The 54,730-nt window shown below is 66.0% G+C and carries 57 protein-coding genes and 1 riboswitch (2 of these 58 running past the window's edge); of the genes, 33 read left to right on the top strand and 24 right to left on the bottom strand.

Translation table 11 applies throughout. The annotated features are described in order from the left end of the window. The 3 genes in view from ACOZBP_RS04295 to ACOZBP_RS04285 are tightly spaced (at most 49 nt apart) and all read left to right on the top strand, a layout consistent with a single transcriptional unit that may run on beyond the window. Positions 1 to 534: the 3' portion of an acyltransferase family protein gene (locus tag ACOZBP_RS04295; protein WP_422675199.1), read on the top strand. The gene continues 621 nt to the left of window position 1, outside the view; only the last 534 of its 1,155 coding nucleotides appear in the window; its start codon lies beyond the left edge, outside the window; its stop codon occupies positions 532 to 534. After that, on the top strand, positions 531 to 1,007 hold the full coding sequence (locus ACOZBP_RS04290) for a DUF411 domain-containing protein (RefSeq protein WP_084375403.1): 477 nt from the start codon (positions 531 to 533) through the stop codon (positions 1,005 to 1,007). The genes ACOZBP_RS04295 and ACOZBP_RS04290 overlap by 4 nt, the downstream gene beginning before the upstream one ends. Positions 1,008 to 1,056: 49 nt before the next feature. Continuing rightward, positions 1,057 to 1,548, top strand: a complete 492-nt coding sequence (locus tag ACOZBP_RS04285) for a YybH family protein (RefSeq protein ID WP_419756318.1) — start codon at positions 1,057 to 1,059, stop codon at positions 1,546 to 1,548. Between the two features lie 98 nt (positions 1,549 to 1,646). On the opposite strand, the gene ACOZBP_RS04280 is transcribed toward ACOZBP_RS04285, so the two are convergent. The 6 genes from ACOZBP_RS04280 to ACOZBP_RS04255 all read right to left on the bottom strand — a co-directional run bounded on the left by ACOZBP_RS04280 (position 1,647) and on the right by ACOZBP_RS04255 (position 6,632). Then, complete coding sequence (locus ACOZBP_RS04280; RefSeq protein WP_164952583.1) at positions 1,647 to 1,793, bottom strand: hypothetical protein; 147 nt, start codon at positions 1,791 to 1,793, stop codon at positions 1,647 to 1,649. 48 nt (positions 1,794 to 1,841) lie between these two features. Then, a complete protein-coding gene (locus ACOZBP_RS04275) occupies positions 1,842 to 2,174 on the bottom strand; it encodes a hypothetical protein (RefSeq protein WP_040349358.1) in 333 nt (110 codons plus the stop codon). A 62-nt stretch (positions 2,175 to 2,236) separates the two neighbouring features. After that, positions 2,237 to 3,151 (bottom strand): copper homeostasis membrane protein CopD, encoded by a 915-nt coding sequence (gene copD / locus ACOZBP_RS04270; protein WP_422675198.1) that lies wholly within the window; start codon positions 3,149 to 3,151, stop codon positions 2,237 to 2,239. 4 nt (positions 3,152 to 3,155) lie between these two features. Then, positions 3,156 to 3,518, bottom strand: a complete 363-nt coding sequence (gene copC, locus ACOZBP_RS04265) for a copper homeostasis periplasmic binding protein CopC (protein WP_008260662.1) — start codon at positions 3,516 to 3,518, stop codon at positions 3,156 to 3,158. 117 nt (positions 3,519 to 3,635) lie between these two features. Next, the gene (locus tag ACOZBP_RS04260; protein ID WP_040349973.1) at positions 3,636 to 4,115 is read right to left on the bottom strand and encodes a DUF305 domain-containing protein; all 480 of its coding nucleotides are present in this window, start codon (positions 4,113 to 4,115) and stop codon (positions 3,636 to 3,638) included. Between the two features lie 162 nt (positions 4,116 to 4,277). Beyond that, complete coding sequence (locus ACOZBP_RS04255; RefSeq protein WP_040349359.1) at positions 4,278 to 6,632, bottom strand: heavy metal translocating P-type ATPase; 2,355 nt, start codon at positions 6,630 to 6,632, stop codon at positions 4,278 to 4,280. Between the two features lie 102 nt (positions 6,633 to 6,734). Here ACOZBP_RS04255 and ACOZBP_RS04250 point away from each other — a divergent pair, with 102 nt between their 5' ends. The 7 genes from ACOZBP_RS04250 (at position 6,735) to ACOZBP_RS04220 (ending at position 14,220) form a co-directional block, all read left to right on the top strand. Beyond that, entirely contained in the window at positions 6,735 to 7,010 is a 276-nt protein-coding gene (locus tag ACOZBP_RS04250) for a metal-sensitive transcriptional regulator (RefSeq protein ID WP_040349360.1), read from the top strand. Positions 7,011 to 7,067: 57 nt separating this feature from the next. Beyond that, entirely contained in the window at positions 7,068 to 7,493 is a 426-nt protein-coding gene (locus ACOZBP_RS04245; RefSeq protein WP_008259726.1) for a DUF305 domain-containing protein, read from the top strand. 877 nt (positions 7,494 to 8,370) lie between these two features. Then, a complete protein-coding gene (locus ACOZBP_RS04240; RefSeq protein WP_422675197.1) occupies positions 8,371 to 8,958 on the top strand; it encodes a hypothetical protein in 588 nt (195 codons plus the stop codon). A 76-nt stretch (positions 8,959 to 9,034) separates the two neighbouring features. Further along, positions 9,035 to 9,772: a hypothetical protein gene (locus ACOZBP_RS04235; protein ID WP_422675196.1), complete on the top strand. Its 738-nt coding sequence runs from the start codon at positions 9,035 to 9,037 to the stop codon at positions 9,770 to 9,772. Between the two features lies 1 nt (position 9,773). Further along, positions 9,774 to 12,395 carry a fimbria/pilus outer membrane usher protein gene (locus ACOZBP_RS04230; protein WP_422675195.1) on the top strand — a complete coding sequence of 874 codons (2,622 nt, stop codon included), beginning with the start codon at positions 9,774 to 9,776 and terminating at the stop codon, positions 12,393 to 12,395. Between the two features lie 7 nt (positions 12,396 to 12,402). Continuing rightward, positions 12,403 to 13,293 carry a hypothetical protein gene (locus ACOZBP_RS04225; protein ID WP_422675194.1) on the top strand — a complete coding sequence of 297 codons (891 nt, stop codon included), beginning with the start codon at positions 12,403 to 12,405 and terminating at the stop codon, positions 13,291 to 13,293. Positions 13,294 to 13,536: 243 nt separating this feature from the next. Next, positions 13,537 to 14,220, top strand: coding sequence for a helix-turn-helix transcriptional regulator (locus ACOZBP_RS04220; protein ID WP_422675193.1), 684 nt, complete (start codon positions 13,537 to 13,539; stop codon positions 14,218 to 14,220). Between the two features lie 33 nt (positions 14,221 to 14,253). Here ACOZBP_RS04220 and cobU read toward each other — a convergent pair whose 3' ends face one another. Further along, on the bottom strand, positions 14,254 to 14,775 hold the full coding sequence (gene cobU / locus ACOZBP_RS04215; protein ID WP_422675192.1) for a bifunctional adenosylcobinamide kinase/adenosylcobinamide-phosphate guanylyltransferase: 522 nt from the start codon (positions 14,773 to 14,775) through the stop codon (positions 14,254 to 14,256). Positions 14,776 to 14,825: 50 nt separating this feature from the next. Then, a riboswitch (cobalamin riboswitch) is annotated at positions 14,826 to 15,034 on the top strand. Positions 15,035 to 15,170: 136 nt separating this feature from the next. Between cobU and ACOZBP_RS04210 the strand changes: the two genes are divergently transcribed. The 12 genes from ACOZBP_RS04210 (at position 15,171) to ACOZBP_RS04155 (ending at position 25,534) form a co-directional block, all read left to right on the top strand. Continuing rightward, positions 15,171 to 17,120: a TonB-dependent receptor plug domain-containing protein gene (locus ACOZBP_RS04210; RefSeq protein ID WP_422675191.1), complete on the top strand. Its 1,950-nt coding sequence runs from the start codon at positions 15,171 to 15,173 to the stop codon at positions 17,118 to 17,120. A gap of 4 nt (positions 17,121 to 17,124) precedes the next feature. After that, complete coding sequence (gene cobD / locus ACOZBP_RS04205; RefSeq protein ID WP_422675190.1) at positions 17,125 to 18,135, top strand: threonine-phosphate decarboxylase CobD; 1,011 nt, start codon at positions 17,125 to 17,127, stop codon at positions 18,133 to 18,135. Positions 18,136 to 18,176: 41 nt separating this feature from the next. After that, positions 18,177 to 18,980: an ABC transporter substrate-binding protein gene (locus ACOZBP_RS04200; RefSeq protein WP_422675189.1), complete on the top strand. Its 804-nt coding sequence runs from the start codon at positions 18,177 to 18,179 to the stop codon at positions 18,978 to 18,980. After that, positions 18,977 to 19,963: a FecCD family ABC transporter permease gene (locus tag ACOZBP_RS04195; RefSeq protein ID WP_422675188.1), complete on the top strand. Its 987-nt coding sequence runs from the start codon at positions 18,977 to 18,979 to the stop codon at positions 19,961 to 19,963. Before ACOZBP_RS04200 ends, ACOZBP_RS04195 begins: the two co-directional genes overlap by 4 nt. Next, complete coding sequence (locus tag ACOZBP_RS04190; protein WP_422675187.1) at positions 19,960 to 20,736, top strand: ABC transporter ATP-binding protein; 777 nt, start codon at positions 19,960 to 19,962, stop codon at positions 20,734 to 20,736. Before ACOZBP_RS04195 ends, ACOZBP_RS04190 begins: the two co-directional genes overlap by 4 nt. A 7-nt stretch (positions 20,737 to 20,743) precedes the next feature. Then, positions 20,744 to 21,670, top strand: coding sequence for an adenosylcobinamide-phosphate synthase CbiB (gene cbiB / locus ACOZBP_RS04185; RefSeq protein ID WP_422675186.1), 927 nt, complete (start codon positions 20,744 to 20,746; stop codon positions 21,668 to 21,670). Continuing rightward, the gene (cobT, locus tag ACOZBP_RS04180) at positions 21,658 to 22,707 is read left to right on the top strand and encodes a nicotinate-nucleotide--dimethylbenzimidazole phosphoribosyltransferase (RefSeq protein WP_422675185.1); all 1,050 of its coding nucleotides are present in this window, start codon (positions 21,658 to 21,660) and stop codon (positions 22,705 to 22,707) included. The genes cbiB and cobT overlap by 13 nt, the downstream gene beginning before the upstream one ends. Then, complete coding sequence (cobS, locus tag ACOZBP_RS04175) at positions 22,704 to 23,471, top strand: adenosylcobinamide-GDP ribazoletransferase (protein ID WP_422675184.1); 768 nt, start codon at positions 22,704 to 22,706, stop codon at positions 23,469 to 23,471. The genes cobT and cobS overlap by 4 nt, the downstream gene beginning before the upstream one ends. After that, a complete protein-coding gene (locus ACOZBP_RS04170; protein WP_422675183.1) occupies positions 23,468 to 23,995 on the top strand; it encodes a tyrosine phosphatase family protein in 528 nt (175 codons plus the stop codon). Before cobS ends, ACOZBP_RS04170 begins: the two co-directional genes overlap by 4 nt. Next, positions 23,992 to 24,600, top strand: a complete 609-nt coding sequence (cobO, locus tag ACOZBP_RS04165; RefSeq protein ID WP_422675182.1) for a cob(I)yrinic acid a,c-diamide adenosyltransferase — start codon at positions 23,992 to 23,994, stop codon at positions 24,598 to 24,600. The genes ACOZBP_RS04170 and cobO overlap by 4 nt, the downstream gene beginning before the upstream one ends. Further along, complete coding sequence (locus ACOZBP_RS04160) at positions 24,600 to 24,974, top strand: DUF1636 family protein (RefSeq protein ID WP_422675181.1); 375 nt, start codon at positions 24,600 to 24,602, stop codon at positions 24,972 to 24,974. Before cobO ends, ACOZBP_RS04160 begins: the two co-directional genes overlap by 1 nt. 194 nt (positions 24,975 to 25,168) lie before the next feature. Then, on the top strand, positions 25,169 to 25,534 hold the full coding sequence (locus tag ACOZBP_RS04155; RefSeq protein ID WP_422675180.1) for a DUF1622 domain-containing protein: 366 nt from the start codon (positions 25,169 to 25,171) through the stop codon (positions 25,532 to 25,534). Between the two features lie 95 nt (positions 25,535 to 25,629). Here ACOZBP_RS04155 and ACOZBP_RS04150 read toward each other — a convergent pair whose 3' ends face one another. From ACOZBP_RS04150 to ACOZBP_RS04140, 3 genes are all read right to left on the bottom strand, one after another. Next, the gene (locus ACOZBP_RS04150) at positions 25,630 to 26,586 is read right to left on the bottom strand and encodes a formylglycine-generating enzyme family protein (RefSeq protein ID WP_422675179.1); all 957 of its coding nucleotides are present in this window, start codon (positions 26,584 to 26,586) and stop codon (positions 25,630 to 25,632) included. Next, the gene (locus tag ACOZBP_RS04145) at positions 26,583 to 27,050 is read right to left on the bottom strand and encodes a DUF202 domain-containing protein (RefSeq protein WP_422675178.1); all 468 of its coding nucleotides are present in this window, start codon (positions 27,048 to 27,050) and stop codon (positions 26,583 to 26,585) included. Before ACOZBP_RS04145 ends, ACOZBP_RS04150 begins: the two co-directional genes overlap by 4 nt. A gap of 108 nt (positions 27,051 to 27,158) precedes the next feature. Continuing rightward, positions 27,159 to 27,977, bottom strand: a complete 819-nt coding sequence (locus tag ACOZBP_RS04140; protein ID WP_422675177.1) for a hypothetical protein — start codon at positions 27,975 to 27,977, stop codon at positions 27,159 to 27,161. A gap of 305 nt (positions 27,978 to 28,282) precedes the next feature. On the opposite strand from ACOZBP_RS04140, the gene ACOZBP_RS04135 reads away from it, so the two are divergent. After that, complete coding sequence (locus tag ACOZBP_RS04135) at positions 28,283 to 30,595, top strand: DUF3772 domain-containing protein (protein WP_422675176.1); 2,313 nt, start codon at positions 28,283 to 28,285, stop codon at positions 30,593 to 30,595. 230 nt (positions 30,596 to 30,825) lie between these two features. Here the strand turns inward: ACOZBP_RS04135 and ACOZBP_RS04130 are convergent, their stop codons facing one another. Next, a complete protein-coding gene (locus tag ACOZBP_RS04130; protein WP_422675175.1) occupies positions 30,826 to 32,976 on the bottom strand; it encodes an ATP-binding protein in 2,151 nt (716 codons plus the stop codon). Positions 32,977 to 33,099: 123 nt separating this feature from the next. Further along, positions 33,100 to 35,418: an arylsulfatase gene (locus tag ACOZBP_RS04125; protein WP_422675174.1), complete on the bottom strand. Its 2,319-nt coding sequence runs from the start codon at positions 35,416 to 35,418 to the stop codon at positions 33,100 to 33,102. 228 nt (positions 35,419 to 35,646) lie between these two features. Here ACOZBP_RS04125 and ACOZBP_RS04120 point away from each other — a divergent pair, with 228 nt between their 5' ends. After that, positions 35,647 to 36,522 (top strand): bile acid:sodium symporter family protein, encoded by an 876-nt coding sequence (locus ACOZBP_RS04120; protein WP_422675173.1) that lies wholly within the window; start codon positions 35,647 to 35,649, stop codon positions 36,520 to 36,522. Positions 36,523 to 36,560: 38 nt separating this feature from the next. Here ACOZBP_RS04120 and ACOZBP_RS04115 read toward each other — a convergent pair whose 3' ends face one another. The 5 genes from ACOZBP_RS04115 to ACOZBP_RS04095 are packed head-to-tail and all read right to left on the bottom strand — an operon-like array spanning position 36,561 to position 39,725. Continuing rightward, entirely contained in the window at positions 36,561 to 37,340 is a 780-nt protein-coding gene (locus ACOZBP_RS04115; protein WP_422675172.1) for a hypothetical protein, read from the bottom strand. Positions 37,341 to 37,359: 19 nt separating this feature from the next. After that, the gene (locus ACOZBP_RS04110; RefSeq protein WP_422675171.1) at positions 37,360 to 37,836 is read right to left on the bottom strand and encodes a DUF202 domain-containing protein; all 477 of its coding nucleotides are present in this window, start codon (positions 37,834 to 37,836) and stop codon (positions 37,360 to 37,362) included. Positions 37,837 to 37,839: 3 nt separating this feature from the next. Next, complete coding sequence (locus ACOZBP_RS04105; protein WP_422675170.1) at positions 37,840 to 38,343, bottom strand: hypothetical protein; 504 nt, start codon at positions 38,341 to 38,343, stop codon at positions 37,840 to 37,842. After that, on the bottom strand, positions 38,340 to 39,116 hold the full coding sequence (locus tag ACOZBP_RS04100) for a DUF2092 domain-containing protein (protein ID WP_422675169.1): 777 nt from the start codon (positions 39,114 to 39,116) through the stop codon (positions 38,340 to 38,342). The genes ACOZBP_RS04105 and ACOZBP_RS04100 overlap by 4 nt, the downstream gene beginning before the upstream one ends. A 9-nt stretch (positions 39,117 to 39,125) precedes the next feature. After that, positions 39,126 to 39,725: a DUF4136 domain-containing protein gene (locus tag ACOZBP_RS04095; RefSeq protein WP_422675168.1), complete on the bottom strand. Its 600-nt coding sequence runs from the start codon at positions 39,723 to 39,725 to the stop codon at positions 39,126 to 39,128. Positions 39,726 to 39,967: 242 nt separating this feature from the next. Between ACOZBP_RS04095 and ACOZBP_RS04090 the strand changes: the two genes are divergently transcribed. Further along, on the top strand, positions 39,968 to 41,056 hold the full coding sequence (locus tag ACOZBP_RS04090; protein WP_422675167.1) for a BamA/TamA family outer membrane protein: 1,089 nt from the start codon (positions 39,968 to 39,970) through the stop codon (positions 41,054 to 41,056). Between the two features lie 112 nt (positions 41,057 to 41,168). Next, entirely contained in the window at positions 41,169 to 41,831 is a 663-nt protein-coding gene (locus ACOZBP_RS04085; RefSeq protein WP_422675166.1) for a hypothetical protein, read from the top strand. Positions 41,832 to 41,844: 13 nt separating this feature from the next. Here the strand turns inward: ACOZBP_RS04085 and ACOZBP_RS04080 are convergent, their stop codons facing one another. Further along, positions 41,845 to 42,480, bottom strand: a complete 636-nt coding sequence (locus ACOZBP_RS04080) for a response regulator (protein WP_422675165.1) — start codon at positions 42,478 to 42,480, stop codon at positions 41,845 to 41,847. Positions 42,481 to 42,614: 134 nt separating this feature from the next. On the opposite strand from ACOZBP_RS04080, the gene ACOZBP_RS04075 reads away from it, so the two are divergent. From ACOZBP_RS04075 to ACOZBP_RS04065, 3 genes are all read left to right on the top strand, one after another. Then, positions 42,615 to 43,130, top strand: a complete 516-nt coding sequence (locus tag ACOZBP_RS04075) for a hypothetical protein (protein ID WP_422675164.1) — start codon at positions 42,615 to 42,617, stop codon at positions 43,128 to 43,130. A 19-nt stretch (positions 43,131 to 43,149) separates the two neighbouring features. Continuing rightward, positions 43,150 to 44,124 (top strand): histidine kinase, encoded by a 975-nt coding sequence (locus ACOZBP_RS04070; RefSeq protein WP_422675163.1) that lies wholly within the window; start codon positions 43,150 to 43,152, stop codon positions 44,122 to 44,124. A 109-nt stretch (positions 44,125 to 44,233) separates the two neighbouring features. After that, positions 44,234 to 45,238 (top strand): SphA family protein, encoded by a 1,005-nt coding sequence (locus ACOZBP_RS04065; RefSeq protein WP_422675162.1) that lies wholly within the window; start codon positions 44,234 to 44,236, stop codon positions 45,236 to 45,238. Between the two features lie 22 nt (positions 45,239 to 45,260). On the opposite strand, the gene ACOZBP_RS04060 is transcribed toward ACOZBP_RS04065, so the two are convergent. The 3 genes from ACOZBP_RS04060 to ACOZBP_RS04050 are packed head-to-tail and all read right to left on the bottom strand — an operon-like array spanning position 45,261 to position 47,217. Beyond that, entirely contained in the window at positions 45,261 to 46,064 is an 804-nt protein-coding gene (locus tag ACOZBP_RS04060) for a DUF1295 domain-containing protein (RefSeq protein WP_422675161.1), read from the bottom strand. Further along, the gene (locus ACOZBP_RS04055; protein ID WP_422675160.1) at positions 46,061 to 46,699 is read right to left on the bottom strand and encodes a ChrR family anti-sigma-E factor; all 639 of its coding nucleotides are present in this window, start codon (positions 46,697 to 46,699) and stop codon (positions 46,061 to 46,063) included. The genes ACOZBP_RS04060 and ACOZBP_RS04055 overlap by 4 nt, the downstream gene beginning before the upstream one ends. Then, positions 46,696 to 47,217: a sigma-70 family RNA polymerase sigma factor gene (locus ACOZBP_RS04050; RefSeq protein ID WP_422675159.1), complete on the bottom strand. Its 522-nt coding sequence runs from the start codon at positions 47,215 to 47,217 to the stop codon at positions 46,696 to 46,698. Before ACOZBP_RS04050 ends, ACOZBP_RS04055 begins: the two co-directional genes overlap by 4 nt. Before the next feature lie 221 nt (positions 47,218 to 47,438). Here ACOZBP_RS04050 and ACOZBP_RS04045 point away from each other — a divergent pair, with 221 nt between their 5' ends. Genes ACOZBP_RS04045 through ACOZBP_RS04030 form a run of 4 tightly spaced genes read left to right on the top strand, consistent with a single transcriptional unit; the run spans position 47,439 to position 52,290 of the window. After that, positions 47,439 to 48,779, top strand: a complete 1,341-nt coding sequence (locus ACOZBP_RS04045; protein ID WP_422675158.1) for an NAD(P)/FAD-dependent oxidoreductase — start codon at positions 47,439 to 47,441, stop codon at positions 48,777 to 48,779. Continuing rightward, positions 48,776 to 49,579: a DUF1365 domain-containing protein gene (locus ACOZBP_RS04040; protein ID WP_422675157.1), complete on the top strand. Its 804-nt coding sequence runs from the start codon at positions 48,776 to 48,778 to the stop codon at positions 49,577 to 49,579. The genes ACOZBP_RS04045 and ACOZBP_RS04040 overlap by 4 nt, the downstream gene beginning before the upstream one ends. Continuing rightward, positions 49,569 to 51,032, top strand: a complete 1,464-nt coding sequence (locus ACOZBP_RS04035; RefSeq protein WP_422675156.1) for a cryptochrome/photolyase family protein — start codon at positions 49,569 to 49,571, stop codon at positions 51,030 to 51,032. Before ACOZBP_RS04040 ends, ACOZBP_RS04035 begins: the two co-directional genes overlap by 11 nt. A 31-nt stretch (positions 51,033 to 51,063) precedes the next feature. After that, on the top strand, positions 51,064 to 52,290 hold the full coding sequence (locus ACOZBP_RS04030; RefSeq protein WP_422675155.1) for a class I SAM-dependent methyltransferase: 1,227 nt from the start codon (positions 51,064 to 51,066) through the stop codon (positions 52,288 to 52,290). 9 nt (positions 52,291 to 52,299) lie between these two features. On the opposite strand, the gene ACOZBP_RS04025 is transcribed toward ACOZBP_RS04030, so the two are convergent. The 3 genes in view from ACOZBP_RS04025 to ACOZBP_RS04015 are tightly spaced (at most 16 nt apart) and all read right to left on the bottom strand, a layout consistent with a single transcriptional unit that may run on beyond the window. Then, a complete protein-coding gene (locus ACOZBP_RS04025) occupies positions 52,300 to 53,466 on the bottom strand; it encodes a glutathionylspermidine synthase family protein (protein ID WP_422675154.1) in 1,167 nt (388 codons plus the stop codon). Positions 53,467 to 53,469: 3 nt separating this feature from the next. Further along, positions 53,470 to 54,225 carry a PspA/IM30 family protein gene (locus tag ACOZBP_RS04020; protein ID WP_422675153.1) on the bottom strand — a complete coding sequence of 252 codons (756 nt, stop codon included), beginning with the start codon at positions 54,223 to 54,225 and terminating at the stop codon, positions 53,470 to 53,472. Positions 54,226 to 54,241: 16 nt separating this feature from the next. Next, positions 54,242 to 54,730, bottom strand: the 3' portion of a protein-coding gene (locus ACOZBP_RS04015; RefSeq protein WP_422675152.1) for a YjfI family protein. Its footprint extends 207 nt past the window's final position; the window shows 489 of its 696 coding nt (coding positions 208-696); its start codon lies beyond the right edge, outside the window — the gene reads right to left on this strand; the stop codon is at positions 54,242 to 54,244.

The raw sequence follows: 54,730 nt of genomic DNA, 5'->3' as shown, positions 1-54,730 counted from the left end.
AGCCTCGGGATCCTGCGCATCATTCCCGAATTCCTCTACGGCATTGGCCTCTACTATCTCGGTCAGCGCTGGACGCCTTCGCCGCGAATGTCCCTCATGGGCGCCCTGGTCGCCACGACCCTGCTGCTGACGCTCATGCAGATCGGCGCCGACGACCGGGTCATCGTGGCGGCGGCCGGTCCCTTCATCCTGTCGCTCGCCCTGTTGGCCAAGGCTCCGGTCCGGACCTTCCTGTCTCACCCCGTCCTTCTGTTCGCCGGCGAAGCGTCGTTCGCCCTCTATCTCGTCCACATCCCCATCCTGATGGTGTGGCGCAATGCGGCGCAGGCGTTCTCCGGCTGGGGTGCGGACTATCGAATGGGCCTGGTCGAACTGGCCGCCATGCTTGTGTTGACGCTCGCCGCCGCGGCCGCCATCCATGTCTTCGTCGAGCAGCCTGGCCGACGGTGGTTGCGGGCGCGGCTGGCGCCGCAGCGCGCCGACCCTGTCGAGGCGCAGCGATCCGTCCACAGCGATCAGGGAGAACCCTTTTGAATCCCGCCAATCTGAACCGTCGTCTACTCATGGGCGCGGCCGTCTTCATCGGCATGGGCGGGTCCGCCTGCGCCCAGACCCGTCCGTCCAGAAACCTCACGGTCTTCAAGACGCCCACCTGCGCCTGCTGCGATGCTTGGATCGCGCACATGCGCCAGGCGGGCTTCACCACCACCATCACCGTCCTTCCAAGCCTTCAATCGGTCCGGAGCAGCCGGGGCATGCCGGACGCGCTCGCCTCCTGTCATACCGGTCTGATCGATGGCTATCTGGTCGAGGGTCATGTGCCGGCCCCGGACGTCATTCGACTGCTGACCGAGAGACCGGCGGCGGTGGGCGTCGCGGTCCCGGGCATGCCGCTCGGTTCGCCCGGCATGGAGACGCCGCAGGGGCGCAAGGAGCCCTACGACACCCTGCTGGTGCTTCGCTCGGGCGCGACCCGCGTGTTCGCCCGCCACAACCCGCCGGCCTGACGCAGATCGCGCTCAGCCCGTTCAGATCACCCACAATCCGGAGTTCGCCATGTCCCGCACCTCTCTCGCCCTCGTCCTGTCGCTCGCCGTTCTTTCGGCGACACCCGCCTTCGCCCAGGACCACGCCCACGGGCATGCCCAAGCCGCCGGCTCGGTCGCCGCGGAAGCTGCGGACGCGGCGGCGGCCGTCGACGCCTTTCACGTCGCCCTGAAGGCCGGCGACACGGCCGTCGCCCTGGCAATTATGGCGCCGGATGTGATGATCTTCGAGGAGGGTGGCGCGGAGCGATCGCGCGACGAGTATGCGTCCCATCACCTGGGCTCGGACGCCGCCTTCGCCGCCGCCTCTGAAGCGACGGTGACGCGCAGATCGGGATGGGCCGATGGGGACATCGCCTGGATCGCCAGCGAAGGCCGCACCACGGGCCAATTCAACGGCCGTGCCGTGGACCGCCTGACGACCGAAACCATGGTCCTCAAACGCCATGCCGACGGCTGGCGCATCCACCACATTCACTGGTCGTCGCGCGCGCCCGGCTGACGCTCAGGCCCGCGCCAGCGGGTCGCCGGCCCTGCGACGTCGGTGAGGAACATCGAGAAGACGCCCGCCCTCGCGGGCGGGCGTCCCCGATCATACGATCAGCAGCAGGTGCAGGCTTCCGCGCAGGCTGCGATAGCGTCGCAGCAAGCGCATACGGCCTGCGCCACGGCGTCCGGCGCGGCCGCGAAGGCGGCTGAACCGGAAGCCAGCAGCACCAGGGCTGCGAGGGTGAGAGTGCGTTTCATGGTTTTGATCTCTGTTTGATTGAATGAGTTCGGTCATCTTCAACAGGATCAGCGTCGTGGGGGCGGGTCGTCCGCCTCCACGGTGAAATCGGCATGCCGCGCATCAAGGGATGGATAGAGGACAGACGCATAGACCCGTGCGGGGGTGGATTCACCGCCCTGGGGGACAAGGCCCTGGCAGATGGCCAGACACGCCTTATGGCATGAGATCCTGACGGTCTTCGGCTCGCACGGGACGCCGTCGCCGCTCATCGACATGGACGCCATATCCGGATCGACCGGAGCTTCGCAGGCGATCGAAGCGGTGGACACGAACAGCATGGCAAACGCCGCGAGCAGCGCGGTCGTCAGTCGGACGAGGTCATGACGCAGGAACGGCATTGTCTGATCATACTTCAACGGTCGGCGGAGCGACGATCTCATTTTGATCATTGCAATCGAGCCTACAGAGACGCCGGGGGCGGCAGGGTTCCCATGACCGCCACGACGCCGATCAGGGCGAGTCCCAGACCCGTTTCGATCAACAGGCTGCGCCGGAGCGCGCTCATGGCGGCGACGGAGGGTTGGCCCGTCTCCAGCGCAGAGCCCAGTGTCGGCGTCAGCCGGAACCGGTTGCTCGCCGCCAGCGCAAGCATCAAACCGAAGAGGACGAGCTTGGCGACCAGAAGCTGGCCGTAGAGGTTGCCCGCGATCGACGCCACGCGCTCGGGACCGATCAGGAACCAGCTGTTCACGAGACCGGTCAGCACCAGCAACAGGACCGCGAGCGTTCCAAGGCCGGCGAAGCCATGCAGGGCGCGATGGATTGCAAGGTCGTCCGGACCGGCTCGGCGCAGAAGCAGGGCCGTCAACGCCGCCAGGGCGCCCAGCCACAAGGCCGCTGCCACCGCGTGAATGATGTTGGCGACAAGATGGAGGGGCCCGCCAGGGCCCTCGGTGGCCGCGCCGTGACCCGTCCACGCGAAGCTGGCGGCCACCATCAGACCCAAGGCGGCCGTCACGCTCCAGAGCGCGCGACCGGGTTTCAGGGCGATCAAGGCGACGAGCCCAAGCAAGGCGGCGGCGGCCCGCACGACCATCGCCATGCCCAGGGCCGTGCCGGTGACCATGAAGGACAGGGACGCGGGTTTGACGGCTTCGCCCAGCGACCCCGCCATGACGGCCGTCTGTGCCACCAGGGCGGCGAGCGAGCCGAGCGCGACGATGATCGCGGCGAGGCGCAATGTCGGTCGCGACCATTCCAGGTTCGGCGCGTCGGCGTCTTTGAAGCTGTAGAGAAGGAACAGCGGCGCGCCGAGAAGGACGACGCCGCCGCCGTATTGAAGCCAGCGAAGCGCGATGACCGCGACTTCCAGCACGGCGTCAGCGCACCGTGAAGGCGTAGGATCCCGTCATGCGGTGGCCGTCGCTCGACGCGATACGCCAGTCGACACGGTAGGCGCCGGCGGCCAGCGGGCGAGCCAGCGCGCCCGTGAGGGTCCTGCCGTCCTCGGCCACCGAGGTGCGGATCGCGATCTTCTCCCCCGCCGCATTGACGACGTCGAAGCCGGAAAAGGCGGGAACGCTGCGTTCGCTGAAGGTCAGGGTCAGCGTCCGGGTCGCGGCCACGGTGGAGTCGGGCGCCGGGGTGGCGCTGACCAGGCGAGCGTGGGCCGCCGCCGGTCCGGCGGCGAAGGCCACGACCGCCGCGACGGCGATGAAGGGCGCGGGGTGGAAGTAACGCATACTCAGTCTCCAGACGTTTGGCCGGTCCCGGCCTTCTGCTTCTCTACGCGCCACACGACCGCGTCCCTCATGAAGAGGAAGCGGGCGGCGGCTGAGGCCTTCCCCCGCACGCCGGGGTCAGCGGCGACGCTTCTCGAGGAGCGCCTGCATCTGGGCGATCTCCGCCTGTTGACCACGCACGATGCCGTCGCACAAAGCGATGATCTCCGGATCTGTCAGGGAGGCTTGCTCGCACATCAACACGGCCCCGGAATGGTGCGGGATCATCGATCGCAGGAATTCGTCGTCGCCAACGAACGCCTGGGTGCGCATGCCGATGAAGCTGCCGACGAAGATCACGGCCGCGACCGCGCCAATGGCCAGGTTTGTTTTGCGCGACGGGTACATGGACCGCATGAAGACGAGCATGAGGACCGCCATCGGCGCGACCATCATCAGGGTCATGTAGACGTTGTTCAGGTTGAGATAGAAGTGACCGAGCGTGGCGATCATCGTGTACATGACCAGGTACATGATGACGAAGTCGAGCGCCAACTCCAGGTACAGGCTTCGGTAAGGGCCAAGTCCACGAGCGTTGCCTTGACCGCCGTGGTCCATCTGTTGATGAGACATCGTCCGTATCCTCTTCAGAAATTTCAGTTCGTCATCGCCTGCCGCTGCGAATGCTTGGAGACTGCGGTCAGCGTCTAAATCAATCCGGCCCGTCACAGCCGGTTCCTCCCTTAGGTGGGTGGGCGGACTGTTGATTGCCTATCTTGGCTAAAGCCTCACCGCGCGCAGTCTCAGCGCATTGCCGATGACGCTGACCGAGGAGAGCGCCATTGCGAGCGCCGCAAGGGCAGGCGAGAGAAGCCAGCCGAAGACGGGATAAAGCAGGCCAGCCGCCACGGGGATGCCAAGGGCGTTGTAGCCGAAGGCGAAAACGAGGTTCTGGCGGATGTTGCCCATCACCGCACGGGACAGATGCCGTGCGCGCACGATGCCTTGCAGATCACCGCCCAGCAGCGTGACGCCGGCGCTCTCGATGGCGACGTCCGAACCCGCCCCCATGGCGACGCCGACATCGGCTGCGGCGAGGGCAGGGGCATCGTTGACGCCATCCCCCGCCATGGCGACGATCCGACCCTGCGAACGAAGCTGTTGAACGACAGACGCCTTGTCCTGCGGCAGAACCTCCGCCTGGACTTCGTCGATGCCGAGGCGACGCGCGACCGCTTCGGCCGTCGTCCGGTTGTCCCCGGTCATCATCACCAGCCGCAGACCGGCCGCTTTCAGCGCGAGGATCGCAGCCGGCGTGGTGGCCTTGATGGGATCGGCGATGCCGATGACCCCGGCCGCCTTTCCGTCGATCGCCACGAATATGGCGGTGGCGCCGTCGTGGCGAAGGGCCTCCGCCTTCGGCTCCAGCGCGGAGACGTCGATCGAAAGCTCGCCGAGAAAACGGGTGTTGCCCAGGGCGACCTGGCGGCCCTCAATCGTCCCGCGAACGCCGCGACCGACCGGGCTGTCGAAGTCCACGGCCTCGGTAAGGGGGATGTCCCGGTCCTTGGCTGCCCGGACAATCGCGTCGGCCAACGGATGTTCGCTGCCCCGCTCGAGGCTGGCCGAAAGACGCAAGATGTCGGCTTCAACGAAGCCGAGGGCGGGCAGGATCGCCGTTACCGACGGACGGCCCTCCGTCAGGGTGCCGGTCTTGTCCAGAACGAGAGTGTCGACCTTCTCGAAGCGTTCGAGCGCCTCGGCGTTTTTGATCAGGACGCCGGCGTGGGCGCCACGTCCCACCCCGACCATGATCGAGATCGGCGTCGCCAGACCCAACGCACAGGGACAGGCGATGATGAGCACCGAAACGGCGGCGACCAGGGCGTAGGACAAACGGGGCTCGGGACCGACCAGGCCCCAGACGACGGCGGCGAGCAGGGCGATCGCGATCACCGTGGGAACGAACCATCCGGAGACCGTATCGGCCAGCCGCTGGATCGGGGCGCGACTGCGCTGGGCCTGGGCCACCATCTGGACGATCTGCGACAGCAGGGTGTCGGCGCCCACCTTGTCGGCGCGCATGATGAAGGATCCGGTCTTGTTGAGCGCGCCGGCCACGACGCGGTCGCCGACATCCTTGGTCACCGGCATGGACTCGCCGGTCACCATGGATTCGTCGACAGCGACCCGACCCTCCAGGAGTTCGCCATCGACCGGGATCTTCTCTCCGGGCCTTACCCGCAGGCGGTCGCCGACGGCGATCTGGTCAAGCGAGACATCTTCATCGACGCCGTCCGCCCGGATTCGGCGCGCGGTCTTGGGCGTGAGGTCCAGCAGGGCTCGGATCGCGCCCGACGTCTGTTCGCGGGCGCGCAGTTCCAGAATCTGCCCGACGAGGACCAGCACGGTGATGACCGCCGCCGCCTCGAAATACACCGGCGCGCTTCCGTCGGCCTTCAGGAAGGCGGGCGGGAACAGGGTTGGCGCGACGACGGCCACGACGCTGTAAAGCCATGCCACGCCGACCCCCATGGCGATCAGGGTGAACATATTCAGCCGCCGGGTGCGCAGCGATGTCCAGCCGCGCTCGAAGAAGGGCCAGCCGCACCAGAGAACCACGGGGGTCGCCAAAGCGAACTGGATCCAGTTCGACATCTGGCCCGGGATGAACATGTGGAGATTGGCCAGGTGTCCGCCCATTTCCAGGGCGAAGACCGGCAGGGTCAGGACCAGACCAACCCAAAAGCGTCTGGTGAAGTCGATCAGCTCGTGGTTGGGCGGGGCTTCCGCCGTGACCGTCTCCGGCTCAAGCGCCATGCCGCAGATCGGGCAGGAGCCTGGGCCTTCCTGCCGGATCTCGGGGTGCATCGGGCAGGTGTAGATGGCGCCGGGAACGGCCGGCTCGGCCTCCACGCGAGGGTTCAGGTAACGCATCGGATCGCCGATGAATTTGGTCCGGCACCCCGCCGAGCAGAAGAAATAGTCCTGACCGCCATGACTGGCTCGGTGAGCGGTAGTCGTGAGATCGACCGACTTGCCGCAGACGGGATCCTTGACCGTAGCCGCGCCATCCAAGGCCTTCGCCCCGCAGCAGGCGTGACCCGAGGCATGATTGTGAGGATGCGTGGACATGTCGCTCTCTCCGGCTGACCGAAGGGCTCACATATACCCATGGGGGGTATATCGCAAGATACCCGTCTGGGGTATATGGGGGCGCTCAGGAGGACAGGCCGCATGCAAACCGACACGAAACCCAAAGTCCTCAACAGGCTCAGCCGGATCGAAGGCCAGGTGCGGGGAATCTCCCGCATGGTTGAAGATGACCGGTATTGCGTCGACTTGCTGACCCAACTTCAGGCCGTTCGAGCCGCGCTCCATCGCGTGGAGACCGAAGTGCTACGGGATCACCTCGACCACTGCGTCATGGGCGCCATGACCGGCGACGATCCCGAGGATCGCAAGGCCAAGGCCGGCGAGCTGATCGAGCTCTTGGCGCGGGCCGGACGGTAGAGTTGGCGGAACGAATGGGCCCTCCTGGTCGCTAACTTCGGATCCCAAGGAGCCGTCATGAAACGCATCAGCCTCGTCCTCGCCGCCTGCGCCTTGGCTACGGCCTGTTCCCCGCAAGCCGAAGAGCCCGCCGTAGCCGCGCCTGAGGCCGCCGCAGCGGCGGACGCCCATGGCGGAATGGAGGGCGGCATGGCTGCGCCTGCGCCCGGCGACTCCGTCGCCACCCAAGGCTACAAGGCATCGATGAACACGATGATGGAGGCGATGCCTCCCTTCACCGGGGACGCGGACATCGACTTCATGACGCAGATGCGAGGTCACCACGTCGCAGCCGTCTCGATGGCCCGTGTGGAGCTCGCGCAAGGCAAGGACGCCCAAGCGCGGAACCTGGCCCAGGCGGTGATCTCGGCTCAGGAGCGCGAAATCACCCTGATCGACGCCTGGCTCGCCCAGAAGGGAGCGTCAGCGACTCCCGCCGCCTGATCGCGAGATCAGGGCACCGCGTCCGAGGACCAACGGATGTGCGTAATCCGCCATCTGTCGTCCTCGTGGCGAAAGACCGATCGGCCAGTCCCGCCGTCGTCGAAAATCAGGACGCCGTCGGCCGCAAAGCCAGTGCGGCGTTTGCATTCCGGTCGTCGAGCGCGGCATGACAGGCATCGACGACGCTTGTCGCTATCGCCATACGATCGAGCCGGTAAGCTCGACGACGAACATGCGCATGAGATACAGTGTACGTCCGAGTGATGGTGCAAAGTGGCAAGGCGAATCGAACTCGTTGCATTGCATCTCGGTGCTCAGAAAGTCCGATAGACCGCAAAAGATGACGAATTCACGCAAATGTTATTGCTTAGAATTTTCTGAATGTTTTCAGAATACTTCCCGTTTGTCGGTTATTCAATCGGTCCGGCGACCGATATGCGAGAAAAAACCCCAAGCCGATCAGCGGCTTGGGGTAATTTGTGTAATCGAGTGGGAATAATTCAGACGTTTCGGGAGCCGTGCGGCATTGCTGCTGATGGTTCTTGTAAGTCTTTGATATAAAGAAAAATAATATGAGACCCTTCGAAGTTTTTCGGAGGGTCTCTTTTTTGGGCTGTCGTCGTTCCGACAGCATCACGGGCGCATCCTCGGCCGAGCGGCCTTACCCGGCCAGAGCAGTCTCCGACCCGATGATCGTCGTCGCGTCAGCGCTTTGAACCAGCAAAATTGACTAGGCAACCAAGACGGACCGCCGATGCGATGCGGGTCGTCAGAGGTTGGCTCTAGATAGCCTCAATGTGGTGACCGTCCGCATTGTCCGGCTCCTGAGCAAGAGGGTGGGCCGGGTATTTTCAAACATAATAACCTGGAGGATATCATGCGTAATCTTGTCTTCGCGGCTGCTGCCGCTGCTGCACTACTCGCCATTCCTGCTGTATCGAGCGCTCAGACTAACGTGACTGTGACCACCAGCGTCACCGACTTCTGCGGCATCGGCCTGGCTAATGTGGCCGGCGGCAATGCCGCTGTCGCCAACGGCGTCCGTCAGAAAGTCACCACCCTGCGCATGTCCTGCAACGCGGCCACGGGCGCCAAGCTGACGTCGAGCGCCCAGAACGGCGACTTCAAGTCTCCGGCCGGCGTGCTGATCAACTATGACTGGGACCTAGTTGTGCAGGGCGTCCCGGCCCTGGGCTTCGCCGCAGTCGACACCTATCCCGGCAGCCCGGCGATCGTCACCAACTCGGGCGGCTACAGCCAGGCCCTGGCTGACGGCATCTTCGCCGACCTGTTCCTGAACCTCTGCTACAATGTTCCGGGCGGTCCCGGCGTGGGTGGAACCCAAGGCGATCCGACCAACCCTGGCTCTTCGGGTTGCGCGGCTGCGCCCTCTGGTCCCGGCGCCGCATCGGCCCCGGCTGGCACCTATACGGAAGTCTTTACCTTCGCGCTGAACCCGGCCTGACCGGAAAGCGAGACGGGGAGCCGATGGAGCGGCTCCCCGTCTTTCTGCGCGCCAATCTGCAGGGGAGGATGCAGTCATGAGATTGCAGATAGTTGCGGCCGCTGTCGCCGCATTGGTTTTGAGCCTGGGATCGCCAGGCGAAGGCCGCGCCATGGACGTGTCTCCCATGGTCGCGAAAATCACGCCGTCCGGAAACGGTTCCAGCTACCGCTTGACGGTGCGAAACGACAGCGCCGCCGCCGCCACGGTCGAGATCGAGGTCTATCGAATGCGGGTCGACGACGCCGGCGTCCGCAGCCTGACGCCGGAGGAGAACGATATCGTCGTCTTCCCGGTCCAGTCGGTCATTCCGCCGAACCGTGAGCAGGTCGTCCAGGTCCGCTATCTGGGCGAAGCGAGCAGTGAAGGCCGCATGTATCTGGTCCGGGCGGCCCAGTTGCCGATCAACATGCAGACGACGACAGCGGAAGGCGAAGCCGGCGCTGACATCAAGGTGGCCTTCACCATCAACACCTATGTCTTTGTCGCGCCGGCCAACGCGCGCGCAGCGGTCGAGGTGACCTCGGTCTCGCGGGCGGCGAACGGCGACGTCCTGTTGTCGGCGCGGAACACGGGAACGGGCTTTGCCCATCTGCGAGAGGCGCGATTCACCCTCACCACGGCGGACGGAAAAGCGCACGAGGTGCCGGCCGCCGACGTCGATGTCGGCGAGGTCAGCGTGATCGCGGGCGGCGCTGTGCGTCAGATCCGTATTCCGGCGGCCCTGGCGGCCGGCGCCAGCGGAGACGTGACGGCGTCGATCGCCCTGCTGTGATATGGCCCGTCGCAGCCCGACCTGGCGGCGCCTCGGCGTAGCGGCCTGCCTTGGCGGCAGCGTCGCCTCGCCTGGTCGCGCGGAGGCGCCGCTCGCCGCCGACGAGGTGGTGCGCACGGCGCGTGACTATTCCGTCGAGGCGGCGGAATCGCCGACCGCCGTGACGGTCTTGATCGAGCGGGACGCCTCCAACGACCTGCTCGCCGCCGGCGCCGCGCCGGCCGTTCCCCCCACGAGCGGCGCGGCGACCGGCGGAACCCAGGATGAGGCGCCCAGCGCGCGGCCGACACCCGTGCTGACGCCTATTCAAGGGCCGTTGACGCTCGACGGGCGCTACATTGGCGATATCAGCGGCGAGGTGGACATGCAGGGCGAGGGTCTCATCGACGCCGGCGCCTTGATGGACCTTCTTGGAGGAAAGGTCTCGCCCGTTGTGCGTGATCGCCTGACGGCCGTCATTGCTTCGCAGCAGCGCGTCAGCATGGCCGACTTGCGAGGGGAGGGGTTCTCCCTCGCTTTCGATCCGCTATCCCTGACCTTCGTCGCGGAACTGGCCGTGGACGCCCGGGCGCGGCGGGATGTCAGTTTCGCCCGCAACGAGGTGATCGATCCGGCGGCCTTCGATCAGCCGGCCCATTTCGCGGCCGGGGCCAATATCAGCCTGGCCCAGCTCTACTCCCATGATCAGGGGCGTTTCGCGCCGCTCGCTGGCGGCATCGACATGTTCGCCAATCTTGGCGGTTTCGACGGCGTCACCCTGACGGCGGGGGTCGACTATGACGGCGGCAGCCAGGACCAGCGCTGGCGTCGTCGCGAAATCCGGCTTTCAAAGGACCTGTTCCAGTCCGCTGTTCGCCTGACAGCAGGCGAGTTCGCCCCGCCGGTCGAGAGCTTTCAGGGGTCGCGGCGCTTTCTGGGTCTGTCGGCCGCGCGGGCCTATTCAACCATCCGCCCGTTTCAGAACGTGCGGCCATCGGGGCGTCGCCAGTTTATTCTGGATCGTCCGGCCCTGGTCGTGGTCGAGGTCAACGGAGTGATCGTCGAGCGTATCCGGCTGGAGGCAGGTCCCTATTCGCTGTCCGACTTTCCCTTTGGCCAGGGCGCGAACACGGTGCGGCTGCTGGTCGAAGAAGATAGCGGCCAGCGCGAGATCGCCGTCTTCGACCTGTTCGGCGGGGCGGGCCTGCTGGACCCCGGGGTTCTGGATTTCGGCGTGTCTGCCGGGGTGCTGGAGGAGGGCGGTCAGCTGGAGTACGGCTCGACCGTGGCCGCGACGGGCTTTGTTCGAAAGGGCATCACCGACGCCCTGACCCTGGGCGCCAACGCCCAATGGGCGGATGGGCGCGGCCAGGTCGGCGGATTGGCGACCTGGGGAAATCGGCTGGGCCTTATCCAGGCCGGCGCAGCCGTCAGCCATAACGGCGACACCGGCGCTCAGGGCTATATTGTCTCGCTCGACTACATGCGCGAGGCGACGCTGGCGCGCGACATCGATCTGCGGCTGGTGGCCTCCGCCCAGGCCACGAGCAAGTTCTTCCAGACGGCCTTCGAGAACTCGGCCTTCAACCGCGAGCAATGGCGGGCCGCGGGACAGGCCCTGGTCCGCTACAAGGCCTATTCCCTTAGTCTCGGCGCCGCCTTCGTGAAGGGGCGTCAGCAAGACGACCGGACCGATCTGAGCGTGTCGATCGGCCGGACCTTCCGCAAGTTCGGCGTCAATCTGGCTTGGCAGCGCGGGGCCACCAGCAACGGCGTCGAGGAAACCCGCTTTGGCCTGACCCTGACGACCCGGTTCGGAGGCCGGTGGAGCGGCGTCGCGCGCTACGATAGTCAGAACGAATTCCGCGAGGTCGGACTTTCCCGTTCGGCGTCGGGGCGGCTCAATGATCTGAGCGGGGATATCCGGTTTTCCGAGGACCGGAACAACCAGACCCTTTCAGGCGATCTGCGGTATATCAATAACCGTTTCGACGCGGAGATCATCTCCAACCGACTAGTCTCCACCGTGCCGGGCGGGACGACGCGGCAGGAATCCCTGTGGCGGTTGTCGACCCTTATCGGCTACGCCGACGGGGCCTTCGGGATGGGTCGCGCGGCGCGAGAAGGCTTCGTCATCGCCACGCGGCACCCCACGCTCAAGAACGCTCGCGTCAGCCTGACGGACTCCAGCGGCTACCCCGTCGCGCAGAGCGGCTGGTTCGGGCCGGCGCTCGCCGGGATTGATCGCGGATATGGCGTGCGCCGCTATGAGCTCGATGTGGATCCCGTACCATCCGGGTACGATCTGGGCAGCGGCGTCATCAACACCTTCCCCGGATTTGGCAATGGCTACCGGTTCGTGGTTGGCAGCGACGCCTCCTATACGGCTCGCGGCGTGCTGATGTCTCCGGAGGGGCCGATCGCCCTGATCGGCGGCGTGATCCTGGCGACGGACGCCCCTGAAGACGCGCCCGGCAAGCCGTTCTTCACCAACCGAGGCGGCCGCTTCGTCGCCGACGGCATGGCGCCGGGCCGCTATCGGTTGGTTGTTAAGGGGGAAACGCTCGGGGAGTTCGTCATTCCCGACAATGTGGAAGGAATTATCGATGTCGGCGAAATCAAAGCGTCTCGGCCTCCGCTCTGAGAGGGGCGTGCGACGGGCCTTCTGGCGGATGGCCTGTGCGGCCCTGGCCCTGATGGGCGGCGCGACGGCCGCTGACGCCTGCGACCTGGCTCTGGTCGAGGGGCCTCAGACTGTTCGGATCGAGTACAATCCCTTTGCTGTGGCGCCTACGCCCGGCGCCCTGGACGTTGCGTTCGAGAACAGGGGCGAGACCGATTGCGACCTGCGGCTGTCCTTTACGGATGAAGCCGGCATTGAGGTGACCAGCGCCGTTCTGGGCGAGGTCGGAGTGCAGTTTCGCCCTCGGGAATCCTCGGGGGTGCAAGCGGCTGACGTGCAGAAGGGCGTGTTCCAGTATCTTTTGACGGCAGGAGCAAAAGGCGTCGCTCAACTGGATGCTGTCGTCGTTCAGGAGGCCGTGGCCGACGCGGGCGAATACGGCGTGAACCTTCGGCTTCTGGTCAGGAATATCGACGGGATCGAACTGTTGCCGCCCATTCCCATGCGTCTGGCGCTGCAGTCGACCCCGCGAGCCCAACTGAACCTTGCAGGCGCGGCGGGCGCGTTCGGCACGGGATCAAGCGTCGAGGTCGTCGATTTTGGCGAGGCGGTCACCGGCGCGACGCGTCGCATCTTTGTTCAGGTTCGCGCCAATGCGCCGTCCGTCCTGTCGATCCGGTCGGAGCACGGCGGGGTGATGCACCGGCTGGAGAAGGCGGAGAACGCCACCGTCGTGCCCTATACAGTTCAGTTGGACGGACAGAACGTTGATCTCTCAGGTCTGTGGGCGACATCGATTGATCCGCCGCGAACCCTTGCAGGAGTGGCGCTGCCCATGGATTTCGTTCTGGGGGTCATTACTGGGCAGATGGGTGGCAACTACGAGGATGTCTTAACTATTGATATATCGCCATCCTGACGTGTCCTGAGCGAAGTGGTTAATCCTTTGTGAAAACATAGATATCATCTCCATGATCAAAGGAATGCGAAGCGGTGTTCTTGCTTGATGAATTGCGTAAACATAGAAAGTCGTGTTTTTTCATCTTGAACTAAAACGATAATTTCCCCTTTTTTCCTTGAACATGGCCAGAATGCGTCGATAGCTAACAGGCATCCTTTGAGCGGCTCGTCTTTCGGGCGTCAAAAGCGGAAGCAGGAGATCATGATTGTTTCGGAAGCTTCGCTGGCGCCTGGTGGCGCGTCCGGTGATCACGCAGCAAGAGCGTTTGGAGCCGCAGGTCAGACCCCCGGCGCCCCTGAGCCCTACTCATTCGCTCCCATTTTTGGCGGGGCGGAATACTGTAGCAGCCACACGGACGCCTGGTTCGAGCATGACGAGTGGGCGCGGTTCATTCTGGATTTGAAAGGCCGCGTGCTCAGAGCGAACGCCAGCGCCAAGGCGCTGGCGGCTTCTGGCTTGATAGGTTCCGGCGGCGTCTTTATTTGCTCCAAGCATCGTAGTCGGGCTGAAATGGATCAATTGCTTGATCGCATGGCTCGTGGATATCAGGACAGCGGACGTATCCTCTTCAGAACCGGGGACGATGCATGGTGTATTCTGGATCTGAGGGTCTCTGACGGCGCCTCGGGGTGCGTATTTGCTGTTGCGAGACCCGTAAAGTCCTTGACTATAAGCGACCTTGACGGGCTGTGCTCGACTTTCAAACTGACGAAATCAGAGAAGCTCGTCCTGGTTCATATAGCCAACGGAGATTCCCCAAAGGACGTCGGTCGTATTCTGGATATGTCGATCCATACCGTGAGATCTCATCTCCGTTCGATTTGCCTCAGGTTGGGCGTGAAGGGGATAAATGGAGCGATCAGAATCTGTCTCCAGATGTGCTGAGCCAGGAGCGCGAGGCGGCAGGGACGGCAGCCGCTAGCAGCGTTGAAGATCCAGCTTCATGCCGGCGACGAGCAGGCAGGCCTCGTCCGACACCGCCGCAATCCTTTGGTTGAGTCGACCGGCCTCGTCGCGAAAGCGGCGGCCGAGAGGGTTGTCGGGAACCAGTGACCAGCCGACTTCATTGCTGACCACCCAGACGTCCGCAGGACACGCGGCCAGGGCCTGGGCGAGGTCGTCCATGGCGGCGGCCACATCGTGCTCGCCCAGCATCTGGTTGCTGAGCCAGAGCGTCAGGCAATCGACCACCACGATGTCGTCGGCTGTCAGCTCCCCTATAGCGGCGGCCAGGGCGAGTGGAACTTCATGGGTGCGCCAGGCGTCGCCGCGATCCGTCTGATGCTGGCGAATGCGGTCGTGCATCTCATCGTCAAACGCCTGAGCCGTGGCGAGCAGGAGAGGGACGCGGTTGCATTTCGCCGCCGCCTGTTCCGCCTGTCTCTGTGCGTAGGCGCTTTTTCCCGAGCGGGCGCCGCCGAGGACCAGGGTGATGGTCATGCTTGTCTCTCCGGTTGACCTGCCAGTTGACCTGATGCGCGCGCGGCCCTACTGCCACGGTCGCGTCAGGTTCCCCGAAAGGGGATCAAAAGGGAACGGAGTGTGAAACTCCGGCTGTTCCCGCAACTGTAAGCGGCTAGCCCGCGCGTCATACGCCACTGGCGGTCCGGAAGGCTACGGCCTGAACGACTTCTGGGAAGGCGACGCGCACCGGCCTTGATCCGCGAGCCAGGAGACCTGCCTGTCGCCGTCGTTCTCCGCGCGGTCGGGATGTGCCGAGCGGTCGAGGTGACTCGTGTGACGACAAGTGAAAACCAGCCGCGCCAGCGGTCCCTTCCGCGTGTCTGATCGACGCGCGAGAGGTCGTTGGCCGGCGTCGTCAAAGGAACCGCCGGATGAACCGGATCGCCTATGCCACCCTCGCCGCCGCCAGCCTGCTGGCCGCATTCCCCGCCCTCGCCGAAGAGCAGCAGGCCGCTGCGCCCGACGTAGCGGGCCGCGCCGGCGCCACCGCCGTGGCCGACGTCATCGTCACCGCGAACCGCTCGGCCCAGCCGATCGAGCGCGTCGGCGCCTCGGTCAGCGTCCTGACCCAGGCCGCCATCGAGGCGCGCCAGACGCCGGCAGTGGCTGAACTGCTGGCCCAGACGCCGGGCGTCAGCTTCACCCGCAACGGCGGCGTCGGCACGACGACGGGTCTCAACATCCGCGGCGCCGAAAGCCAGCACACCGTCGTCCTGATCGACGGGGTCAAGCTGAACGACCCGTCCTCGACGCAAGGGGGCTTCAACTTCGGCAATCTGCTGGTCGGCGACACAGCCCGCATCGAAGTCCTGCGCGGCGCGCAGTCGACCCTGTGGGGCAGCCAGGCCATCGGCGGCGTGGTCAACATCGTCACCGCCGAGCCGACCGAGGCCCTGCAAGGCAGCCTCGACGCCGAGGCCGGCGCGCGCGGCACGACCTATTTCCGGGGCGGTATCGGCGGGGCCAATGATCGCCTGAGCTGGCGTCTGGCGGCCAGCCGCTATGACACCGACGGTTTCTCGGCCTTCGCCAAGGGCACCGAAGACGACGGCTACACAAACACAGGCCTGTCGGGCCGCCTGAACCTCAAGATCACGGACGCGGTGTCGCTGGACCTGCGCTCGGTCTGGTCTAACGGCCAGAACGACTTCGACGCCTTCAACGGCGACAGCCGCGAGTACGGCAAGACCAAGGAACTGGTCGGCTATGCCGGCCTGAACTTCGACCTTCTGGACGGCCGTTTCCGCAATCGCATCGGCTACGCCTACACCGACACCAACCGTCGCAACTACAACCCCGCGACCCTGGCTCAGCCGCTGACCTTCGACGCGGCAGGCGAGAACCGCCGCTGGGAATACCAGGGCACGTTCGCCGTCACCGAGGCGCTGAACACCACCTTCGGCATCGAGAGCGAGCGCTCTGAAATGCGCACGCGTTCGCCCTCGGCGTTCAACCTGGACCCGGCCTTCGGGCGCGGTCAGGCGGACCTCGACAGCGCCTATGCCCAGGTTCAGTGGACGGTGCTGGACGGCCTGACCCTGACCGGCGGCCTGCGTTACGACGACCACGCCCAATACGGCGACAACCTGCTGGGTCAGGTGGCGGGGGCCTGGGCGCTGAACGAGGGCGACACGGTCTTGCGCGCCAGCTGGGGCCAGGGCTTCCGGGCGCCCGGCCTGTATGAGCTCTACAGCGAATACGGCAACCTGACGCTGCAGCCGGAAGAGTTCGACAGCTGGGAAGTCGGCGTCGAACAGCGTCTGTTCGACCGCGCCGTGGTTTCGGCGACCTACTTCAACCGTCAGGCCGACAACGAGATCCGCTACAACGGCTGCTCGACGCCCTCGACCGATCCGCTGTGCACGGTCAACGGCGTGGGCCGCTGGGGCTATTACCGCAACGTCCAGAAGACCGAAGCCCAAGGCGTCGAGCTGATCGGCCGCGTGGATGTGACCGACCGCCTGAACCTCAGCGCCAACTACACCTGGACCGACGCCAAGAGCGCCTCGGGCGCCACGGACGGCAAGCGCCTGACGCGTCGTCCCGAGCACATGGCCAACTTCGCTGCGGACTACGCCTTCGCCTTTGGTCTGAAGACGGGTGTGGCGGTGCGTTACGTGGGCGAGACGTTCAACAACGACGCCAATACGGTCGTTGTGGACGACTACACCCTGGTCGACATCCGCGCCTCCTATCCGATCAACGACAAGCTTGAAGTCTATGGCCGGATCGAGAACGCCTTCGACGAGACGTATCAGACGGTCCTGAACTACGGCACGCCGGGGCAGGGCGTGTTCGGCGGCGTTCGCGTCCGGTTCTGATCCGATGAGCAAGGCCGCTCTTTTGACAGCGGCGACCCGGCACGGCGGCGGTCTGATGAAGGCCGCCGCCGCCTATCCCGACGCGCCGCGCCCCTGGCTGGACCTGTCCACCGGGATCAACCCCGAACCATGGCGCGGGCCGCGCGCCGCGGAGGCGGAACTGAACCGTCTGCCCGATCCCGGCGCACTGATCGCGCTGGAAACGGCGGCGGCGGCGGCGTTCGGGGCGGCGCCTGAGCGAACAATCGCGACGGCCGGGGCCGAGGCGGCGATCCGTCTTCTGCCCCTGCTGCTGGGCGTGCGGTCGGTCGAGATCGTCGGCCCGACCTATGGCGCGCACGCCGAGGCCTGGCGGGCGGCGGGCGTGACGACGCGCCTGATCGCTTCCGATCAGGCGGCGACGTCGCAGGCGGGCGTGCTGGTCATCGTCAATCCGAACAATCCCGACGGCCGCCTGATCCGGCGCGCCGACCTGATCGCCATGGCGCGGGCGCGCTCGGCGGAGGGGCGCTGGCTGGTGGTGGACGAGTCCTTCATCGAATGCGCGCCCGACGACAGCGTGTCGGATTTCGTCGAGCCGGGCCTGATCGTCCTGCGGTCATTCGGCAAGTTCTATGGACTGGCCGGGGTGAGGCTGGGCTTCATGCTGGCCGCGCCTGAACTCGGACAGCGTCTGCGCGCCCTGCTGGGCGACTGGCCGGTGAGCGCCGATGCCTTGGTCATGGGGCGCGGCGCCTATGGCGATCATGATTGGCGGTGGCGGACAGCGGCGGTTTTGACCGAGCGCGCCGATCGGCTGGACGATCTTCTGACACGTGCCGAGTTCCGGATCATCGGCGGAACCAGCCTGTTCCGCATGACGCGCACCCCCCACGCCGCGCGCTGGTTTCAGCACCTTTGCCGGGCGGGCGTCCTGACCCGGCCCTTCGACCATACGCCGGACGCCCTGCGGTTCGGGGTGCCGACCGAGCGAGATCTGCCGCGCCTGAAGCGCGCGCTGGAGGCCTTCCAGTGAGGACGACGCGGCGGGCCGCATTGGTCAGGGCAGGAGCGACGTTGATCGCGGCGCCTGCTCTGGCGGTTTCGGCGCCGCGGCGGGTGGTGTCGTTGAACGCCTGCCTTGACGCCATCCTGGTCCACGTCGCCGACCGGGGGCAGATCGCCGCTCTCAGCCACTATGCGCGCGAGCCGGTGGGCTCGACCATTTCCGAGGTGGCCAAGACCTTGCCCTTCACCTGGGAGACCGCCGAGGAGGTCATCGCCCTGCGTCCCGATCTGGTCCTGACCAGCCGCCACAGCGCCCTGGCCACCCGCAATGCTCTGGGCCGGATGAACATCCCGACTGAACTGTTCGCCGTGCCGGACAGCGTGGCGGCCAGTCTGAATCAGGTGCGCGAGGTCGCGCGTCTGGTCGGCCGCTCGGCGCGGGGCGAGGCCCTGATCGGCCGCATCGAGGCGGCCCTCGCCGCCGCCGCGCCGCCGCCCGCCGCGCGCCCGCTGAAGGCCCTGATCTATCAACCCAACGGCTTCGCCGCCGGGCGCGGCACCCTGATGGACGAGATGATGACCCGCGCCGGTTTCGAGAACGTCGCTGGGCGCTACGGCCTCGGCAAGTGGGGCAATGTTCCGGTTGAGCGCCTGCTGGCCGATCCGCCTCAGGTCCTGCTCAGCGGCACGCCCGCTCTGGGCTCGCGCACCTGGGCCGACCGGGTGATGCGTCACCCGGCGCTGGCCTCGCTGTCCGGTCGGATGGTGCAGGCGCAGCTGGAAGAGAAGCTGCTCTACTGCGGCGGGCCGGTGCTGATCCAGACCGCCGCCGCCCTCGCCGAGGCGCGCCGCACGGCGCTGGAGGCTCTATGAAGACCTTGCCGCGTCCCTTGATCATGACGGGGCTGCTGGCCCTGATCGTCGTCCTGTCCGTCGCCAGCATGAGCGCGGGCCGCGTCTGGATTCCGTGGAGTGACTGGGCGGCTCAGCCCGGTGATCCGGCCTGGGCCATCCTGTTCGAACTGCGCCTGCCTCGCACCATCCTGGCCCTGATGGTCGGGGCGGTGCTGGGCCTGACCGGGGCGGCGTTGCAGGGCTATACCCGCAATCCGCTGGCCGACCCGGGGATGCTGGGCGTCTCGACCATGGCGGCGCTGGGGGCGGTGCTGACCTTCTATCTGGGGGCGGCGGCGAGCGCGCCCTGGGTGCTGCCCGGCGCGGCCATGGTCGGCGCGGGGCTGGGCGTGGTCCTGCTGCTGGCCCTGGCGGGGGCGACCAGCAGCGTCGTCACCTTCATTCTGGCGGGCGTGGTGATCCAGACCATGGCCGGGGCCGGGGTGGCGCTGGCGCTGAACCTCGCCCCCAATCCCTGGGCGGTGAACGAGATCGTCAACTGGTTGATGGGATCGCTGGCTGATCGCAGCCTGGTCGAGCTGAAGCTGGCGGCGCCGGGCATGATCCTTGGCTGTCTGCTGCTGATGACCCAGGGGCGGACGCTGGACGCCCTGACCCTGGGCGAGGCCGGCGCGCGATCTCTGGGGGTGCGGCTGGATATCGGGCGCTTGGTGCTGGCGCTTGGCGCGGCGCTGGCGGTCGGTTCTGCGGTGTCGGTGACCGGGTCTATCGGGTTCGTCGGCCTGATCGTGCCGCACCTGCTGCGGCCGCTGATCGGGGCGCGGCCGGGGGGGCTGCTGCTGCCCTCGGCGCTGGGCGGGGCGGCCCTGGTGCTGGCGGCGGATATTCTGGTGCGGCTGACGCCGTCGGCGTCCGAGATCAAGCTGGGCGTGGCCATGGCGGCGCTCGGCGGGCCCTTCTTCTTGGCCCTGTTGATCAGCATGAGGAGGAAGCTGGCATGAGCCTTCTGAGCGCCGAAAACCTGTCCGTCCGTCTGGGCGACAAGGCAGTCCTGAATGACGTTGGCGCCGCCTTCACGCCGGGTCTGGTCACGGCCGTGATCGGGCCGAACGGGGCGGGAAAATCCACGCTGCTGGACTGTCTGGCGGCCTTGCGAAGGCCCGCCGCCGGGCAGGTGACGTTGGACGGCCGCCCCGTCAGCGATCTGCCGTCTCGCGAGCGAGCGCGCCGCATCGCCTACCTGCCCCAGAACGCCGAGATCGCCTGGGCGGTGGAAGGCCGCACCTTCGTCGGTCTGGGTCGTACGCCCCATGCAGGCGCCTGGGGTCTGACGAGCGAGGATCGCGCCGCCGTGGACCGCGCCATGGCCGTCACCGGAGTGGAGGGCTTCGCCGAACGCGTGGTGTCCACCTTGTCCGGCGGCGAACGGGCGCGCGTCCTGATCGCCCGCGCCCTGGCCGGTGATCCGCAATGGCTGCTGGCCGACGAGCCGCTGGCGGGCTTGGATCCCGGCCATGTGCTGGACGCCTGCGACCTGTTTCGGCGCCTGGCGGAAGACGAGGGGCGGGGGGTGATCGTCACCCTGCATGACCTTGACGCCGCCATGCGCGTGGCCGACCGCGTGATCGTCCTGGCCGAGGGGCGGGTCCTGGCGGACGGCGCACCGGTAGATGCCCTGTCACCCGAGGTGTTGAAGGCGGCCTACGGCGTCGAGGCGCGCACTCTGGAAGGGAGCCGCGGCCCCGTGCTCGAAATGGTCGGTCGTGCCCGCTAGCGCCCCCATGCCCTGGATCGTCGCGGGCGCTTTCCTGGTGGAGGGGGCAATCGGGTGGCCGCGTCGTTTGTCGCATCCGGTCGTCTGGGTTGGCGGCCTGATCGCGATGCTGGAGCGGCGCTGGAACCGGCAGGCGCGGCTGGAACCCGCGCGCCGACGCCTGGGCGTCGTCACCGTGCTGATCCTGGTCTTCCTGGCGGGCGGGGCAGGCTGGGGCGTGGAGCGACTGGCTGCGGCGGCCGCTCTTTGGCCAGGCGTCCTTCTGGTCGTCGTCTGCGGCGCTACGGGCCTGGCGGCGCGCAGCCTGTTTGATCATGTCCGCGCGATCGCTCGACCGCTGACCGCCGGCGATCTACCGCAGGCGCGCCACGCCGTCAGCATGATCGTCGGCCGCGACGTCGATGCGATGGACGAGGGCGACGTGGCCCGTGCGGCGCTGGAAAGCCTGGCCGAAAGCTTCTGCGACGGGGTGGTCGCGCCCGTCTTCTGGTTCGTCATCGGCGGCTTGCCGGGGCTGTTCGTATACAAGGCGGTAAATACGGCCGACAGCATGATCGGCCACATGGAGCCGCGCTGGCGGGCGTTCGGCTGGGCCGCAGCGCGCGCCGACGACCTGATGAACTGGATACCGGCGAGGATCGCCGGCGCCCTGATCGCGCTGGGCGGCGGGCAGGGGTGGCGCGTCATGTGGCGCGATGCGCGCAAGCATGCCTCGCCCAACGCGGGCTGGCCCGAGGCCGCCATGGCTGGCGCGCTGAGAGTGCGGCTGGGCGGCCCGGTCCGCTACGACGGCGTCCCGACCCAGCGCCCCGACTTCGGCGAATGGGCGCCGCCCCGCGCCCACGACCTGCACCGCGGACTTCGCGTCTATGGCGTGGCCTGCGCCCTGTTGATGTTGCTCTTGATTGCAGGAGGCTTCGCTTGGCCGTTTTGATCCTGACCGACCTGCTCGAGGCGCCTGTTCTGGACCGGGCGCTGGAGCCGGCCTTGCAGAGGGCGCTTGACGGCAAGGCCAAGCCGCAGGGCGCCCTGGGGCGGATCGAGGAACTGGCCTTGAGGCTGGGCCTGATCCAGCGGCGGTTGAAGCCGGCCGTCCAGCGGCCGGTGCTGCTGGTCTTTGCCGGGGATCACGGTTTGACGCGTTCCGGCGTGGCGGCCTTTCCTTCCAGCGTCACCGTAGCCATGGTCGACGCCCTGCTGGCGGGCGAGGCCAGCGCCAACGCCTTCGCCCGCGTGGTGGGCGCCGAGGTTCAGGTGATCGACGCGGGCGTGGCCGCAGACCTGTCTGATCGGCCAACCCTGGTTCACGCCAAGATCGGGCTCGGGACAGCCGATGCGTCGATGCAGCCGGCCATGACCAGGCAGCAGGCCGAGGCGGCTCTGCTGACCGGGGCGCGGGTCGCCGAGGACGCCCTCCGCAGCGGGGCCGATCTGCTGGCGCTGGGTGAAATGGGCATCGGCAACAGCGCCTCGGCCGCCCTGCTGATGCATCGACTGGCGCCCGCGCCTCTGGACGACTGCATAGGGCAGGGGGCGGGCCACTCGCCGGAAGGCATGGCGAGGAAGCGCGCGGTGCTGGCCCAGGCGGCGGCGCGGTCGGACGCGGCGACGCCGCTTGATGTTCTGACCCAGTTCGGAGGGTATGAGATCGCCATGATGGCCGGCGCCCTGCTGGCGGCGGCCAGGGCCGGGGTTCCGGTTCTGGTGGATGGTTTCATCGGCACGGCGGCGGCCTTGCTGGCGGTACGGCTGGCGCCCGCCGCGCGCGACTATTGCCTGTTCGCCCATGCCTCGGCCGAGGCGGGACATCGGCTGATGCTGGCGGCGCTGGACGCCCGTCCCCTGCTTGAACTGGATCTGCGCCTGGGCGAGGGGACGGGCGCCCTGCTGGCTGTGCCGCTGGTCCAAGCCGCCTGCGCCCTGCTGTCGGAGGTCGCCGACTTGAGCGACGTGCTGGAGGCGGCGGGGTGATCCGGCAAGAGGTGCGCCTGTTCGTCTGTGCGGTGCAGTTCCTGACGCGCCTGCCGACGCCGCAACTGGCCGGCTTTCAGCCGGCGTGGATTCATCAAGGCGCACGCTACTATCCGCTGGTCGGCCAGATCATTGGCGGCCTGTCCGCCCTGACCCTCTACATCGCCGTCCATGTCTGGACGCCATGGATCGCGGCCCTTCTGGCCGTGGGCGCGGGGGTGGCTCTGACCGGCGGCTTCCACGAGGATGGACTGGCGGACACGGCCGACGGCCTCGGCGGCGGGCTGACGCGGAACCGGCGGCTCGAGATCATGAAGGACAGTCGGCTGGGCTCCTATGGCGCGCTGGCGCTGGGCCTGACCTTGGCCATGCGTGTCGCAGCCCTGGCGATGTTGGCGCAGGCCTCGCCACTGCTGGCGGCCGTCGCTCTGCTCGCCGCCCATGGTCTGGGACGCACGGCGGCGGTCGCGGCCATGACGATCATGCCCTATGGCGGCGACCCGGGCATGGCCAAGGAGGGCCAGCCGCACCGCGCGTCGTTCGTCGGTCTGATGGTCGCCGCCCTCATCGGTCTGTGGCCGCTGGCCTTTTTGCCGCCGGTCGCAGGGGCCGGGGGGCTGGCAGGGGGTCTGCTGGTCGGGGCCGTTCCCGCCTGGCTGGCCTGGCGGCTGATCGGCGGACGCACCGGGGATGTGCTGGGCGCAGTCGAACAGGCGTTCGAGATCGGCTTCCTGCTGGCCGTCGCCGGGCTTGCAGCCAGATGAAGCTGATCGTCGCGCCGCTGCATGACGCCGTCGCCCTCGCGGCGCGTCATCGGCCCTCTCACCTGATCAGTCTGGCTTCGCCCGGTCATGTCGATCCGCCGCTTGCCGATCCGCCTCCCTGTCGGCTGGACCTCAGATTCAACGATATCGCCCAGCCACGCGAGGGGCTGACGCCGCCGACCGAAACGGATGTCGCAGCCCTGTTGGCCTTCGCCGAACCTTGGGACGGGACACGGCCCATGCTGATCCATTGTTGGGCGGGCGTAAGCCGTTCGCCTGCTGTGGCCTATGCTGTCGCCTGCGCCAGATCCGCCCCGGGCGAGGAGCAGGACTGGGCCGAACGCCTGCGGCTCGCAGCCCCGACCGCTACGCCCAATCCGCTGATCGTCGCGCTGGCGGATCGCCTGCTCGGACGCCACGGCGCCATGGTGCGCGCCGTCGCCGCCATAGGGCGGGGCGCCGAGACGACCTGGGGCGCCCCCTTTCAACTGGACCTGTCGCCGCCTGGAGTTTTTCGCCGATGACCGACGCCGATCTGAACGCCCGCCATGCTGACAGGATGAAGAAGGTGCAGGCCGCTCGCGCCCGGATGATGGCGACCAAGACGGTTGAGCGGGGCCTGGTCATCGTCCACACCGGGACCGGCAAGGGCAAGACCACGGCTGCCCTGGGGATGGTCTGCCGCATGATCGGCCACGGCATGAAGGTGTCGATCATCCAGTTCATCAAGGGGGCGATGGAGACGGGCGAACAGAACCTGTTCGACGCCTTCCCGGAACTGGTGGAGATGCGGCCGATGGGCGAGGGCTTTACCTGGGATACTCAGGACCGGACGCGCGACATCGCCAAGGTGCGCGAGGCCTGGGAGGCGGCCAAGGCCCGCATCATGAACCCGGAATGGAAGATGGTCGTCTGCGACGAACTGAACATCGCCCTGCGTTACGACTACCTGCCGGTCGAGGAGGTCCTGGCGGTCCTGGCTGCGCGTCCCGCCGGCGCTCATGTCGTCATCACCGGCCGCAACGCCCCGCCCGAACTGATGGAGGCGGCGGATCTGGTGACCGACATGCAGATGGTGAAGCACCCGTTCCGCGGCGGCGTGAAGGCCCAGGCCGGGGTCGAGTTCTGATGACGGCGCGTCTGGTCGTCTGCACGACTTGCAGGGCTTCAGAAGAGGCGCCGACGGATGGCGTCCGACTTTCAGGCGGACGTGCCCTGTTGAACGAGGTCATCGGCGCTGCGACAGCAGCGGACAGCGGAAGCTTGCGGGTCGAGGAGCAGGCCTGCCTCTGGGCCTGTTCGAGCTATTGCACCGTCTACCTGAGCGAGCGGGGCAAGCCTGGCTATCTGGCGGGTCGGTTTTCGTCGACGCCCGAGGCCGCGCAGGCGATCGTCGCCTTCGCCCGGCTTTACGCCGCCAGCCCGGACGGAGCCGTGCCCTATCGCGATTGGCCGGAAGGCATGAAGGGGCATTTCATCGCGCGCCTGCCGGCGGAGGCATAGTCCGGGAAACATCAAGAAAAGCTCGGGGTCTGCGCAGGGTTTCTGCATAGGGCTGCGCGCGTCGCCGTGGTGTGCGGCCCGATACTTTCCTCGCCGCAGACCGGCTAAAGTTTAGGCCTGCATTCCGGGTTTCGCCCGATTTTTCCGTGGCCGGGCCGATGATCAAATAGCCTCTCACCTGTGAGGCGATCATCGTGGAAGAATTGCTGATAGCGCTGGCCGATCGCGTCGCACTGGCGGCTGAGATTGCTGCGGTGGTCTGTATCGCTGTGGGCATGGTCGAGACCGTCGTGCGCTTGGTGGTCGTGGTCGGCGGGCGCAAGATGTCCTATCGAGATGCGCGGCGAGGCGTATGGACCGGCTTCGCAGCCTGGATCGTTCTTGCGCTGGAGTTTGCGCTGGCGGCGGACATCGCGCGCACCGCCATCGCGCCGACCTGGGACGACATCGGCCGCCTGGCCGCGATCGCCGTCATCCGCACCGTCCTGAACTACTTCCTGGAGAAGGACTTGAGCGAGTTCGGTCCGGGCGAAGTCGAGAAGGAAGAGCGGGCCGGCTAGCGTCGGCCCCTGGCGTCGACCTGGCGAATGGAGCGGCTGGAAACATCCCGCCAGAGGCTGGAGCTGGCCTCCGCCGCCGCTCCCCTGTCGTAGATCTATGCCGCGTCTCGCACCACGCAACGGAAGCCGACGTGCGACGTCGAGGTGTCGGTCGGCTGGGCGTGGCGGGCGGCCGGGCGATAGCGTTTGCAATAGGAGGGCGCACACAGATGCGACCCGCCCTTGAGCACCTTTCGGGAAATCGCGCCGCCGGGATCAAGGCTGGTGGCTTCGTCGCCGCCTCGGGGATTGCGAGGCGCGCAGCAACTTTTCACGACCGCATCCGGGGCCATGGTCGACCACCAGTCCGCCGTCCACTCCCACGTGTTGCCGATCATGTCGTATAGGCCGTAGCCATTGGCCGGAAACGCTCCGACCGGCGTCGTCAGCGTGCGACCGCCGGGTTTCAGGTTTTCCCAGGGAAAGCGTCCGAGCCAGGTGTTGGCCATCCTGCGGCCGTTCGGTTCCAGTTCGTCGCCCCAGGCGAACTCCGCGCCTTCCAGGCCGCCCCGTGCGGCGAATTCCCATTCCGCCTCGGTAGGCAGGGCCGCGCCGACCCACTTCGCATAGGCTTCGACGTCAGCCCAGGCCACGTGCACGACCGGATGGTCCCACAGCCCGTTGAGCGAACTGCCGGATCCTTGGGGCGAGCGCCATTGGGCGCCAGAAGTATATTGCCACCAGGCGCGAATGTCGTGCAGCGGCACCGGCCCTGGCGGGGGCGTGAACACCAGGGAGGACGGCGTCAACATCTCGGGCAGGGCGCCGGGGTAGTCGGCGGGATCGGGCGCGATCTCGGCCACGGTGACCCAACCCGTATCCTCGACAAAGGCCGCGAAATCACGGTTTGTCACGGCATGGGCGTCGATTTCGAACGGGTCGACCACCACGGGGCGCGCCGGCGCTTCTTCGGGGTAGCGTTCGTCGGCGCCCATCGTAAAGCGCCCGCCCGCCAGCCGCACGCGTTCCCGCGTGCGGGGGTCTCGGTCGCCGAGGCGGCGCAGGGAGGTCATAGTAGAATCCTGCCGATGATCATCATGGCTGTCAGTATGCCGACGACGAGTAGAAGGAAGGCGATGACAAAGGTCGGCGTGGCGCGATAGGTGATGGGATTGTGCAGCAGGTTCTTATGATAAAGGCTGTCGCGACGCTGGTTCAGATCCTTGCCGAAACGCATGTGGCTGAAGATGCCCATGACGAGCAGAAGGACGCCCAGAAGGATAAGCGCCAGTCCGATGTTCCTGGGCGCATGCCCGGCTTGCGGAAGAACGCCGCCCTCGCGCAACTGGTGGAACACCTCGTAGATCGTGAAGCCGAAGCTGATCAGGGAGAGGGAGGTTCGAACGATCGACATCAGCGTCCGATCGGCGCTCATACGGGTGCGCTCGAAGGACAGACTGGTGCGGTTGGCTGATAATTCGACGGAAGGACTCTGCTTGATCAGGTCGCCCGGGCTGGAATCGTCTTGGGCCATCATCGGTCCTCGGCGCTGTTGGAATGGGGTCAGGCAAACACAGACTTCCTGAGAAGAACATCAGGTGAGACCCTGAGATCGCGCCGGGCCCTGGCGCCTCGCAGCCATGGGTCAGTTCCTGTAGCGATCATAGACAACCGGCGGCAGGGACCGCAGCTGTTCGCGAAACTGCTCTAGCGGACGTTGGGACTCTCGCACGCCGCCGCGCCCCGGCCTGTCGATGTCCACGATCAGAAGATAGGAGACCGCCAGCAGCATCAGGGCGAAAATCGCGGCGATACGGCCGCGAACGCCGGTCAGGACGTAGCCGAGAACAGCCGAGGTCGCGATCATGTAGATGACCAGAATGGCGAAGACCCCAGTGGGCACGCGGGCGGCGCGCGCCGCCTTGCGAGCGGAATCGAGGTCGATAAGGCTGTTGATGGAGTCCAGGTAGGCGATCGAGAAGTCGGTGCCCTCGATCGCGACGAAGGCCGCCGATGTCGCAGCCCACAGGTCGGTGAGCATGGCGTCGTTCTGTCTTTGCAGCTCCTGGCTGCGCCCGGGGGGCGCCGCAGCCAGCACCAGTCGATTGTCCGTATAGTCGACCAGGATTTTGCTGATCCGCTCGCGGTGCGGCGAGCTCAGGAGCTGGGTGCGGAGGTAGGCGGTTCCGATGGCGTTGGCTTCGTCCAGCACCAGGACCCGTCGCGTTTCGAAGCGGTCCACGGCAAGTGAAAATGAAAAACCCATCAGGAGCGCCAGCAGTCCGAGAACCGCTGAAACCAGATAGCCTTCCGCCCCGTCTGCGGCGTCCGCCGATCCCAGCTTTCGATCCTGCCATGACCGGATCAGGGCGCCGCAGACTGCGGCGCAGGCCATGGCTGCAATAACCATGGCGCCGACAACAAGAATCGGAAGTTCGGAAATTCCAAGATCGAAAGACGTCATCGCGCGCTCTGCTGTTAAGGCGGCTGGAAGATGGGCAAGAGTGACCTCCAGCCCGCCGGGAGGCTATCGGGTCAAACCCTCCCCGTTGGCGGCGACGTTTCGCAGGCTGATCGCCGTCGGTGGGAAGAAGTCGGGTCTGTGCTGCGTCCGGCGGCGGTGCGGCCAGCAGCGCGGCGGACGGGGTGGGCGCTGCGCCGCTCTCATTCACCTTGGCGAGGTTCAGCCCTACTGAATTTCCGGCCGATCCTTGTGCTGTCCAAGGAACCCGGCAATGTGGGGCATCCACGGTCGGGGCCTCGCAAACGATGAGATCAGATCAGCCTGCCCGCCGCCGTTCAGTCGCCGCGTTTCTGAGCCTGTTGTCCCTGTTGCTGTTCGCCGGCGCCACGCTTGCTCAGGATCATCCGGGAGCAGCGTCGCCGGCCGGCGTCTGGGATGTGAATGCCGCTCAGGCCCGAAACGCGCTGGAGGAGGCGCGTCGCGGTCGCGTTGATCTGCCGACCTTGCGACAGGTGCGCGCCGCTCTGGTCAGTGATCGCGAAGAAAGCCTGGCCTATGTGAACGAGGGCAATCTGGACGCCCGCATTCTGGAGGCCCAGGTGAAAGCCCTGGGCCAGCCTGATGACGGCGATGAGGGCGGGGACAGTCGACGCTCGACCCTGGTCGCCCGTCTTGAGGTGGCGAGCGCGCCGATCGCCGCTGCGCGCGACGCCAATGCCCGCGCTGGAGTCCTTATTCAGGAAATCGACAGGGTCATCGACCATGCGGGGCGAGCGCAGCTTCTCCGGCGGCAAACCTCGCCCTTGATGCCCGATTTGTGGCGGCGCGCGGCCCAGGAGACCGCCACGATCGCAGAAATGCTTCGCCAGGCGTCGCAGGCGCAGAGCCCGACGGGACGACAGGCTTTGATCCAGGCCATGCCCTTTGCCGTGGTGCTGGGCGGCATGGCTCTGGTTTTCGGTTTCGGCATGACGCGGTCTTGCCGGCGCTTTCTGCTGCGCCGAGTCGACCTGGCCAGGACGGATCGAGCGAGGCTGGCCTACGCGTTTGCGCAGGACCTTCTCGCCATAGTGCTGCCTGCGCTGGCCGTGATGAGCGCCGCCGCTGCGGTCACGCTGCTCGGCCGTTCCGCGCCCGCCTTCTTCAGTCTCGCTTCGGTGCTTCTGGCTTCGGGTCTGGTTGTGGTGTTCGCGCGTTGGCTGGGACATGCAATGTTCAAGCCCACGGTCGAGGCCGCAAGGATCATGGTCCTGGCGCCGGACGAGGCGACGCGCGCCGTGCGCTACACGCGTCGGCTGGGCCTGGTGCTCGGCGGGGATGTGGTGGTGGGCTATCTGCAGCGAAGCACGACCATCGGCGCCGCCATTGTCGAGGTGCTGTCGCTCTGCCTGGTGTGTGCAGGGGCGTACCAGCTATGGCGCCTGGCCGGAATCGTTCGCCGCCAGCAGAGGACGTCGCCGCCCGAAGACATGAATGCGCTCGGGCTTCAGCGTCCCGCAGCCTATATCCTGACGATGGCGGCGATCGCCGCGCCTTTGGCGGTGCTGACGGGCTATGTGGCCCTGGCGCGGGAGGTTCTGACCTCCAGCCTGTTGTCGGTGGCGGCGGTGGCCGCGGCCGTCTTCTGCTACCGCGCCGTGATGGCTGCGGTCGGGATGCTGGGCGCGCGTGATCGGGAAGACCATGGCGGACTCCACCTGTTGCCGCTGGTCTTCGGATTTGCTCTGGGCGTCCTCGTCGTCGCCTTCGTGGCCATTGTGTGGGGAATGCGCCCGGAACGCATTCTGGATCTGGTGATCCTGCTCAAGGACGGCATTCCGGTCGGCGATACCCGGATCTCGTTGTCCGGCGTCGTCACCTTCGCCATCGTCTTTTCGCTGGGCTTCATCGCCACGCACTGGTTCCAGCGTTTGAGCCAGCAGGCCATCCTGCCTCGGATCGGCATCGAAGCGGCCGCCAGATCCGCCGTGTCCACAGGCGTCGGCTACATTGGCCTGACCGTCTCTGCTCTGATCGCCGTCGTGGCGGCGGGGCTGGACCTTTCCAGTCTTGCGGTTGTGGCCGGCGCGCTTTCCGTGGGGATAGGCTTTGGACTTCAACCCATTGTCGCCAACTTCATCAGCGGCCTGATCCTGCTGATGGAGCGTCCGATCAGGGAGGGCGACTGGATCGAGGGCGACGGCTACTCCGGCCAGGTCAGGCGAATATCCATCCGCTCGACCTATATCGAGACCTGGGACCGCAACGAGGTCATTGTTCCCAACTCGGCCCTGGCGGGAGGCAGGGTCACGAACATGACGTTCGGCTCGGGCCTGACGCGCATCACGGCTGGGGTTCTGGTCGGACCAAACAGCAATTTTTCGCGCGTGCGGGAGATCTTGCGCGCGAGCGCCATCGCCCATCCGGACGTGGTCGGCGACCCCGCTCCCTATGTGGCGCTTGAGGCCATGTCGTCTGACGCCGTGACGCTGAACCTCTTCTTCTTTGTCAGGGACGCCCGTCTTGGGTCAGGGGTCAGATCCGACGTCCTGTTCGACGCCATCGAGCAACTCGCCGCTGAAGGCGTGCCCATGCCTTTCGCCGCATTCGCCCGAGGCCGTCCGCCCATCCAGGCCTGAGCCCTTCGCTGGCGGGCTTCAGGCCAGGGCCGAATGAGGCCCGGGTCGTCCACGGGTTCGGCGCAATCGGACTGAGGGTTTCGCCCCTATGAGTCACGAAGGGCGTTGGCGTGAAGCCCGGCAGCTTCACGGTCGACGACGCCCTCGCCAAGATGGCCACGGTCGGCGGCGGCTGGAGACGCCGTCATGCGCCGGGCGGATGTCCGATCCGTTCGGCGCGTGTCCCTTTTTCAGCAGCCTGGGAGGACTGTCTCGGTCTGCCGGACGCGCGCGTTGGCCAGCGCCTGGGACAGTTGCTCGATGGAGTAGGGCTTCTGAAGCAGTTCGAATCCCGGCGCGCCGCTTTGCGACAGCACATGGCTGTATCCGCTGGCCAACACCACGGGGGTTGCGGGGTATAGTCGCCGGATCTCGCGGCTCAGTTCGATTCCGTCCATGCCCGGCATGACCACGTCCGAAAACACGATGTGAAACCGGTGCGGGTCCTGCGCGAGAAGGTCGAGCGCCTCTTCGGCGTCGCGAGCCAGGACCGTGTCGAACCCCAGTTCGATCAGCGCCTGGGTGGCGAAGTCCCCCACGCGTTCATTGTCCTCGACTACCAGAACGCATACGCCCTTGCCGTTGACGGGCATCGGACTGGCTTGGTCGCGCGCCGTCGCTGCGGCCTCGGGATAGCTGCGGGGCAGATAGAGGGTGAAGGTGGCGCCTTCGCCGAGCACGCTCTCGACCCGGATTTCTCCCTGAGACTGCTTGGCGAAGCCTATGACCTGGGAAAGGCCCAGGCCGGTGCCAACGCCGACAGCCTTGGTCGTGAAGAAGGGTTCGAAGATACGGTCGATGTCCTGCTGGGCGATGCCGTGCCCTGTGTCGGAAACGGCTATGGCGATGAAGTCGCCCGCGACTGGCGGATGACCGCGATGGGCCGGGATGCCCGACACGGGGCCGGCCGAAATGACGATGCGCCCATCGCCGTTCATGGCGTCACGCGCGTTGACCACCAGATTGACCACAGCCGTGTCGAACTGGCTGGGATCCGCCATGACGAAGCAGGGCTCTTCCGGGACGCTGACCAGAAGCACGACTTCCGAACCCGCCAGTGTCTCGATCATGCTGGTCACGCCCTCAAGGCTGGCGCCGAGATCGAAGGCCTCGGGACTCAGGGTCTGACGACGTGCAAAGGCCAGGAGTTGACGGGTCAGGACGGTGGCGCGGCCCGCGGTCTCGCTGATGGCGTCGATAAATCGCTTGCGCCTTTCTTCCGTCAGATCGGGCTTGCGCAGAAGCTCCGCAGAGCCGGTGATGACCGTCAGCAGGTTGTTGAAGTCATGCGCCACCCCGCCGGTCAGCTGACCAATAGCCTCCATCTTTCGGGCTTGCAGAAGCGCCTCTTCGGCATTGGCGCGCTCGGCCAGCGCCGTTTCGATCCGCATGTCGAGCGTCGCGTTGAGTTCCTTCAGCGCGAGTTCAGCCCTGCGGCGATCGGTGACGTCGTTGAACAGGATGGCGACTCGGCGAGCCTCGGGCGGGCCCACTCGGAACGCCTGGACGTCGTACCAGCGCTGCCCCAGCGCTGCCGCCGGGCTTTCGAACCGAATGCTTTCACCGGTCGTGGCGACCTTGCCGTAGAGGTCGAACCAGTGCTGTTCGTGATCCGGCGCCAGGTCGCGCATCCATCTTCCCGCAGCCTCCGCCAGGCCGGTCTGGGACGTGAAGGCTGGATTGACCTCGATGAAACGATAGTCGCGGGCAAGGCCGTCTGCGGTGAAAGCCACCTCTATGATGCAGAAGCCGGTCTCGAGCGAGTTGAACAGGGACTTGTAGCGTTCCTCGCTTTCGCGCAGGGCGCCCGCCGCCGTTTCGATCTCGATACGACGCTCGCCCTGTTCCCGGACCGCCTTTCGCAGTTCGAGCTGGGTCATCACCTGCCGCGCGAGAACCTCCAGCGCCAGGCGTTGCCGCGTCGTGATCGGACCCGGACGCGCCACGGTGTCAAGGACGCAGACTGTCCCCAGTGGCAGGCCGTCGGGCGTCAACAATCGCGCGCCGGCGTAGAAGCGCAGGCCGCCTTCCACGGTCACCAGAGGATTGTTGATGAACCGGGCGTCGAGCCTGGTGTCGGGCACGACCATCAGATCGTCCTCGAGGATGGCGTGACGGCAGATCGAGACTTCCAGCGGCAGTTCGCGGGTCCCGATTCCCACCTCGGCCTTGAACCATTGGCGACCGTCGGCGATCAGGTTCACAACCCCGATCGGCGCATCGAAAATCGCGGCGGCGAGATTGGCGATGTCGTCGAACTCAGGCTCGGTCGGCGTGTCGAGGATGTCATACGCCGTCAGGGCCGCCAGGCGGTCGCCTTCATCCCATGCTTTGAAGATCAATGTCGCAAGCCATGCCCGGAGGGTGGGAAGACCTCCTCTAGCACCGACTGCGGCTCAGGACACCTACTCTTCGCCGGGCCGGACGATCGGCGGGGTCAGGAAGGGGAGGCGTTGGCAAGCCCGCTAATCCCGCGCCATCGCCGCCTGAAGCCTCCGCTCCAGGTCCAGATAGACGTCGTCGGCGATGTCGTAGATGACCTTGAGCACCCGGCCGCCTGTGAACGGGAATGGGGATTTGTATTCGCTGCTGACGGCGTCTCCGCCGTCATAACCTATGCATAGGCCCTCGCCGCAGAGGGTGTAACGACCTGTCTGGGTGCGGCAGGGCGCCTGGGCGACGACATGGTCGTCGATGTAGAGCGTCACCTGACCAAAAGCCTCGCCCAGGTGGCTGACGCGTTCCTTGATGAACGCCACCCCGACGACGTGCCGGCCTGCCTGAGGGGCGTCGCACGCCAGGCGTTGTTCGGGCGGAATTCCGAGGAAGTTGTAGACGAAGAAGAGCTGTCCGCCCTTCAAGAACAGCGAATAGCCGCCGAAACGTGAGCCCTGCGCCACGATCACGCCCTGGCTGTCGCCCGTGAACTCCACCTCGGCCAGAATCTTGAACGAAACGCCGAGCGTGCGCGCCGCCGCCGCCTCCGGGACCGCCGTCGTGCCGGGGTAGTAGACGTAGCTGTCGCGTCTGGGGGCGTGATATTCGGCCTCGTGCATGGCGCGCACGCCCAGGTCGATCAGGGGCAGGACGTTGTTCTTCTTCGCTTCTGACAGCCAGAGTTCTTTAAGCTCCCTAAGCTTCTCGGGATGTTCGGCGGCCAGATCATGAGCCTCGGCTCGGTCGATCGCGGTATTGAACAACTGCCAGACGTCCTGGTCGAAGTGGCCCTGGTCGGAGGGCAGGGGGGCGTGCACGGCCGCCGCCTTCCACCCGTTCGACCAGATGCCCCTTGTGCCGCACATCTCGTAGTACTGGGTCTGCTTCCTCGTCGGCGCCTGGGCGTCGTCAAAGCTGTAGACCATGGAGACGCCTGCCAGCGGCGCCTGCTTCACCCCGTCGAGCGTCTCGGGCATGGGCACGCCGCAGGCCTCGAGGATCGTCGGCACGATGTCGGTGCAGTGGTGGTACTGGTCACGCACCTCGCCCCTGGCCCTGATGCCCTTTGGCCAGTGGATCACCAGCGGATCGCAGGTGCCGCCGGCGAAGGAGGCGTAGCGCTTGAACATCTTGTAGGGGGTGGAGAAGGCCACCGCCCAGCCCGTCGGATAGTGGTTGTAGGTGTCAGGCCCGCCCAGCTTCTCGAGCATGGCGAGGTTGCGCTTCACGTCGTCGGGGAAGCCGTTGAAGAACAGGTTTTCATTCACCGACCCGCTGGGGCTGCCTTCGCCGGAGGCGCCGTTGTCGGCGCAATAGAAGATGAGCGTGTTGTCGAGTTGCCCTGACTCTTCCAGATATTCGATCAATCGGCCGATCTGGACGTCCGTGTATTCGGACAGGGCGGCGTAGACCTCCGCCATGCGGCAGAACAGCTGCTTCTCGTCGTCTGACAGGCTGTCCCAGGGACGGACCATGTCCCCCTCTGCCGCCATGTCCTCGGGAATCGGGTTGATGGGGGTCAGTTCGGTGTCGGCGGGCAGGATGCCCCGCTCGATCATCCGCTTCAGCACCCATTCGCGATAGGCCTCATAGCCGTCGTCGAACACGCCCTTGTACTTGTCGATGTAGTCCTGCGGCGCGTGATGCGGGGCGTGGTTCGCGCCTGGGCAGTACCAGAGGTACCAGGGCTTGTCCGGGTCCACCTGCTTGCTTTCGCGGATGAAGCTGATGGCCTTGTCGGCGATGTCCTTCGAGAAATGATAGCCTTCTTCAGGCTGCGCCGGCTGATTGACGAAGTGGTTGTCCTCGATCAGTTCCGGGTACCACTGGTTCGTCTCGCCGCCGATGAAGCCGTAGAAGCGGTCGTAGCCCAGGCCAAGCGGCCACTTCTTCTTCGACGCGCTCATGCCGAAGGCGTCGACAGGCACGTTGTGGTTCTTGCCGATCCAGAAGGTGCTCCATCCCGCATCCCGCAGAATGCTGGCGATGGTGCCGTTCTCCAGCGGAATGTGGCCGTTGTATCCGGGAAAGCCCGTCGCCGCCTCGGAGATGGCGCCGAAGCCGTTGGCGTGGTGGTTGCGGCCGGTCAGAAAGCAGGAACGGGTCGGAGAGCACACCGCCGTCGTATGCCACTGGCTGTAGGTCAGACCGTTCTTCGCCATCCTGTCCAGGGTAGGCATGTTGATCCGACCGCCATAGGGCGACCACGCGGCCTGTCCCGTGTCATCGTACAGGATGACAAGAACATTGGGCGCATCCTTGGGCGCGCGGGCATCCAGAAAGGCGCTCCAGTCGGCCTTGGAGTCACGAACATCAAGCGTGATCGACCCCTGGAACGGACGAGGCATGGCGGATCTCCCTTCCCCTCAAGGGTCGCGCCGCGCCTGCCCGGACAACATCAGGGTAAACCCCCAAGGACCCGTCGCAACTGCCTCAGACGCCCCGGAGGGGAGTTGTAGGGCGGGCGCGGGCGCCGGGCGCAGACCTGCCCGTCTCAGGGTTCGTCCGGATTGCTGTGACCGTCATTGAAGGACCAAATCCACGGGCGGCGCTGAAGCTGCGGAGGGAGACCCGAAATGGAGTTCATCAAGCAACTCGTGCCGCTGCTCCTCACCGGCAGTCTGGCCGGTCTCGTTCTGGCCGTGGGGTTGAATACCGAGCGGGGCGACCTGCTCTATGTTTTCAAGAGGCCCGGACTTCTGGGACGAGCTGTCCTGGCGGTGATGGTGATCCCGCCGATCATCGCCGGCATACTGGTCTGGATTCTGCCGGTTTCACCTCCCGTGAAGGCCGGCATCATGCTGATGGCCGTTGCCCCTGTGCCGCCCCTTGTCCCGGGCAAGGAGCTGGGGATTGGAGGGCGCAAGGCCTACGCCTATGGCGTCTATGTCGCCATGGCCTTGCTCACGATCATTTCCGTGCCCCTGGTGTTCAATGTGGCTGCGCACGTGTTTGGCCGGGACGACACCGTCCAGGTCGTCACCATCCTGGCCACGGTGTTCACGGGCGTGATTATTCCCCTGGCCATCGGCCTGTTGGTGCGGCGCCTGGCGCCCGCTTTGGCGGCGCGGATCTGGCGTTGGGTCTATCGGCTCAGCATGCTTCTGGTCGTGGTCGCCTTTGTTCCCATACTCGCGAAGGTCTGGGGCCCCATGATGACCCTGGTCGGAAACGGCGCCCTGGCAGGCATGGCTCTCGTCGCCCTCATCTGCCTGGCGGGCGGACATATCCTCGGCGGGCCTGACAGGATTGATCGGGCCACCCTGGCGACGGCGGCTTCCGTTCGCCATCCCGGGATCGCCATGGCTCTGGCGAGCGCGAACATGACGGATCCGCGGGTGACGGCGGCGGTGCTGCTCTTCATGCTGGTCGGGCTGGTCGTCACCCTGCCCTATACGATGTGGGTCAAGCGGACGACGCGAGCCGAGGCGGCGGCCGCAGGACAGGTCTGAGTTCCCGACGCGGCGCCCGCGAACAGCGCCGCGTCATCCTATTTTGGGAACAGGAAGGTCGCTATGGCCCGCAGGCCCCAGTCCGGCGAGTCGCCCTCATCGACGAGGTAGATGCGCGCCCCGACGCCAAGCGACACGCGTTGACCCCCGAAGTTGTAGAGGTGCGAGACCGTGAAGTTCGCCGGCACGCTCCAGGTCTTGTGGGTCCAGTCGTAGGAGGCTTCGAGGTTGGCCCCCAAGGTCGTCGCATCGCGCGTGGTGTAGCTGTAGAAGGGCTGGATAAAGGTCTGGCTGACGTCGTCCCGTTCATCCGTCCCCGCGTAGGACCAGAGATGGTTCGCCAGAAGGCCGAACGTGGACGAACCCTTCTGTTGCAGCACCAGTCCCGTAGGACCCGCGGCCCACTTGCGGGTTCCGAGTTCGTCCGTCCCGACCGGCCAGAGAAAGACCGGACCCACCGCCCAGGTCAGCCCTCCGCTGCTCTTGGGAGAAAAGAAGAAGCTCTGGGTGATGTCCGAAAGGCCGTAGGCGGAGTCCAGGCCGGGGGCGGACGGTTCCTGATAGACGACCGGCACGATGGTGCGGACAATCAGGTTCCAGTCGTCCTTCAGCGGGATGGGCACGACAGGCTGAAAGTTGACGGTCATGCGTTCGCCGTCGGCGGGACCGTAGCAGCAGTCGTAGTTCCACTGGATCGGCACGCTGATCATGCTCGCCACCGGATTGGACAGCTTCTGCGCCAGTTCCGCGTCGCCCTCCTGGGCCCAGGCCGCAGCAGGCGCGAGAAGCGCTAGGGTTGTGAGGGCGGCGATACGCATGATGGCCTCCGGCGGTTCTTCAGGTCTGAATCTGGATCAGGACCGAGCTCAGCGCGGCCAGACCAATCAGCAGCAACAGGATTGCAGCCACCAGACTCGGCGTGGCCGAGTAGTGCAGGGCGTGATGCAGCAGCCCCCGGTTGACGATGTGCTCGCGCCGGAGCGTCAGGTTGTGCAAGAATCTGACATGGCCCAGGATGCCGATTACGAGCATGCCCACGCCGAGAGCGAGCAGAGACGCTCCGACGCGACGGCCCGTCAGGTCGTCTGCCGGGAGCGCTCCGCTTTCGCCGAGATGGCGAAAACTCTCGTGGATCGTGAAACCAAACCCGATCATTGACACCCCGGCCCGCACGGCCGCCATCAGGGTCCGATCGGCGCTCATCAGCGTTCGTTCGAACGACAGACTGGTGCGGTTGGCGGACAGTTCGACCGACGGGTCGTCGTCGATCAGCCCTGTGCCGCCAGGGCCGCTGGAGGGGCCGCGCCGACGCATGTCCTAGCGTGGTTGATCGACGACGACGTAGACGACCGTGTCACCTTCGTAGCGAGGCTCGTAGTAGACCCCGCCGCAGTAGTAGTAGCTGCCGGCATAGGGCGAGCAGGCGGGGGGCAGGGAATAGATCATCGAGCCCACGACGGCGGACGTAACGGCCGCCGCGGTGCCGAACGCGACGCCGGCCGCGACGGGGTGGTAGTGGTCATCCCAGTCCCAGTCGTGGTCATGATCGACGTCGATGTCGATGTCGCGATCAATATTGCGGTTCACGTTGCGATTGACGTCGCGGTTGGTGTTGCGGTTTCGGTCGATGTCACGCGTGCCGCCGCCGTCCCGGCCAGGGGCGGGGCGGGCAGCGGCATGTCCGCCGGCGTTCGGGTGAGGGCGGTTGACGCTGGTTCGACCGGCGCCGCGCACCTGGGCCGCCGCCTCGAAGACGGGCACGGCCGAGAACAGAAGGACGCCGACGGCCGTGGCCGCGAAACTCGTTCTGGAGCGGATCATTGCGAAGCTCCCGCAGGTTTGTGGAAGGCGATGGAGGTGTCGGCGCTGGCCGGGCTGAAGGCGAAGGTGCTGGCGTCGAAGCGGGGATTTGTGTTCCACGACAGCCTGGCGCTGAACTCTGGCCGGGTCGGATCAGTCTTGTCGATGATGACGATCTTGAGGGGCAGGGGGCGATCGCCCTGCTGGATCCAGATTTGCCAGTCGATCTCCTCCTGACGGAAGGCGAACTGATCGGCCTGGACGCCGCCGACCATGGCGGGGCCGATGTATTCGGCGGACTGGAAGTCCTTGGGCAGCCGCGCCGGGTCGCCCCAGTGGAACAGATCCTCAAGCGGCAAGGCGATGCCGTACTGATCGTAGGCGGTGTCGAGTATCTGATGGATCGTGCCTGGCGCTTCCGCGCTGGCGTAGAAGCCTCGGCCTGGGGCGTAGACCGTGAAACGGCGACCGTCGAAATAGAACCGTCGTTGCTTTCGGTCGGTGCGGTTGTCGATGACGAAGGCGTCCGGTCGCCGCACCTTGTAGGTCGTGACGCCGTCCAGATCGATGCGCTGGTCATCGGCCATGACCAGGTCGAGGCTGCTTTCCGACGTCACCTCGAAGGTTTCGAGCGTGCCCATGTAGGCGCCCATGCGTTGCAGCGCCTGGACGGGGTCCGGGGCCGTGGCCGTCGCCGCCGCGGCGGCCTGCGGCGGAGCCTCATGGCTCGAAGCCGCAACGGGCGCTACGGCCATGGCCGCGGCGAAGACGAGGGTGGTGCTGAGGGTGTGCATGTAGACCTCCTATCCGCCCACGCCGGGCAGGGACTTGACCATGTCGGCCGCGACGGCGTTGAGGCGCGCCTGATCGGCGTCCCCGCTGTCCACGCGCCGTTGCGAGGTGGCGCGCCAGGCCAGTTGACCCGAGGCGCGATCGACCAGATCCAGGATCATCGTGCCTTCGGTGTAGTGGATGGTGTCCACGTTCAGAGCTGGCGGACCGTAGAGGCCCCAGCCGCTGACGCAGCCGCGGAAGCCGCAGGCGACGGGCGGCGCGCCCATGCCCGTGCTCTGGATATCCGAACGGGCCTCAAGCCCGACGTGATAGGAGGCCAGCAGGGTCGCTTGCGCCGGATCGGACACGCGACGGAAGCCCTTGCCCGCCAGCGCCGAGTCCACCGCGCTTACAATACGCTGCTGAATGATGTCGTTGGCCACGCGAGGGTCGCTGGCGCGTTGGCTGGCGCTGGAAATGGGGGCCCAGGCATAGGTCGAGCCGGGGGCCACCGAAGTGGTGCTGGATTGCAGAACATCGACCTTTCCGGCCGGCGTTCCGCACGCCGCCGCGCCGAGCATGGACAGGACGGCCGTGGCCGTCGCGAGGTGTTTGAGCCTTAGTGACATTGCCGCAGCCTCCATAGCGATGCCGTATGTTCGACCTCGACGAAGCCGGGGGTAATCAGGTGAAGACCTGACGCTGCTGTGCGGGCGCCCTGAGACGCAGATCGTCATGGGGTCGAGTTTGGCTCGATCTGGGGTCGATGCCCGATGGATCGGTCGATGTCGAAGGGCGACGCTTCGAGCGTTTGCGGAGGTCTGCCATGTCGTGTCGAGGATCCGCTCAGGCAGCCTGGTTGGCGGCGGCGATGCTTGGCCTCTGGGCCAGCGAGGCGACGGCGCAATCCCCCGCGACCGAGTCGAAGGTCGAGGCTGCGCCGGGTGTCGATGCCGCCCGGTCTCACGACCATAGCCTGTTGATGATGCCTATCCCGATTTCAGATCCGGCGATCGGCAACGGATTGGCGATAGGTGCGGGCGTCCTTTACCACGCAGGTGGCTCGCAACGGCCCTGGGTGACGGGCGGCGGGGCCTTCTACACCGACAACGGCAGCAAGGGCGCCGCCGTGTTTCAGAAAGCCTTCCTGGCTCAGGACCGCTTTCGCCTTGCGGCCGGAGCCGGGGTGGGAAGCGTCAACGTGGATTTCTACGGCATCGGCCCGGCGGCCGGCGAACGCGGGGTCTCCATTCCGATCAACCAGAAGGCGGGTTTCGCAGGCGGGCAGGCGCTGATGCAGGTGGCGCCTCACCTGTATGCGGGACTGCAATACCGGTTCATCGACATGAAGACGACGATACAGGCGGAGTCTGCGCTGTTTCCCGACCTTGATATCCCGTCCGTAGAGTTGGACACCGTCTCTTCGGCTCTGGGCCTGGCGGGAGAATATGATACCCGGGACAATGAGTACCAGCCGACCCGGGGCGTCTACGTCACCGGCGCCTGGCTGGTCGCCGACGAGGCCTGGGGCAGCGATCGTGACTACAGCCGGGCCGAGCTGCGGATCAACGGCTACCGTCGCCTGAATGACAAGACGGTCCTGGCCTGGCGAGCCTCGGGCTGCTGGGCCGGCGACAGCGCGCCCTTCTACGACATCTGCAACTACGGCAGTCAGAGCGACCTGCGCGGCTATGTCTCCGGCCAGTATCGCGACCGCACGCTTGCGGCGGTCCAGGTCGAGCTGAGGCGCGCGCTTTTTGGCCGTTTCGGCGTGGTCGCCTTCGCCGGGGTCGGGGGGGTCGGTCAGAATTTCGGCGACATCACTGACGAGCTGTTGCCGTCCGCGGGCGTCGGGTTGCGATATGAAGCGTCGCGCAAATACGGCGTCAACGTCGGAATCGACTATGCGGTGGGCGAAGAATCCTCGGCCGTCTACTTCCGCATCGGCGAAGCCTTCTAGCGTGAGGACCGGGTCTCGCCGGTGTGATTCATCGTCCTATCGGCCCAATTTGCGACGCGGCTAGGGCCTCGGCCTGATGGATGGCGGCGGCGTCTTCTGCTGGGCTGTGTCCATGACCCAGGCTTCGCAGACTGCACACACTGATCGCCGCTCCCTTGTGGAGCGGCTTGGCGACAGCACAGAGGCGGCCAGCGCCATCATCCTGTCGATCGCTGCATTGATGACGGCCTGGTCAAGCTACCAGGCCTCGCTGTGGGACGGCGATCAGACCGTAGCCTATTCCCAGGCGGAGAGCATCCGCACCACGGCGTCTCGGTGGGAGGTTCAGGCGGGACAGGGTGAGGGGGCGGACATCCTGTTGTTCACCCAGTGGCTGGACGCCTACGCCTCTGGTCAGGGCGAGCTTGAAGCCTTTTATGAATCGCGGTTCCGTCCCGCCTATCGCGTGGCTCATGACGCCTGGCTCGCCCGACATCCTCTGCAGGACCCCACGGCTCCCAGAACGCCTTTCGAAATGCCGGACTATCGGCTTGCCGCCAAAGGCGAGGCGGAGGCGCTTGAACGCCAGGCTGACGCCCTTTTCGAACAGGGACAAAAGGCAAACCGGATTAGCGATGATTTTGTGCGCGCGACCGTAATCCTGGCGACCGCGATGTTTTCCGCCGGGATTGTCCAGGTCTTCAGGCGCAGACGCATTCGCCTGGCTATCGTGGTGCTGGCCGCCCTGCAATGCGCATGGGGCCTGTTCAGCGTGGTCGGCTTGCCGCCGAACTAGCGCGGGCCGGCGGTCAGGCCTCGATCAGGTGGTGCTTGATGGCGAAGCGGACAAACTCGGCCGCTGTTCGAACGCCCGCTTTTCGCATGGCGGCCGCCCGATGGCTTTCGACCGTCTTGATGCTGATATCCAGCTGACGCGCGATCTGCTTGTTGCTGCCGCCCTCGGCGATCAACTGGCCCACTTCCAGTTCTCTGAGCGTGAAGCTCTCCAGCCGCGATTTTTTGCGGTCGTGCAGCGCTGCATCGAGCAGCATCTCGGAGACCGCAGGCGAAAAATACGGCCGGTGAGCGCCCAGGGCGGAAATGGCCGCGAGAAGCTGACGCTCTCCCTCAGACTTGAGAATATAGCCGCGCGCGCCGGCCGCCAGCCCGCCGGAAATGGTTTCGTCGTCGTCGTGCATGGTGAAGAGCAGGACTTCGGTGGCGGGCAGCAGGGTCCGGACCTGCCGGGTGACGGAGACGCCGTTGAGACCGGGCAAGGAAACGTCGAGGACGATAACGTGAGGGCGCAACTCCTTGGCCAGCTCCAGCACCTGGTCGCCCTGGCTCGCTTCGGCGCAGACCTCCCAGCCGAGGTGGCTTTCCACCACATCGCGGACACCCCGACGAACGATCTCGTGATCGTCCGCGATCAGAACCCGCAGCATGGCAGCCCTCCTTTACGCGGTATCCGAGAAATGCACGAAAAGCACACGGTAGTATATCAGGTCTAACACTGATACGGTGACAGGCATTCGCTTACCCTTGTCAATGGTTAACGGCCGATCCGGTGGTGCGAGACATGTCCATTTTTCCAGTCGATTACGATAGACTTGATAGCAAGTTTGAGAAAAGCGGCTGGGGGAGCAAGCGGAACCCTTATGTCTTTAGTTATGGTCGCAGGGATGAGGGAATTGAGGTCAAAGATACGAGCTGGATCTCGTGTCTTCACTCCTGCATCGCGATGGTCGCGAATACGGCCGATGGCTACCGGTTCGATGTCGTCAGTTGCGGATTAATCGCAAAACTGGGTGTATCTGGACCCGAACTCTCGGGGCGTCTCGTATCCGAGGCGCTTCACGGAGCCTTCGCCCCTCTGGAGGCTCCTTTGGCCCAGGCCCTGTGGGGCGGGCAGTCTCAGGCCGTCGATCTGCGCGAAGGATTTCCAGGGTTTGCCCTGAGGGCCGAGGTGCGCAGCATGGGGCTGCACGGCCTGGCGATCGTCGAATTCACTCCGTTAGAGAAAGAGAGCGTCGATCTGGGCGAGGGCATCCTGGAGCACCTCAACCGGATCGGGCGGGAGCAGCTACGTCTATGATCGCAAGCCCTGGCTGGGCATGAACCTTTCGGTTCTGCTTGGTTCGGGCGACAACGGCGTGTTTCGCGTGCGGCCTGCGATCGTACGCAAGAGGGTTCATCCCGACGACCTGGTTTCGCTCAAGGCGCACCGCCGCGCCCTCTATGAGAAACCCCATGGGGCGATCCTGACCACCGTCGTGCGCATAAAGGACGACGACGGCGACTGGCGATGGATCCAGGCCCGGGAGCAGGTTTTGACACGGGACGCGCGAGGACGCGTGCTGAAGATCCGCGGCGTCGCGACCGACATAACGGACCACCGCCAGCTGGCTCTTTCTGTCCAGCGGAACGCGAGTGAAATCCTCAGGGCGCAGCAGGACGAGCGTCGTCGCATCGCACGCGAGATCCACGACTCCCTGGCCCAGCATCTGGTGTTGATCGATCTGACCATGTCGCGTCTGGAGCGCGAGGCTGAGCACCAGCTTCCGACCGGAGCCGTGCACGACATTCGCAACGCGGTCCGCGCCGCCCATGCCGAGGTGCGCGCCTTTTCCTACCTCTTGCACCCGCCGGAACTGGATCAACTTGGACTGCCGGGGGCGATCGCCGCTTTGGCAAGGGGCTTTGGCATCCGGACCGGGCTGGACATCAAGCTGGACATGGGCGTCCTTCCGGACCTGCCGCCGATCGCTCAACTGACATTGTTCCGCACCGCCCAGGAGGCGTTGATGAACGTGCATCGCCATGCCCGGGCGTGCACGGTCAACCTGTCGCTCAATACGGTTGACGGCGGCGTGCGTCTGGAAGTGGCTGATGACGGGGAGGGCGTTCAACTCGCAAGGCTGAAGGCGGCCGCCGCCGGCGTGGGTCTGGCCGGCATGCGCGCCCGTCTGATCGAAATCGGCGGGGCTCTGGAGCTCAGCGTGCCCGAGCGGGGCCTGCGGCTCAGGGCCTGGCTGCCGGTGGAACAGAAGTACTGCTCGCCTCCGACGGGGGCCGTCCCGCGCGCCTAGGGCGCGGGAGCTTCTTTTTCGCAGGACGCGGGAAGGCTCGCCTCGGGTTTTACCTGATTACGCTACGACTGACGGGCTGTTCAGATGGTCCCCTCGAAGGAGGTGTCTCATGATCGCTCGCTTTGAAAAAAGTCGCAGATATCGTCCGCTCCTAGCCCTGGGTCTGGCGGCGGGCGGCTTGCTGGGGCTGGCCCAGCCCGCCAGTGCGGACGAAGGCGGAGCCAGCGTCTATCTGTTGGGGTCAGGCGGCCCGGGAACCGCAATCATGCCGCCGGTGAAGGGCGTCTTCTTCTCCAACACCCTCTACTATTATTCCGGCGAGGCGGGCGGCGACAAACAGTTCCCGATCGGCGGCAGCGTCGTGGCCGACCTGAACGCCGCCATCACGGCCGACTTCGCCACGGTGCTCTGGGTGCCGTCCACCGATTTCGCAGGCGGAACCCTGGCCCTTGGCGCCACCCTGCCGGTGGGCGAGGTGGATATCGACGTCTCGGGCGTCATCTCCGGGCCTGCCGGCGGCGGCGTCGGGGTATCGAGAAACGACTCCGCCTTCGTCGTCGGCGACCCGCTCGTCACAGCGCTGCTCGGCTGGAGCAAGGGCAACTACCACCTGCAGGTCGGCGCCATGGTCAACCTGCCCATAGGCGACTATCGCAAGGATGAACTCGCCAATCTGGCCTTCCATCGCTGGGCGGCGGACACTTCGGTGGCGGCGACCTGGCATGATCCGGCCAGCGGCTGGGACGTCAGCGGCAAGGCCGGCGTCACGTTCAACGGCACGAACGAACACACGGACTACAACTCGGGCAATGATTTCCACGCCGAACTGGCGGTCGAGAAGGCCTTTTCCAAAGCCTTCTCTGCCGGCGTTCAGCTCTACCATTTCCGGCAGATCTCGGATGATTCCGGATCCGGCGCGAGGCTGGGCGCCTTCAAGGGCAAGGCGTCAGGCGTCGGCGTCACGGCGGCCTGGAACTTCCAGCTGGCGGAGCGACCCGCGACCTTGCGGCTTCGTGCCTTTACGGAGTTCGATGTGGAGAACCGCCTGGAAGGCGACTCCATCTTCCTCGATTTCTCGATTCCTCTGGTGATGAAGCTGCCGACCGCCCCTTAAATTGGTGCTCGCGACGGCCTGGCTAGCGGCGCGGCGGGCGGGGGAAGAAGGCGCTGGTGCGGGCGGCGTAGGCGGCAAAGGCCTCAGGACGCGACCGGCGCATATGGGCTTCCAGCAGGGGGACGCCGGAAACGCGCGTCAGCAGCCAGTAGATATAGGCTGGCCCGCTCAGCGCCAGCCAGCCCCAGGGCCAGGCGCCGCTGAGGTCGAGGGCGAACACCGGCCACGCGCACCAGCTCAGCCACTCGAAAAAGTAGTTGGGATGCCGCGACCAGGCCCACAGGCCTGCATCGCAGACGCGGCCGCGGTTGGCGGGATCGGCCTTGAAGGCGGCCAACTGACGATCGGCGACGGCCTCGCCGACAAGCGCGGACAGGAAGACGAGTGTCGCCATGCCGTCTTGCAGTCCCAGACCGGGCGTCGGGTTGCGAGCGGCCAGCAGGATACTGAGGGCCAGGAAGGCGGCGGCGCCGGCCTGCAGCATCAGAAAGCCGAACATTCGAACCTGAAACCGCTCGCCCCATTGCTGGCGCAGACGAGCATACCGGGCGTCTTCGCCTTCCTTTGCCGCGCGCGCGGCGATGTGCAGCCCCAGCCGAAGCCCCCAAAGACCGATCAGCGCCGCCGCCAGCCATTGGCGCGCAGACGGCGACGTATTGTCGATGGGAAACAGCGCGACCCCGACGCCCGCCGCGCCCAGGCCGAAGGACCAGAAGACATCGGCCCAGCCGCCCTGACCCGTGCGGTGCTGCACCAGCCAGGCTGCGCTCATGACGATCATCAGGAAGAGCGCCGCCGCCCCCCACAGCGGCAGAAGCGTGGTCACAGCCGCACAAAGGGCTGCATCAGCCGGCCCAACCAGCCGTCCAGCTGGATTTCACCGTCCAGGGCCACGACGCATAGGCACGGCTCCTCCGACACGACGCGCGGCTGATGAAGGGTATCGGGGTCCGCCTCTTCCAGATCCCCGACATCGAAGCGCTCGACCGCAGTGGCGTAGGCCCCCGACAGGACGCAGGTCAGTTCGACGCCGCAGTGGGTGTGGCGGGGCGTTTCACGGCCCGGTTCGATCTTCAGCAGGATGACGCGGCAATCGCCGTCACGCGGAGCGTGGACGTCTCGGGCTCGGATGCCGGGCCCGATCCAGCGCCAGGGGCCAAGTGCATAGCGCCGCAGCGGTTCTGGCAGTTCGGGCATGTCATTGAGCGGTGAGGGCGTCTTGGCTTCGCCGGCGTCCGTCTCGATCCGCGCCATGGCTCGCGCCAGGGCGTCGCTGGACATCCGGGACGGCGTCGTCTCCTCCAGGAAGTCGCCGCCGACGACCTGAAGACGGCGCACCCAGGCGTCGTTGGCCGGCCGCAGGGCCAGATGGGCGGCCACGACCACGGCCTCGGGCGGGCTGAGGGTTCCCGCGGCATAGGCCAGCAGGCGTTCTTCGGAGGGGTTGCGGCTCGCACTCATCGCGACGCCTCCTCTGACGGCTCGAGGAGCAGGCGGAGCTTGATCATGGCGTTGCGAATTCGGGATTTTACGGTTCCCAGCGGAAGGTCGAGCCGGCGGGCGATTTCGGAATGGGGACTATCGAAGAAGAAGGCGAGGCGCAGGACTTCGACCTGATCCGGCTTGAGGCGCGACAGGGCCTCGCGAACCCTTTCGGCGTCCTGCGCCATGGACAGGATGTCGTCGGGGCGCCGGACGTCCTCGCCGATCAGGTCGATCTCGGGCGTCGGCAGGGGACGGGCGTCGCGGCGCAGCATGTCGAGCCGTCGGTTGCGGGCTATGGTGAATATCCACGTGGCGGCGCGCGCCTTGCTGGCGTCGAACAGATCGGCCTTGCGCCAGACCGTCAGCATGGCGTCCTGGGCGAAATCCTCGGCCGCGCCGGGTGTCGCGCCAGACTTGATCAGCCAGGCTTTCAGCCGGGGCGCAAAATGATTGAACAATTCGGCGAAGGCTTCGCGGTCGCGGCGGAGAGCCACGGCTTCGATCAGCCGATCGTGCGCGAAAGCGTCATGCGAGGAGCCGTCCGCTGTCATGCGGCTCGAAACCCTTGCAGTAGGAGTGAATGATGAAGCCTCGGCATACATGGAGCCTAATACGCTTCGTGGAAATGTCTGGATCATTCGCAATCCGAAAACGGCAACGGTGCGTAATCTGATCAAGCCCGCCGCCATTTTGGCGGGCGCGTTTCGGAGCTTCCATGACCCATTCGTCCGCCCCTCGTTCCGGTCATTCCTTGAAGATCGCCGTCGTGGGTTCCGGCGTGGCGGCCCTGTCCTCCGCCTGGCTGCTGTCGCAGCGCCATCAGGTCACCCTCTATGAGAAGGCCGACCGACTGGGCGGCCACTCCAACACCGTCACTGCGGGCGTGGCGACGGGCGATGTCGCCGTCGATACGGGCTTCATCTGCTTCAACGACGCAACCTATCCGAATCTGATCGCCCTGTTCGCGCATCTGGGCATCGAGACCCGCGCCACCGACATGTCTTTCGCGGTTTCACTGGACGACGGTCGTTTCGAGTATGCCGCGCCGGGGCTGTTCGCCCAGAGGCGCAACGTCCTGCGTCCGCGTTTCTGGTCCATGCTCAGCGAGATACTGCGTTTTTATCGGGAAGCTCCCATCGACCTGGGCGGGCTCACCGATCCCGATCTGACGCTGGGCGACTACCTGAGGCGCGAGGGTTTCAGCGAAGCCTTCCGTGATGATCACCTGCTGCCGATGGCGGCGGCGATCTGGTCGTCTCCGGCGCATACGCTGATGGACTATCCGGCTGAGGCCTTCATCCGGTTCTGCGGCAATCACGGCCTGCTCAAGCTCGTCGGTCGTCCGCTGTGGAGAACCGTCGAGGGCGGCAGCCGTGTCTACGTCGAGCAACTGGCCCGGGCGATCGACGACGTAAGGTTGAACACCGGCGCGACAGCGGTGGTGCGCACGGACGAGGGCGTCACGGTGCATGACAGCCAGGGGGGCGTCGAGCGTTTCGACCATGTGGTCATCGGCGCCCATGCCGATCAGGCCCTGGCCATGTTGGCGGAGCCCACGCCGCGCGAGAAAGAGGTTCTGGGCGCCTTCCGCTACAGCCGAAACCTGACCGTGCTGCACACCGACGCCGGTCTGATGCCGCAGCGCCGCCGCGCCTGGGCCAGTTGGAACTATATCGGCGCGAACGACGGCCTTTGCGTCACCTATTGGATGAACAAGCTTCAGGGCCTGCCGGGGCAGGATCTGTTTGTCACCCTGAACCCGCCGCGCCCGCCCCGCCCGGACACCCTGCTGCGTAGCGAACTTTACGAACACCCCATCTTCAACCCTGCCGCCATTCAGGCGCAGAAGAAGCTGTGGAATCTGCAAGGGCAGGGCGGCGTCTGGTTCTGCGGCGCCCATTTCGGCGCGGGCTTTCATGAGGATGGCCTGCAATCGGGCCTCGCCGTGGCCGAGCAACTCGGCGGCGTGCGGCGCCCCTGGTCGGTCGAGAACGAAAGCGGTCGTATCCATCTGTCGCCAGCCGCGGCGGCGGGAGCCCTGGAGAATGCGGCGTGACCCAGGCCTCCGCCCTCTATCGTGGCGGCGTCATGCACCGTCGGCTGCGGCCCAAGGAGCACCGGCTGAATTATCGTGTCTTCTGGCTCATGCTGGATCTGGCCGAGATTGATGCGCTTGACCGAAGGCTTCACTTCTTCTCACGCAACCGCTTCAATCTGCTGTCCTTCCATGACCGGGACCACGGCGACGGCTCCGGGGCGGCCTTGCGCGAGCAGGTAGACGCCTGGCTGAAGCGGGCGGGCGTGATGATCGGCGACGGGCCTGTCCGTCTGGTGACCATGCCGCGCGTCCTGGGTTATGTCTTCAATCCGATCAGCCTCTATTACTGCCACCACGCCGATGGGCGGCTGGCGGCCATGATCTATGAGGTGACCAGCACGTTCGGCGTGCGTCACGCCTATGTCGTTCCGGTTCCCGAAGAGGATCAGGCGGCGGGTCTGATTCGTCAGGGCGCGGCCAAGGCCCTCTATGTCTCGCCCTTCATGGGGATGGAGATGGACTACGAATTTCTTGGCCATGCGCCGGATCAGCGTCTGGCCCTGACGATCAACGGCTTCGACGCAGAGGGCCTGCTGATTACGGCCGCCATGTCGGCCGAGAGGCGCCCGCTTCTGGATCGTGAGCTGTGGAGGGCGGCGATCGCCTTGCCGTTCATGACGCTGAAGGTCGTGGCCGCCATCCATTGGGAGGCCCTGATATTATGGCTCAAGGGTGTTCGTCTGACCCGTCAGCCGTCCCCGGCGTGGGAACCCGTGACCATTCAGCATCGCGCGCGGGAGAGCCGTCTTGGTCGATAAGGCCGCCTCTCCGGTCATCCTCTGGTTTCGCCGCGACCTGAGACTGGATGACAATCCCGCCCTGGGCGCTGCGGTCGCGACCGGGCGACCCGTTATTCCGCTCTATATCCTGGACGAGACGGGGGAGGGGCGCCGTCTCGGCGGCGCCTCCCGCTGGTGGCTGGACAAGTCCCTACGCGCGCTGGACCGAGATCTGCGAGGGCGCGGTGGGCGGTTGATCCTGCGACGGGGGCCGGCTGAAGCGGAGCTGCGCTATCTGATCGCGGAGACAGGGGCCGGTCAGGTCTTCATGAACCGTCTGTTCGAACCTGACGCCTTCGCCCGGGACGCCGACATTGCTCATGCCTTGAAGGGCGAGGGCGTAGAGTGTGTTGGCTTCAACGCGACCCTGCTCTGCCGGCCGGGCGCAGTGCTGAACGGATCAGGTCTTCCCTACAAGGTGTTCACGCCGTTTCATAAGGCCTTGCTGGCGACGGCCCGAGCGCCGCAGCCGACCGTAGCGCCGGCGTCGTTCATCGTCCCTCAAGACCTGGCCAGCGAGGAGATCGAGCACTGGAGCCTGCATCCGACCAGGCCCGACTGGTCGGCGGGTTTTGTCGGGGCCCCGGGCGAGGCGGGGGCAAAGGCGGCCTTGACCCACTTTGTCGAGAAGCGGCTGAACGCCTATGCGCTTGATCGCGATCGGCCGGACAGATCGGCGACCAGCCGCCTGTCGGCCCATCTGCACTGGGGCGAGATCAGCCCCTGGCGGGCGGTGAACACGGCGCGCGCAGCCGCAACCTCCGGCAGCGTCGCTTCGGCGGAAGCCGACAAGTTCGTCGCCGAGATCGGTTGGCGGGAATTCTCGGCTCATCTGCTCCACCATTTCCCCTATCTGCCCGAGCGAGCGTTCAAGGCTGAATATGACGCCATGCCGTGGCGTGATGATCCCGCAGCTCTGGCCGCGTGGAGGGCGGGACGGACCGGCTATCCTCTGGTGGACGCCGGCATGCGTCAGCTTTGGGCGACGGGGACCATGCACAACCGGGTGCGGATGGTGGTCGCTTCCTTCCTGATCAAGCACCTGTTGATCGACTGGCGTGAGGGCGAGGCCTGGTTCTGGGACACGTTGTCGGACGCCGACCTGGCCAGCAACGCGCAGAACTGGCAGTGGGTCGCGGGTTCCGGGGCGGACGCGTCGCCCTATTTCCGGATATTCAACCCCGTCGCTCAAGGCGAGAAGTTCGATCCTCAGGGACGGTACGTCCGACACTGGGTTCCAGAGATCGGGCGTCTGCCGGATCGTTGGATCCATGCGCCCTGGACGGCGCCGTCATCGGCGCTGGCTGATGCTGGAGTGCGACTGGGGCGGGACTATCCGCGACCCATTGTCGATCACGCCGAGGCGCGCGAACGGGCCTTGGGCGCCCTGAAGACCCTCAAAGCCGTTTCACGTCCTGAAGACGATGAATGACCTCTTCCTCCTGCCGGGGCTTTAGCAAGCCATGACCACGACCTTCTATGGCGTCCAGAGCGAGAAGCGATCTCCATCGCCTGTCTTCGGTCTGCTTCTGCGTCTCTTGTCCGCGAACTGGACCTGGGGACGACTGACCCTCATCCTGCCTGACGGCAGCCATCGTCGCCTGGTCGGCAAGCAGCCGGGCCACGCGGCCGTGATGAACATTCGCAGCTATCGCTTTGCGGCCCGCGTGCTCAGGGGCGGCGATATAGGCTTTGCCGAGGCCTATATGGCGGGCGAGTGGGATGCGCCGGAACTGCCGGTCCTGCTGGAGACCCTGGTCAACAACTACGACCACATCCGGCGGCTGTTCGACGGCAATCCGCTGATGAACGGAATCAACTGGCTGGGGCACAGGTTCAACCGCAACAGCCGTCGCGGGTCGCGTCGTAATATTCATGCCCACTATGACCTCGGCAACGCCTTCTACGCCAGCTGGCTTGACCGCTCGATGACCTATTCGTCGGCGCGTTTCGAGCGCCCGGATCAGCCTCTCGAACAGGCTCAGCAGGCCAAGTACGCCGCCCTCGCTCGCATGATGGACCTCAGGGCGGGCCACAGCGTGCTGGAGATCGGCTGCGGCTGGGGCGGCTTCGCCGAGTTCGCCGCCCGCGAGATCGGGGCGACGGTCACCGGCGTGACCATTTCCCGCGAACAGCATGACTTCGCCCGCCGCCGCCTGTTCGAAGCTGGGCTGGCGGACAAGGCCGACATACAGCTCATCGACTATCGCGATGTGGCGGGGCAGTTTGATCGCGTGGCGTCGATCGAGATGTTCGAGGCGGTAGGGCGTGAGTACTGGCCGACCTACTTCGCCAAGGTCCGCAGCGCCCTGAAGCCCGGCGGACGGGCCGGCCTGCAGGTCATCACCATCCAGGACGCGCTGTTTGAAGAGTACGACGCTCGCACGGACTTTATTCAGAAATACGTCTTCCCTGGCGGCTCTCTGCCCTCGGAGGCGAGGCTGGCGCCTGTGGTGGCGGGCGCCGGTCTGGCCTGGGACCGGACGGAGCGCTTTGGACGCGACTATGCCGACACCCTCGCCGAATGGGCGCGCCGTTTCGAGGCGGCCTGGAGCGAGATCGGCCGGGCCGGCGCCGGCTTTGACGAGCGTTTCCACCGCCTTTGGCGCTTTTATCTCGCCTATTGCGAGGCCGGATTCAGGTCCACACGCACGGACGTCATCCAACTCACCCTGGACAGGCCGTCGTAAGCGGCCGGCTCAGTCGCGAATGAAGTGGGGCAGGAAGCGCGAGGTGTTGCGAGTGATCAGGCTGGTGTCTTCGCGCAGGCTCATGCCGGCGGCCTCGTCGCCGACCACCCAGGAACCGACGATGACATGGTTGCCGTCGAAGCTGGGCGGGTTGTGCAAAGCCTGACGAATCCAGCGGCCGCCGCCATAGCCGCCGTCGACGACCTCGGCGGTGCTGCGGCCCTGGTCGATCAGTTCGACATTGGCGCCCTCACGCGAAAACAAGGGCTTGCGGACATAGGATGATCCGAGCGCTGAATGCGCCGGGTCGTCCTCGAAATAGGCTTCCAGCAGGTTGGGGTGGCCCGCGTGGCGTTCCCACAGCAGGGGCAAAATCGCCTTGTTGGACAGGATGCTTTTCCACGCCGGTTCCAGCACCGTCACGCCCGCCGTCGGCAGGGGCGCGGCGTAGTCGTCGCGCAGCATCTGCTCCCACGGATAGAGCTTGAACATCGCCTGGATGATCCAGTTCTCGTGGTCCACGAACTGGCCGTCCGCGTTCAGGCCGATCTGGTCGATGGCCACGAACTGCGGGTCCAGCCCGGCCTGGCGCGCCAGGTCTTCGAGGAAGCGCACGGTCTGGCGATCCTCGACGAAGTTGGCGTCGGAACTGAAATGCACAAAGCCGCCGTCAGGGAAGATGGCGCGGAACCGGTCGACCAGCTTCTCGTGCAGGCTGTTGAACTGATCGACGTCGGCGGGCAGGACGCCCGCCTTGATCTGATCCTCCAGCCACAGCCACTGGAACACCGCCGTCTCATAGATGCTGGTCGGGGTGTCGGCGTTGTATTCGTAGAGCTTGGCCGGACCGGTGCCGTCATAGGCGAAGTCGAAGCGGCCGTAGAGCGACGGATCGCCCCGCTTCCAGCTGTCGGCGACGTAGTCCCGCATGGGCTCGGGGATGTCGAGCTGCTCCATCAACCGCTCGGACTGGACCGCCTCGGCGACCAGATCGAGGCAGAAGCCATGCAGTTCCTCGGTCGGCGCCTCGATCCCGTCCTCGACCTCGGCCATCGTAAAGGCATAGGCGGCGGTTTCGTCCCAATAGAGTTCGCCGCCGGTGTGACGCCAGGTGAAGCCGAGGCTTTCCGCCTGGGCGTCCCAGTCGGGACGGGGATCAAGGCGCAGACGTTGCATGGATCAGGCCGGGTCCTTGTCGGGCGTCGCCACGCCTTGAGTAGATTGACCAATGCGCGGGGTGACGATGGTCACGTCCTTCTGGGTCAGACGGGCCAGGACGTCGTCAGCCGAGGAATGGCCCGGCAGGATGCCGGCGTCGCGCAGCTTGGCGTCCAGATCGGCGCCGGTGCGACGGTCTTCCAGGGCCTGGTTCTCACGCAGTTTTTCTTCCTGAACGGCCTGACGCTGCTTGATGCGTTGCAGGCTGTCGGCGGCCGAGCCGATGCGCGACTGGGCGCCCGCCGAGTTCAGCGCCACCGAGGTTTGGGCGCGCTGGACGGACTCGTTGACCTTGACGATGTCGATCTCGCGACGAAGCGTCTCGATCTTCTGGTCAGTCGAGGCGATGGCGGTGCGCAGCCGCGCCTCAGCCGTCTTCATGTCCTCGATCAGCGGGCCGCGGCTGTTGATCTCGACTTCCAGTTCGGCGATGCGGCCGGCGACCTCGCGGGCCAGATCGGTCTTGCCCTGACCCAGGGCCGAGCGGGCCGAGCTTTCATACTTGGCGATCTGGTCGTGGAAGCTGGCCATTTCGTTTTCGGCCATGCGGCGGCGCGCCACCAGGCCGGCCAGGTCGTCGCGCGCCTTGCCCTGGGCGTTGTCGGCGTCGCGGATTTCCTGATCCAGGATCTTCAGGGCGTTGGCGTCGACGACGCCCTGGGCCGCGTCATGGGCGGTGCCGCGAAATAGGGCGGAGAGTTTTCTGAGCATGGACATGGTGGGGTCTCCGGGATCAGGCGGCGTCGGCGCCGAAGGTTTCACGCAGTTCGGTGGCGTCGATGGCGTTTTCCGCCAGGGTGCGCAACTCGATCAGGATGGTCTGCAGCGTCGTCTTGCACGACAGCTCGCCCATCAGCTCATAGACGTCCTCGCCGCCGACATTGGTGATGGCGAAGTTCGACAGGGGCACCACGCGCTGGGCCTTCAGCAGGAACTCGTTGAAGGCGTGGCGGTCGGCCTGCTCCGCCACGGGCCAAAGCAGCACCGAGCAGACGATCTGGGCCCCGCCGACGCTGAGATAGACCGGCAGGTCGCCGTATTCGTGCATCGTCGCCAGCAGAACGGGCTCGGCGCCCTCCAGCACGCGCAGGTTCATCTCGCCCTCGCGGACCAGGGGCGAGGCGTCCATCGCCTCCTTGATGGCCGGCACGGTCCAGGGGGTTTCGATCACGGCGTCCATGTGGTGGTCGTCTCCAGAAGTGATGGGATCAGAAGTGGGGCG

This window comes from Brevundimonas sp. NPDC058933, assembly GCF_049315965.1.
Lineage (GTDB): Bacteria > Pseudomonadota > Alphaproteobacteria > Caulobacterales > Caulobacteraceae > Brevundimonas.
The sequence above is the reverse complement of the archived record's forward strand: the minus strand, read 5'-3'. Positions and strand labels throughout refer to the sequence as shown.

Bases quoted from the DNA above. Each gene is read 5' to 3' on its own strand.
- ACOZBP_RS04135 (WP_422675176.1), top strand. From the start codon at position 28,283: ATGAGATCAGATCAGCCTGCCCGCCGCCGTTCAGTCGCCGCGTTTCTG.
- ACOZBP_RS04285 (WP_419756318.1), top strand. From the start codon at position 1,057: ATGTCCCGCACCTCTCTCGCCCTCGTCCTGTCGCTCGCCGTTCTTTCG.
- ACOZBP_RS04110 (WP_422675171.1), bottom strand. From the start codon at position 37,836: ATGCGTCGGCGCGGCCCCTCCAGCGGCCCTGGCGGCACAGGGCTGATC.
- ACOZBP_RS04220 (WP_422675193.1), top strand. From the start codon at position 13,537: ATGATTGTTTCGGAAGCTTCGCTGGCGCCTGGTGGCGCGTCCGGTGAT.
- ACOZBP_RS04105 (WP_422675170.1), bottom strand. From the start codon at position 38,343: ATGATCCGCTCCAGAACGAGTTTCGCGGCCACGGCCGTCGGCGTCCTT.
- ACOZBP_RS04080 (WP_422675165.1), bottom strand. From the start codon at position 42,480: ATGCTGCGGGTTCTGATCGCGGACGATCACGAGATCGTTCGTCGGGGT.
- copC (WP_008260662.1), bottom strand. From the start codon at position 3,518: ATGCGTTACTTCCACCCCGCGCCCTTCATCGCCGTCGCGGCGGTCGTG.
- ACOZBP_RS04195 (WP_422675188.1), top strand. From the start codon at position 18,977: ATGAAGACCTTGCCGCGTCCCTTGATCATGACGGGGCTGCTGGCCCTG.
- cobD (WP_422675190.1), top strand. From the start codon at position 17,125: ATGAGCAAGGCCGCTCTTTTGACAGCGGCGACCCGGCACGGCGGCGGT.
- ACOZBP_RS04170 (WP_422675183.1), top strand. From the start codon at position 23,468: ATGAAGCTGATCGTCGCGCCGCTGCATGACGCCGTCGCCCTCGCGGCG.
- ACOZBP_RS04085 (WP_422675166.1), top strand. From the start codon at position 41,169: ATGACCCAGGCTTCGCAGACTGCACACACTGATCGCCGCTCCCTTGTG.
- ACOZBP_RS04100 (WP_422675169.1), bottom strand. From the start codon at position 39,116: ATGCACACCCTCAGCACCACCCTCGTCTTCGCCGCGGCCATGGCCGTA.
- ACOZBP_RS04190 (WP_422675187.1), top strand. From the start codon at position 19,960: ATGAGCCTTCTGAGCGCCGAAAACCTGTCCGTCCGTCTGGGCGACAAG.
- ACOZBP_RS04065 (WP_422675162.1), top strand. From the start codon at position 44,234: ATGATCGCTCGCTTTGAAAAAAGTCGCAGATATCGTCCGCTCCTAGCC.
- ACOZBP_RS04030 (WP_422675155.1), top strand. From the start codon at position 51,064: ATGACCACGACCTTCTATGGCGTCCAGAGCGAGAAGCGATCTCCATCG.
- ACOZBP_RS04240 (WP_422675197.1), top strand. From the start codon at position 8,371: ATGCGTAATCTTGTCTTCGCGGCTGCTGCCGCTGCTGCACTACTCGCC.
- ACOZBP_RS04045 (WP_422675158.1), top strand. From the start codon at position 47,439: ATGACCCATTCGTCCGCCCCTCGTTCCGGTCATTCCTTGAAGATCGCC.
- ACOZBP_RS04210 (WP_422675191.1), top strand. From the start codon at position 15,171: ATGAACCGGATCGCCTATGCCACCCTCGCCGCCGCCAGCCTGCTGGCC.
- ACOZBP_RS04255 (WP_040349359.1), bottom strand. From the start codon at position 6,632: ATGTCCACGCATCCTCACAATCATGCCTCGGGTCACGCCTGCTGCGGG.
- cobU (WP_422675192.1), bottom strand. From the start codon at position 14,775: ATGACCATCACCCTGGTCCTCGGCGGCGCCCGCTCGGGAAAAAGCGCC.
- ACOZBP_RS04120 (WP_422675173.1), top strand. From the start codon at position 35,647: ATGGAGTTCATCAAGCAACTCGTGCCGCTGCTCCTCACCGGCAGTCTG.
- ACOZBP_RS04160 (WP_422675181.1), top strand. From the start codon at position 24,600: ATGACGGCGCGTCTGGTCGTCTGCACGACTTGCAGGGCTTCAGAAGAG.
- ACOZBP_RS04250 (WP_040349360.1), top strand. From the start codon at position 6,735: ATGCAAACCGACACGAAACCCAAAGTCCTCAACAGGCTCAGCCGGATC.
- ACOZBP_RS04140 (WP_422675177.1), bottom strand. From the start codon at position 27,977: ATGACGTCTTTCGATCTTGGAATTTCCGAACTTCCGATTCTTGTTGTC.
- ACOZBP_RS04260 (WP_040349973.1), bottom strand. From the start codon at position 4,115: ATGGACCACGGCGGTCAAGGCAACGCTCGTGGACTTGGCCCTTACCGA.
- ACOZBP_RS04145 (WP_422675178.1), bottom strand. From the start codon at position 27,050: ATGATGGCCCAAGACGATTCCAGCCCGGGCGACCTGATCAAGCAGAGT.
- ACOZBP_RS04125 (WP_422675174.1), bottom strand. From the start codon at position 35,418: ATGCCTCGTCCGTTCCAGGGGTCGATCACGCTTGATGTTCGTGACTCC.
- ACOZBP_RS04115 (WP_422675172.1), bottom strand. From the start codon at position 37,340: ATGCGTATCGCCGCCCTCACAACCCTAGCGCTTCTCGCGCCTGCTGCG.
- ACOZBP_RS04230 (WP_422675195.1), top strand. From the start codon at position 9,774: ATGGCCCGTCGCAGCCCGACCTGGCGGCGCCTCGGCGTAGCGGCCTGC.
- ACOZBP_RS04245 (WP_008259726.1), top strand. From the start codon at position 7,068: ATGAAACGCATCAGCCTCGTCCTCGCCGCCTGCGCCTTGGCTACGGCC.
- ACOZBP_RS04020 (WP_422675153.1), bottom strand. From the start codon at position 54,225: ATGTCCATGCTCAGAAAACTCTCCGCCCTATTTCGCGGCACCGCCCAT.
- ACOZBP_RS04090 (WP_422675167.1), top strand. From the start codon at position 39,968: ATGCTTGGCCTCTGGGCCAGCGAGGCGACGGCGCAATCCCCCGCGACC.
- ACOZBP_RS04055 (WP_422675160.1), bottom strand. From the start codon at position 46,699: ATGAGTGCGAGCCGCAACCCCTCCGAAGAACGCCTGCTGGCCTATGCC.
- ACOZBP_RS04150 (WP_422675179.1), bottom strand. From the start codon at position 26,586: ATGACCTCCCTGCGCCGCCTCGGCGACCGAGACCCCCGCACGCGGGAA.
- ACOZBP_RS04275 (WP_040349358.1), bottom strand. From the start codon at position 2,174: ATGCCGTTCCTGCGTCATGACCTCGTCCGACTGACGACCGCGCTGCTC.
- ACOZBP_RS04025 (WP_422675154.1), bottom strand. From the start codon at position 53,466: ATGCAACGTCTGCGCCTTGATCCCCGTCCCGACTGGGACGCCCAGGCG.
- ACOZBP_RS04280 (WP_164952583.1), bottom strand. From the start codon at position 1,793: ATGAAACGCACTCTCACCCTCGCAGCCCTGGTGCTGCTGGCTTCCGGT.
- ACOZBP_RS04095 (WP_422675168.1), bottom strand. From the start codon at position 39,725: ATGTCACTAAGGCTCAAACACCTCGCGACGGCCACGGCCGTCCTGTCC.
- ACOZBP_RS04075 (WP_422675164.1), top strand. From the start codon at position 42,615: ATGTCCATTTTTCCAGTCGATTACGATAGACTTGATAGCAAGTTTGAG.
- cobO (WP_422675182.1), top strand. From the start codon at position 23,992: ATGACCGACGCCGATCTGAACGCCCGCCATGCTGACAGGATGAAGAAG.
- ACOZBP_RS04070 (WP_422675163.1), top strand. From the start codon at position 43,150: ATGAACCTTTCGGTTCTGCTTGGTTCGGGCGACAACGGCGTGTTTCGC.
- cbiB (WP_422675186.1), top strand. From the start codon at position 20,744: ATGCCCTGGATCGTCGCGGGCGCTTTCCTGGTGGAGGGGGCAATCGGG.
- ACOZBP_RS04235 (WP_422675196.1), top strand. From the start codon at position 9,035: ATGAGATTGCAGATAGTTGCGGCCGCTGTCGCCGCATTGGTTTTGAGC.